Raw genomic sequence first — 57,671 nt, 5'->3', positions numbered from 1 at the left:
CATCGCGGCCGGTGTGGTCCTGCTCGTGGTGTTCGTTCTGTACCAGGGGCGGATGCGCGGTGAGCCGCTCGTGCCCCTCGAGCTGTTCCGCGACCGCAACTTCTCGCTCGCGAACATCGGGATCGTGGCGATCGGTTTCACCGTCACCGCGATGACGCTGCCGCTGATGTTCTACGCACAGGCGGTGCGCGGCCTCAGCCCGACCGGTTCGGCGCTGCTGATGGTGCCGATGGCGGTGTTCACCGGCATCCTCGCACCGTTCGTCGGCCGCCTCGTCGACCGGGTGCATCCGCGCTACATCGCGGGAACCGGGTTCGCGTTGCTGGCGATCTCGCTGGTCTGGCTGTCGGCGGTGATGACACCGGATTCGCCGACGTGGTCGCTGCTGCTGCCGTCGGCGCTGATGGGTGTCGCCATGACCGGGATCTGGTCGCCGCTGTCGGCGACCGCGACGAACCACCTGGCGCCGCAGCAGGCCGGTGCCGGTTCCGGTGTGTACAACACCGACCGGCAGATCGGTGCGGTGCTCGGCAGCGCCGCGATGGGTGCGCTCATGACCTCCCGGCTCGCCGCGGAGGGACTCGGGGGAGGCGGCAGCTCCGAGATGAACACGGGCGTGATGCCCGAGCAGTTGCACGAGCCGTTCTCGACGGCCATGGCCCAGTCGATGTGGCTGCCGGCAGCGGTGCTCCTCGTCGGACTCGTCGCGTCGCTGTTCTTCGCGCGGCCGCACACTCAGGTGAAGCAGCCGGTGGTCCCCGAATCGGACACTGTGGACGCCACACACAGTTGAGGCGACCGAACCCACCCCGAAATGTGATGCACGCCATATAGTGCGAGGCACGCAGACGATCGGAGGTGGCGATGTCGCCGGCGTTGGTCAGATTTTCCGGTGGTGCCGCATGGCTGCGCGACGAACGCGTCACCCGGCACGCGGGGGTCTTCCGATACGAGGGGCTCGAGCCGTGCCTGGCCGAACTCCTCGACCGCAGCGCCTTGCGGTTCGCGCAGCGCACCGCCGCCGTCGACCGGGCCGGTCGCGGCATCACCTACCGCGAACTGTGGGCTGCCGCCGCCCGCGTCGCCGGCGGCCTGCTGGACCAGGGTGTCGGCCCGGCGGACCGCGTCGTCGTGCACTACCGGAACGGATTCGACTGGCTCCACGCGTTTCTCGGCGTCGTCCTGGCCGGTGGTGTCCCGGTCCTGCCGGATCCGACGTGCAGCGACGCCGAACTCGAGTGGATCGTCGCCGACAGCGGCGCGATCGTCATGCTCGAGGGGAAGGTGCCCGACGGGGTCGCCTTCCTCGACGGCGGTGCCTCGCCCGAGGAGCTGGCCCTGCTCTACTACGTGCGCAAGTGCGGCGGGGGGCTGCACGGTGTCGAATTGACCAACGAGAACATCCTGTCCACCATCGAAGCGGTCGTCCACGCGATGGATCTCGGCGTCGGTGGCGTGCGGACCGTGATCACCGCGCCGCTGTCCACCGCCGTCGGATGCGGTGTGCAACTGCTGCCCACCCTGTCGGTCGGTGGCACCGTCGTCGCGGCCGGGGCGCGCGGCATCCGGGTGCCGTGGCGCCACCTGCGCGCCTCGTTCCCGACGGCCCGCTGCGTGCGCGGCTGGGGGGTCGCGGAGACCGGCGGGATCGGACTGGTGCTGCCGATCGAGGCTCGGCAGCGGCATCCCCGCAGCATCGGGATTCCGTTCGGCGGAATGGAGGTCGCGTTGCTCGGCCCCGATGCCGAACGCGGCGTGGGTGAACTGCTGTGCCGTGGCCCGAGTGTGGCCCGCCGGTACTGGAACGATCCGCAGGGCACCGCCGAGACGTTCGGCGACGGCTGGTTCCGCACCGGCGACCAGGTCGAGATCGACGAAGACGGGTTCGTCACCCAGCTAGCGGTACGGGTCTCGTGATGTGACGCGGACTCGGGTATACACCTGATGTGCCGCGACCCACACCCGGGTCGGCGCATCCGATCCGCTCAGTGGAGGTATACGCACATGTCCGATGTGGTCTTGTCCGAGCGTCGTGGTCGAGTACTGGTCATCACCATCAACCGGCCCGACGCCCGCAACGCCGTCAACGCCGCCGTGAGCCACGGACTGGCCGAAGCGATCGACGAACTCGACGGCGACGACGACCTCTCGGTCGGTGTCCTCACCGGTGCCGGCGGAAACTTCTGCGCCGGCATGGATCTCAAGGCGTTCGTGGCCGGCGAGAACGTCGTGGTCCCGGGCCGGGGAATGGGTTTCACCGAGCAGCCGCCGCGCAAGCCGCTGATCTCCGCGGTCGAGGGCTACGCGCTCGCGGGCGGCACCGAACTGGTGCTGGCGACCGACCTGGTCGTCGCGGCCCGGGACGCCAAGTTCGGCATCCCCGAGGTCAAGCGCGGACTCGTCGCCGCCGGTGGCGGTCTGCTGCGCCTGCCGAAGCGCATCCCGTACCAGAAGGCACTCGAACTCGCCCTGACCGGCGACAGCTTCACCGCCGAGGAAGCGTACGGTTTCGGGTTCGTCAACACGCTCACCGAGCCGGGTGGCGCGCTCGACGGTGCGCTCGCACTCGCCGGGCGCATCACCGCCAACGGCCCGCTCGCGGTCGCGGTGACCAAGCAGATCGTCGCGGCCGCCGCGGACTGGTCGTCCGACGAGGCGTTCGCGAAGCAGATGGAGATCGCCGGTCCGGTGTTCGTGTCGGAGGACGCCCGCGAGGGTGCGACGGCGTTCGCCGAGAAGCGCGCCCCCGTCTGGAAGGGGCGCTGACCTCACCGCGGTGCCCGTCCGGTGACGGGCGGGCACCGCGGTACCGGGAGTCCGGGAGGAGCCGAACGCATGAGCGCCGAACTGCACGTGCACATCGAGGGCACGCTCGAACCCGAGCTGATCTTCGCGCTGGCCGAGCGCAACGAGGTGTCCCTGCCGTATCGCGATATCGCCGATCTACGTTCGCGGTACGAGTTCACCGATCTCGGTTCGTTCCTGGAGTTGTACTACGCCAACATGCAGGTGCTGCGCACGGCGCAGGACTTCGCCGATCTCACCCGCGCGTACCTGGCGCGCGCGGCGGACGCGGGCGTGACCCGCGCCGAGTTCTTCTTCGACCCGCAGGCCCACACCAGCCGCGGCGTGCCGCTGCGTGAGGTCGTCGACGGGCTCGCCGACGCCGTCGCCGGCAGCGGCCGCGAGTTCGGGGTCGATGCCGCGATGATCGCGTCGATCGTGCGGGACCGTCCCGTGCAGGAGGCCGGTGAGGTGTTCGGTGAGCTGCTGCGGCTGCACGCCCCGATCATCGGTCTCGGTCTCGACTCCGCCGAGGTCGGCCATCCACCCTCGTTGTTCGAGGACGTGTTCGCCCGTGCCCGCGCCGAAGGTCTGCACGTCGTCGCGCACGCCGGTGAGGAGGGACCGCCGGACTATGTCCGTCAGGCGCTGGATCTGCTCGGCGCCGAACGCATCGACCACGGCATCCGGTCACTCGAAGATCCCGAACTGGTGGCGCGGCTCGTCGACGAGCAGGTGCCGCTCACCGTCTGCCCGCTGTCGAATGTGCGCCTGGGCGTGGTGGATTCGATCGAGGAGCACCCGTTGCGCCGCATGCTCGACGCGGGCCTGCTGGTCACCGTCAACTCCGACGACCCCGCCTATTTCGGCGGCTACGTCGACGACAACTTCGCGGCACTGCACACCGGGCTGGGCCTGACCTACGCCGAACACGACACGCTGGTGCGCAATTCGCTCGAGGCCGCCTTCACCTGAGGGCGTTCGCCTCGATGCCGAACACCCGCTCGAGGTACGGGTTGGCGAACCTGCCGTCCGGGTCGACGCGTTGCCGCACGGCGAGGAAGTCGTCGAACTTCGGGTACGCGGGCCGCAGATCGTCGGCGGTCCGCTCGTGGAGCTTGCCCCAGTGCGGCCGGCCGTCGACGTCGCGCACGATCTTCTCGACGGTCGCGAAGTAGTCGCGGTGGTCGCGCCGGTGGAACTCGTGCACCGCGACATAGGCGGTGTCGCGACCGTACGCGGTGGACAGCCACACATCGTCGGCGGCGGCGAAGCGCACCTCGATCGGAAATGCGACCTGCCGGCCGGTGCGTTCGAGGCCGCGGGCGATGTCGGCGAGCACGCCGGGGAGTGCGTCCACCGGGATCGCGTACTCCATCTCCCGGAACCGCACGCGCCGCGGGGAGGCGAACACCGCGTAGCTGCGGTCGGTGAACTCGCGGGGTGACAGGGCCCGGCCGGCCAGGTTGTTGATGCGGGGAATCAGTCCCGGCGCCTGCGCCCCGACGTACTGCAGCGCGCCGAACAGGCCGTTGGAGAGCAGTTCGTCGTCCACGAGACCGCGGATCCGGCCGATCGGCGCGGTCGGTTCGGTTCCCTCGAGCCGGATGTTGCGCTTGGTCAGGACACGGTCGGTGTGCGGGAACCAGTAGAACTCGAAATGGTCCACGCCGAGCCGGTCCTCGTCGAGGGTCGCGAGCGTTTCGGTGAGGGTCGCGGGCCCCTCCGCCGCGTGCAACCGGTACGCGGGCACGCAGTCGAGCGTCAGGGAGGTGAGGATGCCGATGGAACCGACACCGAGGCGCGCCGCCTCGAACAGTTCCGGCTCGGTGGTGGGGGAGCAGTGCACGACGCGTCCGTCCGCGAGCACGATGGTCGCCGCGCGCACCTGGGTGGCCAGGCCGCCGAATCCCGCTCCGGTGCCGTGGGTTCCGGTGGAGACGGCACCGGCGATCGACTGCACGTCGATGTCGCCGAGGTTCGCCAGCGCCAGGCCGTGAGACCACAGCAGGCGGTTGAGATCGTGCAGACGGGTGCCGGCGCCGACGGTGACGAGCGCACCGGTCGCGGTCGGTTCGACCCGCTCGATCCCGGCGATCCGGTCGAGCGAGACGAGGATGCCGTCGGTGACCGCCGCGCCGGTGAACGAATGCCCGGCGCCGACCGCCTTGACCCGCTCGCCGCGTTCGGTGGCGCGGGTGACGAGGGCCGCGACCTCCTCGGCGCCGGCAGGAGTCTCGAATGCGCGAGGTGTCGCGCGCTCGGTGCGCGCCCAGTTGCGCCAGGTAGCCATGACCCACATCGTCCTCTTGGACGACCGTCCAGGTCAAGGGTTGCGGGCTGGTCGCGTTCGCCCCGGAGCCGGCCCCGAGCCTCTACGATCGGGGAATGCTGAACCGGATGCCCGCAGACGAGCGTCGCGCCCAGCTGATCGAATCCGCACTCGACCTCGCGGAGCGCGGGGGAGTCGGCGCGGTCACGGTGCGGGCGGTCGCGGAGAACGCCGGTGTGTCCCTCGGCGTGGTGCACTACTGCTTCGAGAGCAAGGAAGCGCTCGTCGTCGCGATGGGCGAAACCCTCATTCGCCAGCTCAGCGAGACTCTGCACGTCGCGTTCGATCTGCCGCACGACGGCCCGGATCCGCAGGGGATACGCGGGCTCCGGCAACTCCTGTACGCGGGGCTCAACGCGATGTGGCCGATGATCGAGGCGACCGCGAACCGCCAGATCCTCACCTACGAGATCACCACCTATTCGCTGCGGCAGCGGGCCTCGGACTCCGAGCCCGGCGGCCGGATCGCCGCCGAGCAGTACCGGATCATGGACGTCGAGGCGTGCCGGTTCCTCTCCGACTGCGCCGAACGCACCGGGACGACGTGGACCGAACCGATCGAGGACATCGCCCGGATGGCGCTGGCGATGATCGACGGCCTGGTGCTGCGCTGGCTCGTCGATCGCAACGGCGAGTTCATCGTCGCCGAACTCGACGACATGGCCGGGATCATCGCCTCCCGTGCGACCGAGAAGTCCTGAACGAACACCGCTCGGGATGAACGCCCCGTCCGGCGAGCAAGGAACTGGACAAGCGTCCATTCCGGTGTTCGACTTGTTCCCCGACGCTTGCCCGTCCCTGCCTCGACGATTGGACCCGCCGTGACTTCGCCCCTCGACCGGCTCGACACCGCGACCGCCGACCTCGATCCGCCCTTCGCCGCCGCCGACCTGGGCACCGTGCGCCGCAACGCAGCCGACCTGATCCGGCGCGCAGGCGGTACGCCTGTGCGGGTTGCGAGCAAATCGGTCCGCTGCCGCGCGATTCTCGAGGAGGTCCTGGGTGCCGACCTGACCGGCTCGAACGGCGCCTTCCGGGGCATCATGGCGTATTCGCTGCGCGAAGCGCTGTGGCTGGTCGAGCGCGGTGCACGCGACGTACTGCTCGGCTATCCGACGGTCGATCGCGGTGCGCTCGCCGAACTGGCCTCGCGACCCGAGGCGCTCGACGCGATCACCCTGATGATCGACTCCACCGCCCAGCTCGGGCTCGCGCGCGACGCGTTCGGCAGCGGCCGGGTGCGCCCGCGGGTGTGCCTCGACATCGACGCGTCGCTGCGCATCGGCCCCGTGCACCTGGGGGTGCGCCGCTCCCCGCTGCGCGGTCCGGACGACGCCGCGCAACTCGCCCGGTGCGCGACCACCGCCGGATTCTCCGTCGTCGGGGTCATGTTCTACGAGGCCCAGATCGCCGGCCTGCCCGATTCGTCGCTGCCCGTGCGGCTGGTCAAGCGGGCGTCGGCGCAGGAACTCGCGACCCGCCGTCGCATCGTCGTCGACGCCCTCCGGGCCACGGTCGGCGACCTCGAGATCGTCAACAGCGGCGGCACCGGCTCGCTCGAAGTGAGTTCCGCGGATCCGGTTGTCACCGAGGTGACCGCCGGATCCGGGTTGTACGTGCCGACCCTGTTCGACCGCTACCGTGCCTTCACGCCGCATCCCGCGCTGTTCTTCGCGCTCCCCGCGGTGCGCAAGCCGGCCCCGGCCGTCACCACCCTGTTCGGCGGCGGCTACATCGCGTCCGGGCCCGCCGGGGCGTCGCGCGTGCCGAAGCCGGTGCATCCGGCGGGCCTGCGGCTGCTGCGCAACGAGGGGGCGGGGGAGGTGCAGACGCCGGTCACCGGGCGCGCCGCGTCGGACATCCCGATCGGCGGTCGCGTCTGGCTCCGGCACGCCAAGGCGGGCGAGCTGTGCGAACGGTTCACACACCTGCACCTCGTCGACGAGGACGGCTCACGCCACACCGTCCCGACCTACCGCGGTGAGGGCCACTGCTGGTGACCTCTCGTGCCCGTGCGCGTTTCCGGTAGCGGGGGCTACCGAAAACACGCACGAGGGGCAGGACCGAGAATGAGGCAATGCCGTTCATCGCCGGGGCCACGGGCCGACTCCACTACCGATCCTGGAACACCGACGCGGCCGACGCCGCCGTCGTCTTCGCGCACGGGATGGGTCAGCACAGCGGTCACTACCACCGGTTCGCCGCCGGTCTGGCCGCCGACCGCATCGGGCTGTGGGGCCTCGACCTGGCCGGCCACGGACTGTCGGAGGGACAGCCGGGGGAGCCGGGGGACGTCGCCGCGCACGCGGCCGATCTCGCCGAGATCACCGGCCTCGCCGAGCAGGACGAACTGCCGCTGGTGGTGATGGGACATTCGCTGGGTGCCGCGACGGTCCTGGCGCTGTTGCGCACCGAGGCGTCCCGGTTCCGCGGTGTGGTGCTGTGCGGGACGCCGCGCACCGCGACCGTACCCGCGACCGCGGAGGTCCTGAGGTCCGCGGGCCTGCCGACGCTGGCGGTGCACGGCGTCGACGATCGGCTCGCTCCGATCGACCCGGTCCGCGACTGGGCCGCCACCGTGCCGGGGCTCGAGCTGCGCGAGTACCCGGACGCCGGGCACGACCTGCTGCACGAGCCGGTGCACCGCACGGTGACACGCGACGTCGCGGAGTTCGTGCTCGCGGTGACGGGCCCGGAACGCCGATGAGCGGATGTGCCTCCCGTGGAGGGGAAGCACATCCGCTCAGGACCGGACGAGGGCGATCAGCCGTAGATCGCGGCGATCTCGGCGCCGTGCACCTCGTGGATGATGTTGCGCTTGAGCTTGAGCGTCGGGGTCAGCTCACCGGATTCGACGCTGAAGTCCACGTCGAGGATGCGGTACTTCTTGATCGCCTCGGCCTTGGAGACCTTCTTGTTGGTCTCGGCGACCGCGGCGTCGATCTCGGCGATCAGATCCGGGTTCTTGATCAGGTCGGCCACGGTGGCGTCGGCCGGAACGTTGTTGCGTTCCTTCCAGCCGGGGAGCGCCTCGGGGTCGAGGGTGATGAGCGCGCCGATGAACGGCTTGCCGTCGCCGACGACGATGACCTGGCTGATCAGCGGGTGTGCCCGCAGCGAGTCCTCGAGGACGGCCGGGGCGACGTTCTTGCCGCCCGCGGTGACGATGAGTTCCTTCTTGCGGCCGGTGATCGAGATGAAGCCGTCGGCGTCGAGGGTGCCGATGTCGCCGGTGTGGAACCAGCCGTCGCGGATGGCTTCCTCGGTGGCCTTGTCGTTCTGCCAGTAGCCCTCGAACACGACGGGGCCCTTGAGCAGCAGCTCGCCGTCCTCGGCGATCTTCGCGGCGTGGCCGTTGAACGGGCGGCCGACCGTGCCCACCTTCTGGTTGCCCGGCGTGTTCATGATGATGCCGCCGGTGGTCTCGGTCAGGCCGTAGCCTTCGAGGACGTTGATGCCGACGCCGCGGAAGAAGTGGCCGAGGCGGGCACCGAGCGCGGCACCACCGGACACCGCGGACGTGGCCTGGCCGCCGAGCGCGGCGCGCAGCTTGCCGTAGACGAGCTTGTCGAACAGGGCGTGCTTGAGCTTGAGTCCGAGACCCGGACCGCCGGTCTCGAGCGCCTGGCTGTATTCGATGGCGGTGTCGGAGGCCTTCTCGAAGATCTTGCCCTTGCCGCCGTCGTAGGCCTTCTGCTTCGCGGAGTTGTACACCTTCTCGAACACGCGGGGCACGGAGAGGATGAAGTTCGGCTTGAACACGGCGAACTGGTCGAGCAGCGTGGTCAGGTCCGAGGTGTGCGCGACGGTGACCTTGCTGTCGAACGCCGCGAACGAGATGAGCCGGGCGAACACGTGCGCGAGCGGCAGGAACAGCAGGGTGCGGTTGCCCGGCACCATCGCATCCGGCAGCTGGATCGCCGCGGCGGCCGACTCGGCGTACAGGTTGCGGTGCTTGAGCTGCACGCCCTTCGGGCGGCCCGTGGTGCCGGAGGTGTAGATGAGCGTGGCCGCGGACTCGGCGGTGACCGACTTGCGGCGCTCCTCGACCTGCTCGTCGGTGATCGCGGTGCCGCGGGCGATCAGTTCCTCGACCGCACCCTTGGCGCCGTCGCCGGGGGCGATGCGCAGGACCTCGCGGACGGTCGGCGCCCCCTCGGCGACCTCCTTGACGACCTCGGCGAGCTCGTCGTTCTCGACGATGAGCAGCGACGTCCCGGAGTCCTCGAGGATCCACTGGGACTGGTCGGCGGACGAGGTCTCGTAGATCGCGACGGTGGCCCCCCCGGCCGTCCAGATCGCGTAGTCGAGGAGAACCCACTCGTAGCGGGTCGACGACAGGATTGCGACGCGGTCGCCGAGCTCGATACCGGAGGCGATCAGGCCCTTGGCGACGGCGCGGACCTGCGCGGCGAACTCCTTCGCGGTGACCTTGGTCCACGTGCCGTCGATCAGTCGCTCGAACGGCACGAAGTCGGGCGACTCCTTTTCGTGCCGGAAGACGGAATCCGCCATCGATGCGTCCTCGGGAATCGAGAACGACTGCGGCACGGAAATCTCACTCACTGCTGACCCCTCCATCGTTTTACCTTGGGATGTGCATTGCATCACAGGTTAGGGCGTTTTGCACCTGTCGAGCTGCCCGTTATGCACTGTTTTCGCGGGTCGTGGAGGAGTGATTTGTGTTACTTCGGGTACCGGGGGTTACTCGCCGGTAGTCAATGACGCAGGTCACTGGGGTTTCAGCAGCTCGGTCGCTTCCGAATCGGTCAATTGGTGAAAATCTTCGTAGGCCGCACCGACACTGTCCTGATCGGTCGGCTGCTCCGGGCAGACCACCTCGTCCGCGACCGTCCGTATCCGTCGAACCGCCTCCGGAGAGGCGACGGGAATCGCCACGACGACCCGCTCGGCACCTTCGGCGCGGGCGGCCAGGCATGCCGCTGCAGCCGTTGCTCCGGTGGCCAGGCCGTCGTCGACGAGCACGACCGTGCGGCCCGCGATCGGGATGCGGGCGCGGTCGCCGCGCAACAGGCGGGCCCGCCGCTCCAGTTCGGCGCGTTCGCGGTATTCCACCCGGGCCAGGGAGTCCTCGCCGATCCGGCCGCGCCGCAGGACTTCCTCGTTGAGGATGCGGGCGCCGCCCTCGGCGATCGCGCCCATCGCGAGTTCGGGTTGCCAGGGCACGCCGAGTTTCCGGACGACGAGCACGTCGAGCGGGGCGTCGAGTTCCCGGGCCACCTCCCGCGCGACGGGGATCCCGCCGCGCGGCAGGGCCAGGATCACCGGTTTCGCGTCGCGCAGGTGCCCGACCGAGCGGGCGAGTCGCCGCCCGGCTTCCTCGCGGCTGGCATAGCGCACGACTCCAGTATGACCCGGTCGACGGCCCTGTCGTCCCCATCCACGGACCCGAAAGACAGCCGCGCGCAACCGGCATCGCGCGGCCGTCTTCCTCGTCTGCGGCAGTAGCGGACCCGCCTTCTAGACCAGTTCGCCCGACAGGTACGAGTGGTAAGCGGGCAGGTCGAGCTGTCCGTGCCCGGACAGTCCGATCACGATGACCTCGGGTTCGGTCAGGCCCTTCGCGTACTCGGCGGCCGCGGCGATCGCGTGCGCCGACTCGGGTGCCGGCACGATGCCCTCGGTGCGCGCGAACTGCACCGCCGCGGCGAACGCCTCGGTCTGGGGGACGGCCTTGCCCTCGACGTACCCGAGCTCGACGGTGTGGCTGAGCAGCGGCGCCATGCCGTGGTAGCGCAGGCCGCCGGCGTGGATCGGATCGGGGATGAAGTCCTGACCGAGGGTGTGCATCTTCAGTAGCGGCGTCAGGCCCGCGATGTCGCCGTGGTCGTAGCGGTACTCGCCCTGCGTGATGGACGGGCACGCGGCCGGTTCGACGGCCACGATCCGCGTCGAGGCGCGCTCGTGCAGCACCTCGCGGATGAACGGGAACGCCAGACCGGCGAGGTTCGAGCCACCGCCCGCGCAACCGAACACGACGTCGGCGTTCTCCTCACCGGCCGCGCGGAGCTGCGCGACGGCCTCGAGGCCGATCACCGTCTGGTGCAGCACGACGTGGTTGAGCACGCTGCCGAGGGTGTAGCGGGCAGCCGGGTCCTTCACCGCGACCTCGACGGCCTCCGACACGGCGATGCCGAGGGATCCCGGGGTGTCCGGGTGGTCGGCCAGGACCTGACGCCCGGCGTCGGTGAGCTCGGACGGGCTCGCGTGCACGGTGCCGCCGTAGGTCTCGATGAGGAACCGGCGGTACGGCTTGGAGTCGTACGACGCGCGCACCTGCCAGACCTCGAGGCCGATGCCGAACTTCGCGCACGCGAAGGACAGGGCCGAACCCCACTGGCCGGCGCCGGTCTCGGTGGTGAGCCGGGTGACGCCGTCGATCGAGTTGTAGTACGCCTGCGCGACCGCGGAGTTGACCTTGTGGCTGCCGACCGGGCTCACGCCCTCGTACTTGACGTAGATGTGGGCCGGGGTGCCGAGAGCCTTCTCGAACGCGTGCGCCCTGATCAGCGGGGTGGTGCGGTAGTTGCGGTACACCTCGCGGACCGGTTCGGGGATCTCGATGTCCGTCTCGGTGGACAGTTCCTGCTCGATCAGGCCCTTCGCGAACAGCGGGGCGAGGTCGTCCGCGGTGATCGGTTCCTTGGTGCCGGGGTGCAGGTGCGGCGGCGGAGCGACGGGCAGGTCACCGACGATGTTGTACCAATGGGTGGGGATGTTGACGGGCTCCGACACCGGGGTCGTCCTTTCGGTTACGCAACGAGAACCCGTCCAGTGTGCCAACGCACATACCGGGAGTACGCAGGCGGTGGGACCCAGGTCACCGGGGCATCTGTGGCACCGACGATGCGGGCTCATCCACGCTCATCCGATAAACTGCAGGTCAAATGAGTGATATTGTGCAAGACCCCGACGCCGAAAACGCCACCCCCACGTTCGCCGATCTCGACATCGATGCCCGTGTGCTGCAAGCGCTTTCGGACGTGGGCTACGAGTCCCCGTCGCCGATCCAGGCGGCGACCATCCCACCACTGCTGGAGGGACGGGACGTCGTCGGTCTCGCTCAGACCGGCACCGGCAAGACCGCCGCGTTCGCGGTGCCGATCCTCTCCCGCATCGACACCGCGAAGAAGCGGCCCCAGGCGCTGATCCTGGCGCCCACCCGTGAGCTTGCGCTGCAGGTCGCAGAGGCTTTCGGCAAGTATTCGGCGCACATCCCCGGGCTGCACGTGCTGCCCATCTACGGTGGCCAGGCGTACGGCGTGCAGCTGTCCGGACTGCGTCGCGGCGCCCAGGTCATCGTCGGCACCCCCGGACGTGTGATCGATCACCTTTCCAAGGGCACCCTCGACATCTCGGAGCTGGAATTCCTCGTCCTCGACGAGGCCGACGAGATGCTCACGATGGGCTTCCAGGAGGACGTCGAGCGCATCCTCGCCGACACCCCCGACACCAAGCAGGTCGCCCTGTTCTCGGCGACCATGCCCGGCGCGATCCGCCGGCTGTCGAAGCAGTACCTCAACGACCCCGAAGAGATCACGGTCAAGTCGAAGACCACGACCTCCTCCAACATCTCCCAGCGCTGGGTGCTGGTGTCGCACCAGCGCAAGCTCGACGCACTGACCCGCATCCTCGAGGTCGAGTCGTTCGAGGCGATGATCATCTTCGTCCGGACCAAGCAGGCCACCGAGGACCTCGCCGAGCGGCTGCGTGCCCGCGGCTTCTCCGCCGCCGCGATCAACGGCGACATCGTGCAGGCCCAGCGTGAGCGCACGATCGGCCAGCTCAAGAGCGGTGCCCTCGACATCCTCGTCGCGACCGACGTCGCCGCGCGCGGCCTCGACGTCGACCGCATCAGCCACGTCGTGAACTACGACATCCCGCACGACACCGAGTCGTACGTGCACCGGATCGGCCGCACCGGCCGCGCCGGCCGCAGCGGCGACGCGCTGCTGTTCGTCGCTCCCCGCGAGCGGCACCTGCTCAAGGCCATCGAGCGGGCCACGCGTCAGCCGCTCGCCGAGATCCAGCTGCCCACCGTCGAGGACGTGAACGCGCAGCGGGTCGCCAAGTTCAACGACGGCATCACCGAGGCGCTCGCGTCGGACCACCTGCAGTTGTTCCGCACGTTCATCGAGGACTACGAGCGGGAGCACGACGTTCCGCTCGCCGACATCGCGGCCGCTCTCGCCGTGCTCTCGCGCGACGGCGAGTCCTTCCTCATGGAGTCCGAGCCCGAGCCGATCGCCCCGCAGCGCCGCGAGCGCGAACCGCGTCCGCCGCGCCGGTTCGACGACGACGGAGCCTCCCGCGTCGGCCGTGACGGCCAGGAACTGATCACCTACCGGATCGCCGTCGGCAAGCGGCACCGGGTGCAGCCCGGCGCGATCGTCGGTGCCATCGCCAACGAGGGCGGCCTGCGTCGCAGCGACTTCGGGCACATCAGCATCCGGGCCGATCACAGCCTCGTCGAGCTGCCCAAGGACCTGTCGGCGCAGACCCTCGAGGCGCTGCGTGCGACCCGGATCTCCGGGGTGCTCATCCAGTTGCAGCCCGATACCGGCGCCCCGTCGGGACGGCCGGGCTCGTACCGGGCCCGTGACGACCGCGGTGACCGCCGCGGCGGTGAGCGCCGCGAGTACGGCGGTAAGAAGGACTGGGGCGAGCGCGGCGGCCGCAAGGACTACGGCGACAAGCCCCGTGGCTACAAGGACCGCGGCGACTTCAAGGACCGTGACTTCAAGGACCGCGACAAGGATCGCGGCGGCTTCTCGCACCGCGGCGACCGTGGCGGTCACGGCCACGGCAGCCGCGGCGGCGGATTCCGCGGTCGCGACTGACCGATCCGGTCGAGTTGTGACGGTCCGATCCGGTCGAGTTGTGACGGTCCGGTCCGGTCGAGTTGTGACGGTCCGGTCCGGTCACATCCTTCCGTAGCGCGCCAGGACGAAGCAGTAGGCACCGTAGACGACGATGCCCAGTCCGGCCGCCCACAGAAGGACCTGTCCGAACGGGGCGGTGCCCAGCGTCTTCAGGGCACCGTCCAGCCCGGTCGCCTTGGCCGGGTCGGACGTGAAGGTCGCGATGACGACCAGGATTCCCGCGCCTGCGATCGCCAGTCCCTTCGCGGTGTAACCGACGACGCCGAGCACCGTCGCGACGCCCGGCACCGGACGGTGCAGGTCGTCGAGGAAGTTCCGGCTCATGCCCTTGTACACGTGGTATCCGCCGATCCCCACGGCAATGAGCCCGGCGACGACGAGCACCGTCTTGCCGGCGCCGGATTGCATCAATCGTGCGCTCAGCCCGACGCTCTGCTCGCTGCTGGACCGTCCGCTTCCCAGCGCGAACTGCAGGGCGGTGAACGCGAGCGCCGCATACGCGATCGCGACGCCCGCGGACTTGAACCGGTCCAGCGTCGACGGTTCCTCGAGATCGGACCGTTTACCCATCAACGCTTCGGTCAGCCGCCACAGTGCGAGGGCCGCGAGCGTCACCGCGGTGACCCACAGGACGGCGGTGCCTCCGGGCGCCGCGGCCATCGTGGCCAGCGCACCGGACTGGTCGGCGGCACCGGACTCGCCCATGGCGAGTCGCACGACGATGTATCCGATCAGCGCGTGGACGACGCCGCTGGTCGCCTGACCCACCCGGGCCACTCGTTCGAGAGGCGTGTTCTGCGCGGCGCCGGCCGCATCGATTTTCATGTCCCTACCAGGCGTGACCGGCGAGGACGTCGGCCGTGGCACCGTCGATCGACTCGCGGATGATGTCGGCGTGGCCTGCGTGCCGCGCCCACTCCTCGATCTGGTGCAGCAGCAGGAACCGCACCGTGAACGGCACCCCCTGGTCCAGGTAGCGGGCCACGTCGTCGGGAATGTCGACGACGCGGTCGAGATCCGGTTCGTCGCGGACCAGCTGGGCGAGCCGGGCCGCGGCCGCGTCGAGCTTCGCGATCTGGTCGGCGACGGTCTCGTCGTCGCCGACGAGCCAGCCCGACGTCCATGCCTCGACCGGGTCGTCGGGGCGGCTGTTGGTTCCGGCGATACGGTCGGCGGCGGCGACCTCGCCGTCGACGACGTGCGCGAGCAGCGACGCCAGGCTCATCGACGACGCGCTCGGCACCGAGCGTGCCTGTTCCTCGGTGAGCCCGGAGACCGCGTTGCGGAACGCGTCGTGCTGGTTGCCGAGGATCTCGAGCAGCAGCTCGGATTCGGTGGGGATGCTCATGCTTCGAGTATCGGGGCGAACGCGGACGAATACTTTCCGGAATCGGCAAACTGGGTGCGATACAGCTGCTCGTAACGGCCGCCGGCCGCGAGCAGCTCGGTGTGCGTACCCCGTTCGACGATGCGCCCGCCCTCCACGACCAGGATCTGATCGGCGGCCCGGATCGTCGACAGCCGGTGCGCGATGACCACCGAGGTCCGGCCGGCCAGTGCTTCGGTCAGCGCCTCCTGCACCGCGGCCTCCGAGGTCGAATCCAGGTGCGCGGTGGCCTCGTCGAGGATCACGACGCGCGGGTGTGCGAGCAACAGCCGCGCGATCGTCAGCCGCTGGCGTTCACCGCCGGAGAGCCGGTAGCCGCGTTCGCCGACGACGGTGTCCAGTCCGTCCGGCAACGAGGCGATCAGATCGTGCAGGCGGGCTCGGCGCAGCGCGTCCCACAGCTCGTCCTCGGTGGCCGTCGGCCGGGCCAGCAGCAGATTCTGCCGCACCGACTCGTGGAACAGGTGCCCGTCCTGGGTGACCAGGCCGACCGTGGCACGGATCGACGAGGCCGTCAGCTCCCGCACGTCGATGCCGTTCAGTAGCACCTGTCCGGAATCCACGTCGTACAGACGCGGAATCAGCTGCGCCACGGTGGATTTTCCGGCACCGGACGAGCCGACCAGCGCCACCATCTGTCCCGGTTCGACCCGGAAATCGATGTCGTGCAGCACGGTTTCGCCGCCGCGGGTGTCCAGGACCGCGACCTCCTCGAGCGACGCCAGCGACACCTTGTCGGCGGAGGGGTAGGCGAAGCTCACGTTGCGCAGTTCCACCGACACCGGTCCCGGCGGCACGTCGCGCGCGCCGGGGGCCTCGACGATCAACGGCTTCAGGTCGAGCACCTCGAAGACCCGCTCGAAGCTGACCATCGCGCTCATGACATCCATCCGGGCGCTGGCCAGGGCTGTGAGCGGCGAGTACAGGCGGGTGAGCAGCATCGCCATCGCCACCACCGAGCCGGCGTCGAGCTGGCCGCGCAGAGCGTAGAAGCCGCCGAGGCCGTAGACGAGCGCGAGCGCCAGAGCCGAGACGAGGGTTAGTGCGGTGACGAAGACGGACTGCAGCATCGCCGTGCGGACTCCGATGTCGCGGACGCGTCGAGCCCGGATCGCGAACTCGGCGGATTCGTGGTCCGGCCGGCCGAACAGCTTGACGAGCGTGGCGCCAGGGGCGGAGAACCGTTCGGTCATCTGGGTGCTCATCACCGAATTGTGGTTCGCGGCTTCACGACTCAATCGGGCGAGGCGAGTTCCCATGTGCCGCGCGGGAATCACGAAGATCGGCAACAACAGCAGTGCGAGAAGCGTGATCTGCCACGAGATTCCGATCATCACGACGAGCGTGATGACGAGTGTGACGATGTTGCCGACGACACCGGAGAGGGTGTCGCTGAAGGCGCGCTGCGCGCCGATGACGTCGTTGTTCAGCCGACTGACCAGCGCACCGGTGCGGGTGCGGGTGAAGAACGCGATGGGCATGCGCTGGACGTGATCGAACACGGTGGTGCGCAGATCCAGGATCAGGTCCTCGCCGATGCTCGCCGACAACCAGCGATTCGCGATCGCGAGCCCGGCCTCGACGATCGCGATGCCGGCGATGAGCACCGCCAACCCGAGGACCACGGACAGTGCGGCGTGATCGACGATGGCGTTGACCACCCGGCCTGCCAGCACCGGTGTCGCCACACCGAGCGCCGCGATCACGACGCTGAGCACCAGGTAGAACAAGATGTTGCGGCGATGCGGACGGGCGAACGCGCCGATCCGGCGCAGGCTTTCACGTGAGAACGGCCGACGGTCGTTGTGTGCGTGCATCGCGTTGTACATCGCGTTCCACGCGGTGATTTCCATGCTCATCTCGCGGAGCCTCCCTCTCTCGTAGCCCCGACCGTAGAACCTCGAGCAGGCTCGAGGTCAAGGGTAGTCGGCGACACACCTGCCCCACAGCGTGTCGCTTGCGCGCCTCGTGACGGTGATACTCTCACCCGGCCGGAGGGGGAGCCGGAAGGACGCGAGCGCGTCGTCCACTGAGCGGGGGGAATTTCGAAACGTGACCAGTGCTGTCCCGAGCGAGTCTGCTGTATTCGTCGACGACTACATGGAAGCGATGCTCGGCGAGTCGGGGGACTCGTCTCCGGGCACGGTCGACCCGGGGCCCCCGAGTGCAGTCGACCTCTTCCGGGTGAATCCCGAAGAGCTCCGGCGATTGTCCGGATTGCTCGATTCGGCGACGGAAGCGATCGAGGAGCTTTCGGAGGGCCTCGGGCGTGGGGACTCGGTTGTGCGATTCCCCGGAAGTCGTACCGCGCAGGTCAGCGTCGCGGTAGTTCAGGCGCTGAATGCCGCGACCGTTGCCGCGGCAGACCGGATCGCGTACATGTCGGGTCTCGCGAGAGGATCGGCCGGGGATTACCAGGTCGCCGAGGGCGTATTCGCGGCGCAACTCGCTACCATGGGGGACCTCCCGTGACCCCGAGCCGGTCTCAGATCGAGCTGTGGAAATCGTCGGACCTGACCGTGACGGCCTCGAACCTGGACGGGATTTGCCGATCGATCGTCGACGTGGCCGGAACCATGCGCAACGACGTTCGTGGAATGGCTCCGGAATGGACCGGAATCGCCTTCGATGCGGCAGCGCACCGAGCAGACGACGAGTACGACGAGGTTCGACGCCTTGCGGGAACGGTGCAGGCGATCGTCGACGCCTACGACGGAAGTGCCCGTGAACTCGAATCGATGCTGGAGTTCCTGCGAGCAGTGGTGGCTGAGGCGGAGGAACTGTTCATCGTCGGTGAAGATTGGGCGCTGACCCCGAGGCCTGCGGCCGACGATGAACTCAGGGCTCGCCAGGACGAACTCGCAGACTACTTCGCAGAACGGATTCGGAATGCCGTCGAAGGGATCCGGGCGATCGACGGAAGTCTTGCGGCTGCGTTGGAGGCGCTCGCCGGTGAACTGTCGTCGAACAGCCCGCAGGGCGTGCCCCCGGAGTTGCGGGAGTCTGCTGTCTCGACTCCGGGACGATTGACCGCTGCCTCGATCGCATTCGACACGATGTTCGGACGACGCCCGGCGACCGCGGTCGATTGGCGTACCGCGATGGCTCTCGACACCACAAGTTATCTGGACAAGAACCAGGGCGTGCGCGCCGAAGTGGTGGTCGGCCGTATCGAACCGGTCCCGGGGCAGGGGATCGTCCGAATGGGTCTCTTTATTCCGGCTGGTGAAGTTGTCAACTTCATTCACAACGATCTCGGTGATGATCGAGACGAGGATCCGACGTTCGATCCGGAACGAACGAGGGTTTCGCTGTACGTGGACTACGAGAACGGCGTCGTGATTGCGCGTCAGAATCCGTCCGTCGGGGTGACAGGCGAAGTGGAAGTCGGTGCTCCTGCGGTGAACGTACAGCAGCTCTCGGACGGGTCGGTACGACTTGTGTACGAGGCGACGAATGCACTGCCGCCTCTCGATTCGGAGGCACTGACGACATTTCATTCCGTGAAAGGGGACATAGTTCTCGCTCCTGGTCCGGAGAGGGTCGGTGTTGCCGCGCAGATCGGGAACTATCCGTCTTTGGAGATCTATCAGGATTCAGTATCCGGCAGTACGCAACAGATCTATATCGACCCGGCTGACAGCGGCTCGAAGTGGGGCCCGCTCGGCAACCTACCGTTCGATCACACTCTGGGCGACTACTCCTCGGCCACAGAACGTTTCGATGGCGTGCAGCCCATGGCGCTCCAAGAAGTGAACCTCGCGTGGGCGCACGGAGGACGGTCGTGAGGCAGCTGAATGTGACTGGACAGGAACTGAAGCCCCGCGTGGCTACCGACGGGCTGTTCTGGGGATCAGCGACTGTGATGGTACCGATCTCGCTCGCGTTCACGTTCGCGATTGCCATATTCGTTTTCGAGGCGTTCGGGATGGACGACACGAATGAGCCCCAACTACTTGTGGCGTTGGTGGTTCTCGCGGCGATTCTGACACCGCTCGCCTCGGCGGTGCTGCTGCGGACCACGTCGCGGATCCGCGCCGGGGTCGCGCTGGGGGTCGCGGTGGGATCGCTGGTTGCGATCTACGGCGGTGTGATTCTGGTGGTGCGGTAGTGGTAGCCGACGAGACCCGGATTGCGCCCGGACGAGTGTTCGGCCCGGCGAGTCTGATCGGTGTGGTTGCCGGGATCGTGGTCCAGGCGACCGTACCGTTCTGGGTCCCACGTGAATTCGGCTGGACCGCCCTGGCGTTGCCATTCGTGTCCGGCCTCGTCTGTTGTCTCTTCTCTGGCCGTGTGCGCCATCTCGGTGCGGGGTTGGTCGTGTCGATGGCGACGCTCCCGCTGGCGATTCTCGCGATGTGGACCGCCGGCGCGATCCTGCACGTGATGCGGTATTGACCGAGGTCGACGCTGTCTGGAACGCCCGTTCGGGATGAGTGCCCTACGGGCGCGCCACGTCGATCACGAGGCGGGTCGGGCCGGTCAGGGAGTACACCGAGAACGGCGTGTCGGGATCCTTGATCCCGATGAACGACTGGGTGACGCCCTCGAACACACCTGCGCCGTTGACCTCGACGACCGAGCCGCCGGGCGCCGCGAGCACCGGTTGCGGGCCGGCGTACTGCTCCACGCCGCTGTCGAACGGGTAGGCGGAACCGTCGATGAGAACCTGCAGGATCGCTCCGCCCGCGACCGCGACCTCGTTTCCGCTGCCGTCCTGCACGGCACGGTCGACGTAAGCGACGCGCCAGCCCGGTGTGCCGCTGCCGCCGAGTTCGTAGACCACGCGATCGAAGCCGTCGTGGGTGCCGGTGCGGATGTCGGTGACCGTCAGCTTCGAACCGGGCGCTGCCGGCGCCGACTTGGCGGCCGCGTCGACGGGGAGGTTCTTCGCCGCCGCGGGTGCGGTGGTGGTGGGGATCGTGCCGGCCGACGCCGGCGGCGCGGGGCTCTGCGAATCGGCGCACCCGGCCAGGGTCAGGGCCGCGACAGCGGCAACGGCGACGACGGCGACGCGGCGGTGGTTCATGGGATCGATGTTACGGCTGTGATCCATGGGAATCGGTGATTGGCGAGGCCGCCGCCCGTGCGTCGTACTGCTCACGATTGGTGAGCACTTCGTCCATGTTCGCTTCCGCCCACGCCTTCACCTGCTTCATCAGCGCGTGGAGCGACAGGCCGAGAGCGGTCGGTTCGTACGTGACGGTCACCGGCACGGTGGGTGTGACGGTGCGCGTGACCAGACCGTCGCGCTCGAGGTTGCGCAACGTCTGCGTGAGCATCTTCTGGCTGACTCCCGCGAGGTGCCGGGACAGTTCCGAATACCGCAGCGAACGGGGTGCGCCGGTCTCGTCCCCGAGGGCCGCGAGCACCAGGGCGACCCACTTGTCGGAGATCCGATCGAGCAGTCGGCGGCTGGGGCACGCGGCCAGGTACGCGTCGTATTCGAGCTTGGCGTGTGCCCGTTTGTCGGCCGCGGTCGTCGTTGCCATCGCCGGCTCCTCCCCGTAAGCGAAGGAAGTTACGCACTCTCGAGTGCCTACTTACCAATAGAGAGTAGCTCTACGAAAGTGGTGTGTGCCAGACGAAAGCGAACTCTCCGACGAGGAGGTAGCCATGAGCGCCACCGAACTCCGCACCACCACGTACCGCGCCGCCGTCGTCCGCACGCCCGGCACGCCCGACGCCGTCGAGGTCGTCGAGGTCCCGCTCCCCGAACCCGGCCCCGGCGAGGCCCGCGTCCGGGTTGCCGCGGCCTCCGTCAACCCCGTCGACCTCACGACCGCGTCCGGATGGTTCCACGAACGGGGACTGATCGATCAACCCGAACACACCGGCATCGGCTGGGATTTCGCCGGAACCGTCGCCGCCACCGGCCCCGATGTCGACCTGGCCGTCGGCACCCGGGTTGCCGGATTGGTGACCGGTTTCGACCGGGCCGTCGGGACGCACGCCGAGTACGTCCTCGTGCCCGCAGTGGACCTCGCCTTGGTGCCCGACGGCCTGGGCCTCGTCGAGGCATCGACAGTGCCGCTCAACGGCCTCGCCGCCGCACAGATCGTCGACCTGCTCGGCGATGCGCCGGCCGGTGGGAGGTTGCTGGTGACCGGCGCGGCCGGCGCGGTCGGCGGATACGTCACGTCGCTCGCCCGGTATCGCGGCTGGCACGTGACCGGCCTGGCCAGAACGTCGGACGAGGAGTACGTCCGCGGCCTCGGCGCCGAATTCACGACCGCCGCCGAACCCGGCTGGGACGCGGTGGCCGACTGCGCGGGACTGCAGGACGAAGGTCTCGGCCTGGTTCGGGACGGCGGGCGCTACGTCGGCGTGCGGCCGGGAGGGGAGCCTGCCGCCGAACGCGGAATCTCCGTCGCCGCCGTATCGGTGCAGGCCGAGGGGGCTCGTCTCGCCGAGCTGCTCGCCCGGACGGCGACCGGCGAACTGCCCGCCCGCGTGCACGCCGTCGTGCCGCTCGACCGGGCCGCCGATGCCTACCGGTCGGCGGGCGAGAGCGGGGTGCGCGGTCGCTGGGTGCTGACGCCCTGACCGGAGCGGCGGGGGTTGACGGCGCGGGTGAGCGGGCGGACAATTCAACAGACGATGATTTCATCGATCGATGAATTGAGAATCCCATGGATACCTCGACTCCTGCCGTCGACATCCGCAATCTGAACGTCCGTCGCGGCCCGCACCGGGCACTCGAGGACGTGACCGTCACGATTCCCCGCGGCTCGGTCACCGGACTTCTCGGCCCCTCCGGGTGCGGCAAGACCACCCTGATGAGGTGCATCGTGGGCACCCAGATCATCGAGTCCGGCACGGTCACCGTGCTGGACCGGCCCGCGGGGGAGGCGAGCCTGCGCCGGCGTGTCGGATACGTGACCCAGGACCCCAGCGTCTACCCCGATCTGACCGTCGCCAAGAACGTCGCCTACTTCGCCGCCCTCTACGGACGGTCCGGCGCAGTGGTCGACGAGACGATCGCGGCCGTCGGGCTGAGCAGCCATTCCAAGCAGCTCGCCGGGAATCTGTCCGGCGGACAGCTCGGCAGAGTGTCGCTGGCGTGCGCGTTGGTCGGCGACCCGGAACTGCTCGTGCTCGACGAACCGACCGTCGGGCTCGATCCGGTGCTGCGCGTCGAGCTGTGGGACCACTTCCACATGCTCGCCGATCGCGGTGTGACCCTGCTGATTTCGAGTCACGTGATGGACGAGGCCGACCGCTGCGCGCAGTTGCTGCTGCTGCGCGAGGGGCGGTTGCTCGGCAAGCTCACTCCCGGTGATCTCCGGGAGCAGACCGGCGAATCGCGGCTCGAGGACGCCTTTCTGCGGCTGATCAGGACTCGGGAAGGAGCGCAGTCGTGAATGTCACCATCTACGCCGCCACGACGACGCGGATCCTGCGGCAGTTGCGGGCCGACCATCGCACCGTCGCGATGCTCGTGCTCGTTCCGAGCCTGCTGATGACGCTGCTGTACTTCATTTACCGGAACGTGCCCGCCCCGCCGGTGGGTCCCTCCCTGTTCGACCGGATCGCGATCACGATGCTCGGGATCCTGCCGTTCGTGGTGATGTTCCTCGTCACGTCCATCGCGATGCAACGCGAGCGCTCGTCGGGCACCCTCGAGCGGTTGCTCACCACGCCGCTCGCGAAATTCGACCTGCTCGCCGGGTACGGCAGCGCGTTCTCCCTCGCGGCCGCCGTGCAGGCCGGGCTCGCGTGCCTGATCACGTTCGGGTTTCTCGGCCTGACCGCGGCGGGCAGCGTCGCGTGGGTCATCTTCATCGCGGTGCTCGACGCCGTGCTCGGGGTCTCCCTGGGGTTGCTGTGCAGTGCGTTCGCCCGCACCGAATTCCAGGCCGTGCAGTTCATGCCGGTGCTCGTCATTCCCCAGTTGCTGCTGTGCGGGCTGCTGGTGCCGCGGGATCAACTGCCCGTGGTGCTGCAGTGGATCAGCAACGTGCTTCCGTTGAGCTACGCCGTCGAGGCCCTGCAGCAGGTCGCCGCTCATCCCGGGGTGACCGCGGTGATGGCGCGCGATCTGATCGTGGTCGCAGGATTCGTCTTTGTCGGATTGTGGCTGGCCGCGGCCACCCTGCGCCGCCGGACGCCGTGACCGCAACGCGGCCGGGCCGGCGTCCCGGCAACTCCGGCAGCCGGGACCGCATCCTCGAATCGGCGCGAGAGTTGTTTGCGGACAACGGTTTCGGAAAGACGACCATCCGGGCGATCGCGGCCCGCGCCGAAGTGGACGCCGCGCTGGTGCACCACTACTTCGGCAACAAACACGCGCTGTTCGTCGCGGCGATCGCGCTGCCCGTCGACCCCGACGACGTCCTCGCGCCCGTGCGCGCGGCGCCCGTCGACGAGATCGGCCCGCGGTTGGCGACGGCGCTGCTCGGCGTGTGGGACTCCCCGCACCGCGACGCGATCATCGCCGTCTTCCGCACCGTGATCGGTGGTGGTGGCGATGTGGGTCTGCTGCGAACCTTCCTGTTGGACATCGCCTTCGATGAAATCGTGCCCCGCGTGGACCACCCGGCGGGCACCGGTCCGCTGCGCGTCGAACTGGTCGCCTCGCAGATGGCCGGGCTCATGGTGATGCGGTACATCCTGCGGATCGAACCGCTCGCGTCGCTGCCCGCCGACCGTGTCGTCGAGATCATCGGGCCGACCCTGCAGCGCTATCTCACCGGCGACGTGGGCTGACGCCCCGGTGTGCCTTTGTGGCGCCCCCAACCGCCACAAAGGCACACGGGGCGTCAGCCCAGTTTCTCCCTCAGAAAGGCGATGTCCTCGGCCATTCCGTCCTCGGGTGTTTCCAGGATGATGGGGGCGCCGGCCGCGGTGGCGACCTCGACGAGCAGCGCGGGGTCGATCTGCCCGTCCGCGAGGTTCGCGTGCCGGTCGCGGGCCGAATCGAATTCGTCGCGCGAATTGTTCAGGTGCACAAGATCGATACGTCCGGTGACGGCGCGCACCCGCTCGACGACGTCGACGAGATCCTCACCGGCCGCCCACGCGTGGCAGGTGTCGAGGCAGAACCCGGCGCCGTAGTCGCCGATGGCATCCCACAACCGGCCGATCGCGTCGACGTAGCGGGCCATCGCGAAGTCCCCGCCCGCGGTGTTCTCCACGAGGATCGGCACCCCGAAGCCGCCCTTGTCCTCCTGGCGTTCGAACAGTTTCCGCCAGTTCTCCACCCCGGCCGCGACGTTCTCGCCCTCGCGGACGTGCCCTCCGTGCACGACGAGGCCGAACGCGCCGATCGCGGCGGCGGCCGCGGCATGCTCGGCGACCGCCTTGCGCGAGGGCATCCGCAGCCGGTTGTTCAGGCTCGCGACATTGATGACGTACGGCGAGTGCACGACCACGTCGATGTCGGACGCGAGGATCTGCTCGGCACGCGGATGCGGTCCGGGCGTGTCCCATTTCTGCGGGTCGGTGAGGAAGACCTGCACCAGGTCCGCGCCGAGACGTTCACCCTGACCGGTCGGATCGTCGTCCCGACGGACGTGTGCGCCTATCCGCATGAGCTCCAGCGTAACGCCGGAGCCTGCCTACGCTTCGGGTTCTCCGACCGGGATGGTCGCACCGAGTTCGTTGTCGTGGCCGCACGCGCATCCTTCGCCGCAGCCGCCGCATCCACCGGCGTACGAGTCGTCGTCGGCGTCGCAGTCGAGGACGCCGCCGAACCGGGCCGCGAAGTCGTCGTCGACCTCGTGGGTGAGCTCGTGGATCTCGCCGATGAGGTTCACCAGGTGCTGGGGCGCGAACGGGTCGGCGTCGAGGATTGTCGACACCAGCAGGTGGCCCTGCTGGAAGCTGAAGCGCAGACGCGGCCATTCCTCGGACAGCTCGGCGACCAGCGCGGCCGTGTTGCCCCCGCTGTCGATGTCGCTCAGCAGCGACGACCACACGTGCAGCTCCGGGGAGTCCTCGGCCACCGTGACGTACACGCCGAACCCGTGGACCGGGATCGCGATATCGCCGTCCTCGTCGGTCTCGGGCGCGCTGCCGAGCAGCTCCGCCAGGGCACGGATGCTCAGGTCGATCAGCTGCTGCCGTTCCTCGGTGGCCACGGCGATGTCGCCGTCGAGGCGGATCGGGCCGTCGTGCGTGTCGTGCTCGGTCATCGTTTCCTCCCGGTGGGGCGCCGACTCGGGTGGTACGGCCTCGGTGCACGAGCCTAAGCGATGGCCGCGGACGGGAGCTGTGCAGGTCCGGCCCGGTTACCGATCACCGGGACAACCCGGCCCGCAGGCGGCAGGATCTGTTTGCATACCCGACGGCACGCTGCGCGAGAGCACGGAAAGGTCGTCCATGGGCACACTCGAGGGCAAGGTCGCATTCATCACCGGAGCCGGGCAGGGCGTCGGACAGGGGGTGGCGTTCGCTCTGGCCCGCGAGGGTGCCTCGATCGCCGTGACCGGTCGCACCGAGTCCAAGCTCGTCGACACCGTCGAGCAGATCCGCGCGTTCGGCGGCGTCGCCGAGCCGATCGTGTGCGACATCGCCGACACCGCCCGGATCACCGCCGCGATCGAGAGGACCGTCGAGCTGTTCGGTGGAGTCGACGTCCTCGTCAACAACGCGAGCCTCAACCCCCTCGGCCCGCTGCTCGCCCTCACACCCGAGCTGATGGCGAAGGCCTACGGGTCCGGCCCGATCGCCGCGCTGCACGCGATGCAGACCGTCCACCCGATCATGAAGGAACGCGGCGGTGGCAACATCGTCAACATGGTCACCTCCGCCGCGGTGCGGTGGGACACCAGCGGCTACGGCGGCTACGCGTCCGTCAAGGAAGCCCTGCGGTCGCTGACCCGCACCGCCGCCTCCGAGTGGGGACCCGACAACATCCGGGTCAACGCGGTCGCCCCGCACGCCCTGTCGCCCGGATTGAAGTGGTGGACCGAGAACCGGCCGGAGGAAGCCGCCGCGTTCGTCGCGAGCATTCCGCTGCGCCGGATCGGCGACTGCGAGGACGACATCGGGCGCGCGGTCGCGTGGATCGTGAGCGACGATGCCCGCTACCTCACCGGCGCGACGATCCCGCTCGACGGTGGTCAGGCACGCTGGGGCTGACCACCCCGGGCACCCCCGAGGGCCAGGATCAGGGTGGTCCCCGATGGTGCCCGAACCGGACACCCGGGAAGATGGAGCGCATGTCATCTCACAGCGCCGCAGCCGCTCGCGCCATCAACCTGAAGAAGATCTATGGAACCGGGGAGACCGCCGTCCACGCGCTCGCCGGTGTGACCGCCGATTTCGCGGCGGGGGAGTTCACCGCCATCATGGGCCCGTCCGGCTCGGGCAAGTCGACGCTCATGCACTGCCTCGCCGGTCTCGACAGCGCCACCTCGGGGTCGGTGCTCATCGGCGACACCGACCTGACCTCGCTGTCCGACAAGCAGATGACCCAGCTCCGCCGCGACCGCATCGGGTTCGTGTTCCAGGCGTTCAACCTGGTGCCGACCCTGACCGCACTCGAGAACATCACGCTGCCGCTCGACATCGCCGGCCGCAAGGTCGACCGCGACTGGCTCGACACCGTCGTGTCCCGGCTCGGACTCGGCGAGCGCCTGGATCACCGCCCGGGCGAGCTGTCCGGTGGTCAGCAGCAGCGCGTGGCCTGCGCCCGCGCTCTCGCCGGCCGGCCCGACATCATCTTCGGTGACGAGCCGACCGGCAACCTGGACTCGCGGTCGTCGGGGGAGGTCCTGTCGATCCTGCGCGCGTCCGTCGACGAGTTCGGCCAGACGGTCGTCATCGTCACCCACGACCCCACCGCGGCGAGCTACGCGGACCGCGTGGTGTTCCTCGCCGACGGCAGCATCGTCGACGAACTGCGCGATCCGACCGCCGACGCCGTGCTCGACCGCATGAAGCGCTTCGACACCACCACCACCACGGTGTCCGCGGCCGAATACGCGGCGGAATAGAGGACACGTCACACATGTCGAATCCCATCACCAAAGTTGCCTTGCGCAACATCGCCGCGCACAAGGTGCGGCTGCTGCTGACGGTGCTGTCCGTGGTGCTCGGCACCGCGTTCGTCACCGGGTCGTTCGTGTTCACCGACACCCTGCAGCGCACGTTCGACAGCATCTTCGCCGACGTCGCCAAGGGCGTCGACGTGCGTGTCGGCACCGAACAGTCGGGCGCCAGCGGTGTCCCGGTCCAGGACATCGACGTGATCGCGGCCGTGCCGGGCGTCAAGGCCGTGGTGCCCGCGTACAGCGGTGGCGTCATCGTCCTCGACTCGGAGGGCGCCGCGATCCAGACCGGTGGAGCCCCCGCGGAGGGTTCCGCCTACCTGCCGCCGGACCGCACGCTCGGCGACCCCGAGACGTTCGTCGCCGGCGGCCCGCCGGTCGCCGCCGGGCAGATCGCCCTGAACGCGAGCGCCGCCACCCGCGGCGATCTCGCGGTCGGGGACACGACGAAGGTGCTCACCGCCTCGCACGGCATCCTGCCCGTCACCGTGAGCGGCATCTACGACATCGAGACCGACACCGGCGGCTACGTGGGCGCGCTGTTCACCGAGCAACAGGCCCGCGACCTGTTCACCGACGGCCGTCACGTGCAGTACGTCGACGTCGCCTCCGACGGCAGTGTGTCACCGGACGAGCTGCGCGACGAGGTCGCCGCGGCCCTGCCCGATCTGAAGGTGCAGACCGGCGCCGAGGTCACCGAGGACGTCAAGTCCGACGTCGAGCAGGCGCTGAGCTTCCTCAACTACTTCCTGCTCGCGTTCGGCGCGATCGCCCTGCTGGTCGGCACGTTCATCATCTACAACACCTTCTCGATGATCGTCGCGCAGCGGCTGCGCGAACTGGCGCTGCTGCGCGCCATCGGCGCCAGCCGTCAGCAGGTTGGGCGCTCGGTGACCCTCGAGGCCCTCGTCGTCGGGTTGGTCGGCAGCGCCCTGGGCATCGCCGCCGGCGTCGCCCTGGCCTACGGGCTGCGCGCCGCCCTCAACGCCGCGGACATCGGGCTGCCGTCGGGGCCGCTGCAGCTGGCGCCGCGCACGGTGATCATCGCGCTGCTGATCGGTGTCGTCGTCACCGTCGTCAGCGCGTACGCCCCGGCCCGCCGGGCCACGAAGGTCCCGCCGGTCGCTGCCATGCGTGAGGAGTCGACGGCCACCGTCGAGTCGCTGCGGCTGCGCACGATCGTCGGCGCGGTCGCGGCCGTCGCCGGTGTCGTCGGCGTCGTGATCGGTGCGCAGGGGACCGGCGGCGGCGCCGCCGCGACCGTCGGCGTCGGCGCCCTCGCGCTGATCCTCGCGGTTCTGCTCGCCGCCCCGGCGCTGTCGAAGCCGATCGTCGGAGCGCTCGGCGCCGTGTTCGCCCGCCCGTTCGGCGCGATCGGCCGCCTGGCACGCACCAATGCCGCGCGGAACCCGCGGCGCACCGCCGCGACGGCGTTCGCGCTGACGCTCGGCCTGATGCTGGTGTCGGTCATCGCCGTGTTCGGTGCGTCCGCCAAGTCCAGTGTGAACACCCTCGTCGACACCGGCGTCAAGTCCGAGTTCATGCTCACAGGCCCGCAGATGATGGGCGTGCCGGCGGGCGCGGAGGCCGCGGCCGCGGGTGTTCCCGGGGTGACCGAAGCCGTCGGCGTGTACGGGGTGCAGGCGAAGGTCGGCGACGACGACGAGTTCGGCGCGGCCATGTCCGGCCCGGTCGACAATGTCCTGTCCCTGGACATGACCGCCGGCACCGAGCGAATCGCGGGCGACGAGATGCTGGTCTCGGCGGACACCGCGGACAAGCACGGCCTGCAGGTGGGGTCGACGGTGCCGATGACCAACCGGGACGGTGACACCGTCGAGACGACGGTCGCCGGCATCTACGAGGACAACCAGGTCGTCGGGCTGTGGGTCCTGTCGCCGGAGATGCTCGACCGGTTCGTCCCGGCCGCCGCGCGTGCCCCCATGGTGGTGCTGCTCAACACCGCCGACGGCAGCGATCCGGAGACGATCCGCACCGGGCTCGAGGACGCGACCAAGCAGTTCGTCGTGGTGCAGGTCCTCGACCGCGAACAGTTCAAGGGTCAGCAGGCGGCGCAGATCGACACGCTGCTCGCCGTCCTCTACGGGCTGCTGGCCCTGGCCGTGGTCATCGCGATCCTCGGCATCGTCAACACCCTGGCGCTGTCGGTGGTGGAACGGCGACGGGAGATCGGGATGCTGCGCGCGGTCGGCATGCAGCGCGCCCAGGTGCGCCGCACCATCTACCTCGAGTCGCTGCTCATCGCCGTGTTCGGCGCCGTGATCGGTCTGGTGCTCGGCCTGGTGTTCGGGTGGGGCTTCGTTCGCACCCTGGCCGACCAGGGCCTCGGTGAGATCACCGTTCCGTGGATCCAGGTGCTGGCCATGCTGATCGGATCCGGTGTCGTCGGTGTCCTGGCCGCGCTGTGGCCGGGTGCCCGAGCCGCGAAGACGCCTCCGCTGGAGGCCATCGCCGACGTGTAATCGTCCGGCAAGGACGGTTTTCCACAACCGCACGATTCATCCACAGGCACCCGGCCCGCGACGCTCGTCGCGGGCCGGGTGTCGTTGCCCTCCTCTACTGTGCGATTCGGGGGGTGAGAGCGGATGGACATCCGGCAACTGCAGCAATGGAATCCGGACGCGCTCGAGAAGTTCGGCGGCACACTCGGGGCGTTCGCCGGGCGGATCGAGAACGTCGGTGTCGACGTCGGCGCGGCCGGTGACTTCGGCGAGGTGTGGATCGGAGCGGCCTCCGACACCGCCGCCGGGAACATCGCGCGGACCGGTAAACGCATTGCCGACCAAGCGGATTCGTATCGGAAGGTGGGACGGTGCGCCTCGGACTGCGCGCCGAGGCTCCGGCTGCTGCGCGGCAGGCTCGACGAAACCGCGAGCCGGGCAGCGGAGCTCGGGCTGGCGATCGGACCGGACGGCACCGTCATGCCCGCCGATTCCGCCGACGCCGACGACATCCGCGCGCAGATCGCCGCGATCCTCGAGTCCGCCGCGGCCCTCGACCGCGAGGCCGCGGCCGCGCTCGCCGAGGTCGCGGTCGACCTCGACGTCGGCGGGACACCGTTCGGCAGGATCCACACCCAGGGCCCGGCGATCGTCCCGGTTCCCGGGCCGGGCACCGATCCGCGCGAGGTGATGCGCTGGTGGGACATGCTCGGCGCGCAGGCCCGCGAGCATCTGCTCACCACCCGGCCGGGCGAGATCGGCGGGCTCGACGGGATTCCTGCCGCCGACCGTGACCGCGCGAATCGCGCACTGCTCGAGACCGAGCGCGTCCGGCTCGAACGCGTCGCCGAGCGGCTGGCCACCGAACTCGACGGCAACATCTTCGGGGGCCTGTTCAGCAACGCCGACGCCGGCCTCGAACAGACCCGCAGGAAACTCGCCGCGCTCGACGCCGTCGCGGACGTGCTCGAGCGCGGCGACCGGCAGCTGCTGGCGCTCGACCTGTCCGGGCGCGAGGCGATGGCCGCGGTCGCGGTGGGGGATGTCGACACCGCCGACCACGTCGCGGTGTTCACCCCGGGCGCCGGCTCGACGGTGCAAGGCAATCTCGCCGGCTACGACGAACAGATCGCGGCGGTCCGGTCCCAGGCCGAACGCGGGCTGGAGTCGTCCGGTCGCCCGGACCGTTCGGTCGCGGCGGTGACCTGGCTGAATTATCAAGCTCCGCAATGGGGTTGGGGTCTCGCAATAACGGAGCAGAGCCCGGTGTCCGATCTCGCGGCGACCCGCGCGGCACCCGGCCTGGCCCGGTTCCTGACGAGTCTCGATGCGCGCGAGGACAATCCGAACGTGACGGCGATCGGGCACTCCTACGGTGCGCTCGTCACCGGCATGGCACTGGCACAGGGCGCCCCCGCCGACGCCGCGGTGTTCCTCGGCGCGCCGGGTATCGGTACCGACGACATCCACGACCTGGGGCTGGCGCCGGGCTCGGCGTTCCTCGTCGAGGCCGACCGTGACCCGGTCGCCGATGTCGGCACGTTCGGCGGCGATCCCAGCTTCCTCGACGGCCTGACCCGGCTGTCGTCGGATCCGGGCATCGGCGCGACCGGTGAGGCGTACCGCGGCTCGATCGGGCACAGCGCCTACCTGACCCCCGGGACGACGAGTTCCTACAACGTCGCACTGGTCGTCGCGGGCCTGGCCGGGCAGGCGGTGCGATGAGCGCCCGGCGACTTCTCCCGGTGGCGCTGCTGCTCGCGGCGACCACCGGATGCGCGTCCGATCCGGAATTCCACGCCGTCCCGGAACCGGTCGCGACCACCATCGACGGGGCCGTCGACCACTACCTGCGGGTGCACCACGAGATCGCCGACGCGCTGTCGGCGGAATTTCCGGAACTGGTCTTCGGCACCGACCACTCGCGCCTGAACGCGGGGTGCGAGATGACGGACGGCAGCACCGGCTGGGTCGCGCACCTGCCGCTGCTCGTGTCCGACCACAGCGTGCCCCACGACGTGGACCGTGCCGTGGCGGTGTTCGACCGGGCCGCTGCCCGCGCCGGATTCCATCAGCGGGTGGCGGTGCCGCGGTTGGCCCGGCGATTCGACGAACGACGGGTCGCCTCCGACGGCTCGGCGGTCACGTTCGGTGCCGGGGTGTCGACGGTGCTCGGACTCGAGGTCGGCTGCTACCCGCGGTGAGGGCAGCCGTCGGTTACGCTCGGTTGTCCGTCCAGGTGAGTCCGTGCCGGCGAGGGGGATGTCATGCGTGCGGTGCTCGGTGTCGCGGTCGACGACGGGGAGATCAGCGCGGTACTCGTCGACGCCGATGTACCGGCGCTCGGCCCGTTCGATTCGCAGCGCTGGGCCGCGTCCGACGCCGACGACACGACCGCCGCGGCGGTCGGTGCCGTCGCCGCCATGACCGAACGTGCCGAACGCGCGGGGCTGGCCATCGGCCGCATCGGGTTGGTCGCCGATCCCGCCGTCGTCGACGCCGTCCGCGAGGCCGCGACCGTGGAAGTGACCCCGGCCGACGTGGACGCGACCCGGCTCGCGTACCTGGCCAACGCCCCCGAACTGGCCGAGACCCCGGTGCTGGCCGTGCACACCCGCAGCGGGGGAGCGGAGACCGTGTCGGTCGTGGACGTCCCCGCCGGCAGCGTGCTGGCGGCCGTGACCCCGGAGGGCGACGAACTCGTCGGCTACGCCGACCTGCTGCCGGACGCGATGGACGAGGCGGTCGCCCGCGCCGGCCGATCCCCGCAGGCCCTGGTGTTCCTGGATCTGCGTCCCGGCGACGCCGGTCCCGCCCGCGAACTGGCCACCGTGCTCGGGGTCCCGTTCGTGACCCCGCACGGGGTGCCGTGGCACCGCGCGACGGGTGCGGCATTGGTCGCGGCACGGCAGGACGCGCCGCCGCCGGTGCCCGGGGGAGGCAACAACCGAGGCCGGATCGCCGCCCTGGTGGGAGTGCTGGTCGTGCTGCTCGCGATCCTCGGAGCCGGGCTCGCGGTCGCGATCGGCGGTGCCGGCGAATCGAGGGAGAACGAACCCGCCGTCGTGTTCGACGAACGGCCGGTCCCGACGTCCGCGCCGCCCGCGTCGGCCGGCACCGCAACTCCGGAAGCGGCGCCGTGTGCATCGGAGGAACCCGACGCACCGCAGATCCGTCCCGCGTCCTGGCCCGCCCGCGCCTCGGATCCGGACACGGGCCCCGCGCCGACTCCCACCCCTGCACCGACAGCGCCCTGCCCGTAGGGGATTCGGAAGGTCAGCGGCCCAGCCGGGCTCCTGCCGCGCGCATCGCGTCCGCATCCGACGCGACGATCACATCGGCGAACCGGTCGCGGTAGTCGCCGAGGTCGTCACCGACCGACCCGACGACCGCGACCACCGGTACCGACCCGGTCCGGGCGAGGATCGCGGAGACGATCTTCCCGGCGCGGCTCTGCCCGTCGAGACGCCCCTCGCCGACGACCACGAGGTCGGCGGTCGCGAGATGCCGGTCGAATGCGAGGGCGTCGAGCACGAATTCGGCACCGGAGCGCAGTTCGGCGCAGTACCGGGCCCACATGCCGCCGGAGAAGCCGCCGGCCGCGCCGGTGCCGTCGACGCACCGCGGGTCGCGCGGCAGGGCCATCGCGGTCGCGTCGAGCCGCTGGGTGAGCAGATCCACCGTGGCGGGGTCGGCGCCCTTCTGCGGACCGAACACCCGTGCCGCGTCGACGTATCGGGTGGTGACGTCGGTCAGGACCGTGACCGCCGCGCCGTGCAGGCCGCCGGACGAGTCGATCGCGGCGATGGCGCCGAGGCCGCCGTCGGTGGTCGCCGAACCACCGGCCGCGACGACGATGCGCTCCGCGCCGCATCGCGCCGCCTCCGCCATCAGCAAGCCCGTACCGTAGGTGTCCGCGGTGACCGGATCGCGGAAACCGTTGTGCGGGGTCGTGATTCCGCTCGCGGTCGCGAGTTCGACGACGGCGGTTCCGTCCGGTGCCAGTCCGAACGTCCCCGCGCACGACACCCGCCACGGGTTGACCGTCTCGACCTCGATGCGGTCGAGCAGCATCGGCCCGGTCAGGACTTCGAGGGTGCCCTCGCCGCCGTCGGCGACCGGGAGCCGGATCGTCTCGTGCCCCGACGTTTCGGCGCCGGCCGCGACGGAGTCCGCGACCTCGGCCGCACGGTAGGTGCCCTTGAAACTGTCCGGGGCGATCAGGATCCGCACGCTGGTGATCCTGTCACGAACGCAGCACCCATTCGAACGCTGCGGCTTCCGAACGGGCGCCCTGCGTCGCCCGTGCCCGGTTCGGTTCGTCCAGTTCGGCCACGAGGTCCTCGCCGAGCCGCACCAGATCGGCGAACACGTCCGGCGACAGCCACTGCGGGCGGGTTGCGAACAGCAGGTCCTCGGTGGCGGTGTTACCGCTCGCACCGGGCGCGAACGGGCAGCCGCCGAGCCCGGCGAGGGCCCCGTCGACGACGCTCGCACCGGCCGACACCGCGGCCAGGCTGTTCGCGACACCGAGTCCCCACGTGTCGTGGCCGTGGTAGACGATCCGGCGCGCGGGGGATTCGGTGCGGACCCGCGCGATCAGCTCGGCGACCTGGCCGGGCACGGCCTGCCCGAGGGTGTCGGCGAGGACGATGTCGGCGGCGCCGTCGGTCCGCGGATCGCACGCGATCTCCAGGACCCGGTCCGGGTCGACGGGGCCGTCGAACGGGCAGGTGAACGACGTGGCGAGGCACAGCTGGATGCTGCCGCCGGCGGCGTGGGCCAGTTCGACGGCGGCGGGCATCGCGGCGACGCTCGTCTCGGTGTCGCGGCCGATGTTCGCGTTGTTGTGGGCGTCGGACACCGAGAAGCAGTACTGGAAGTGGCGCGCGCCGGCCGCGATCGCCTTCTCCACGTGCCGCGGCGTGGCGACCCACACCCAGCAGCGATCGAGTTCCTCCTCGGTGAGCGCCGCGATCAACTCCAGGGTGTTGGCCATCGGGGGGACCAGGTCCGGGCGGGCGAGCGAACCGATCTCGAGCTCGGGGATGCCGGTGGCCAGCAGGGACCGGGCGAGGCGCACCTTGCGTTCGGTGGGCAGGAGCTTGCCGGTCAGTTGCAGTCCGTCGCGCAGTGTCACATCCCGCAGGGTCACATCCTGCAGTCGCACGTCCCCGAAGTTCACGCCGTACCTCCGCCTCGTCTCACGCCCGGATTCCGCCGGGGCATCCGGCTCCGAGCCTACGGACCGGGACGGCCCGTGGGGAGTCGCCGGAACGCGGATTCTCGGACACGCCGGACCCGGTGTCGCAGCGGTTGTGACGGGTGACACTATTGTCGTTTGTCGGATCGGGGCCTTGGAGGGTGCGTGGTCATGGGTGTGGTGATCGCAAAGGCGTTGCTGTGGTGTGCGCTGCTCGCCGGTGTCGGCGGGGCGGCGGTCGCGGTCAATGCCCTGCACGTCAATGGTGCGGTCGCGTCGTTGATCGTCGCGTTCGTCGCGGGCTTGGTGCTACTGCGGCTGAGGCCCGCCGCGCAGGACGCCCAGGATTCGGACACGGCTGCGTCGTGATCGTTCGGGCGTCGTGATCGTTCACGGGCACCCCTGCGGTGCCGGCACACCGGCGAGCCGCTCGGAGATCCAGTCCAGCATCCCGGGTGCACCCGCGACCGCGGCCGTCAGGTGTTCACCCCACACCGGCACATAGGTCACGTTCGCGCCGCCGGCGCACCATTGCTGTTGCAGGGCAAGAACTCCCGATTCCGGGATGAACTCGTCACCGAGGAACACCTGCGACGACCCGTGGTACAGGTACATCGGGGCCTGCGGGATCTGCCCGCCGAGCCGGTTGTCGTCGAGCACCTGCCGCACCCGCGGATCGTCGAACGGGTCCGGGACGGTGGTGAACACCTCGACGGGAACCATGGCGACGCCGGTGGCGGCCAGTACGATCGTGCACTGGTCCTTCAGCGGGGTCCGGGCCAGGACCCCGGTCAACGGGTCGGCCAGGTCCAGCAGTTGCGGATACTCGCGGGCCAGACCCACCGTCGCCGCGAGGAACAGCCCGGCTCCGAGCTGCCCGTTCATCGTGGCCCGCAGCAGCGACAGGTCGGCGGGCAGCCCACCGGCCGCGGCGCCGGTGAACTGCACGTCGGGCGCGTACGTCGGTTGCAGTTGCGCGGCCCAGCCCGTCGCGATGGCGCCGCCGCTGTAGCCGGTCATCGCGAGCGGAGAATCCGCGAGGTCGGGTGCGACGGTGCGCAACCCCCGGATCGAATCCAGCACGGCGTGCCCGGCGAGCGGGCCGGCGGCATACGCCATGTTCGGTCCCTCGTGATCGGGGACGAGCACCGCCCAGCCGTGGGCGAGCAGGACCGGCAGCATCGGCGGGACGTCGATGTCGACGGCATCGTGCACCATCCGATACGACGGGGTACAGCGGGTGCCGAGCGAATCGATCGCCATGTTGTAGACGACGACCGGCCGCGTCCCGCCGGGCCACGGGGCGTCGGGCAGCACGAGCGTCGCGGTCACCGGGATCGGCCGTCCCGACGCGTCGGTCGAGCGCACCAGGAACTGCCGTGCGGTGTGAGGGACGAGCGCCGCCGGGAGCGCCCGCATCCGCACCGCACGTTCCCGCAGCACCGTGCCCGGCGGGTAGGCCTCGAGATCCGCGGGTCGCGCGAAGAACTCGTCGTCGGTGATCGGGGTCGGCAGCAGGTCGTCGAGGGTCACACGCGGCGGTGGCGGAAGGGGGAACCCGGACACCGGTGACGCGGTCGCCGGGCCGGCGGTCGACAGGAGCCACACCGTGACGAGGACTGTGGTCAAGAGCGATCCGGCCGACAGTACGGGGGTCGCGCGATGTGGCCGTCGCATCCGGAACTCCTCGCTCGAGGTGAACCTCGGTGGAATGCCCCGACACCGTCAACGTTACCGCCGGGTGGGCGCCGATCCGGGCGAATCGCCGGGCCGTCCCGGGTCTCTCGGCCCCGTCACGAGCCCGGGCGGTGGCGCACCGGTAGAGTCGACCGGGCGGTTTCCTCTCGTGGGTGACCGCGGCGGTGGGGGGTCCGTGGTTCGTGATATCCCGCCGAGCGTCGAAGAGGAGCAGCCGGTCGTGTCGCTGTGGTCCATTGCGTTGTCCGACAAGGAACTCGGGGAGCGCCGCTGGCTCGATCTGATGCCGTGGCTCGACCGGTACGGTTCCGGACGCGCCGCGGCCCTGTCCGAACTCGCTCCCGGCGACCGCTGGTGGGAGAAGCAGTCGCCGGCCGAGACGGCCGCCTCGGCCGACGTTCCCGCCGTCTGCGCGGCCCTCGCCCACATCTACGTCACCGAACATCCGGACATGCCGCTGTCCGCCGGGCTCGCCGACCGGATCGACGTGCCGGTCGCCGCGCTGGACCTGAGCACCGCCGCGGCCACGATCGTCGACCGCCTGCCGGGGGTCGCGACCACGGCCGCGCTGCTCGACCGCAGCCCGTCCGACCTGTTCGCGGTGCGCGGCGCCGGCCCCGCCACCGTGCACGAGATCGTGTGTGCGGCGATGGTCCTCGCGATCCTGCGCGATCCCGGCGTGTTGCGCGCACCGGAGGGTGCGGCCACCGGATCGAACGTGCCCGCACTCGACCTGCTCGTCTCCGATCTCGCGGAACTGGCCCGCTGGCGGACGCTGCGTGGCCAGGGCGACCGGCCGCTGCTGCGCGTCGAACTCGAGGACGGTGCCCCCGAGGAGATCCAGGAGGTCGCCGCGCGCATCACCGCCCTGATCGCGCGCGACCTGCCGCTGCCCGGACCGCACGATCCGATCGCCGAACTCGGCGGCTACGTCGCGGCCTTGCCCGCGCCGGAGCGGGAGAACCTGCGGCAACGGGTCCTCGACGATGTTCCCGCCGATCCGTCCGCCCCGTCGACGTTCCCGTTCGGCACGGCGGTCGGGGACCTGCTCGCCGCGCTGCGCGTGCACGTGCGACCCGTCGCCTCGCTCGACCGGATCCTGGCGCTGTCCCCGGACCTGTCCCGGCAGGTTCCCGGTCTCGACGTTCCGCTCGGCCGGGTGCTGAACCGTCTCGACGACCGCTTCGAAGTCGCGGACGGCTGGGTCGCGGTGCCGAACCTGCCCGAGGCGGAGCGGCAGACACGCGCCCTGCTCGCCGAGTTCGAATCCGAGAACGGGGTCGTCGAACTCGCCGCCGTCGGGGCACTGTGGAATCTGCCCGCCGGCGAACTGACCGCGTGGCTGCGGCACTGCGGGCTGCCGGTGATCGACGGCCGGATCCTCACTCGCCAGGACAGCCTCGCCGATCGCGCGGCGCAGGTGCTCGAGATCCTCGGCGATCCGATGCCCGCCGCCGCCCTCGTCACCCGCATGGACACCACCCACGACACCGCGACCGTCATCGGTGAGCTCGCGGACGACGAACGGTTCGCCGTCTCCGAATCCGGACTGTGGTCGCTCGCGCGGTGGGAGACCGACATCCCGGGTGCGGTCCGTGCGCGCATCGCCCGGATCGTCGACGGGGCCGGCGGGTCCGCCGACGCCGCCGCGCTGGCCGCCGCCCTGACCGAGCGGTTCCCGATCTCGGAGGCCGCCGCTCGGATCTTCGCGGACAGCGGCGACTTCGAGGTCGTCGGGGGCCGGGTCCGGCGACGGGTCCGCACCCACGTCGCGGTGCGGTCGCCGCAGCGCACCCGCCGGCTCTACCGGCTCGGCGACGTCTCCCGGCTGCGTATCACCGCCACCCGCGACCACCTGCGCGGCGCCGACTTCCCGGTTCCGTCCGCCGTGGCCGGGATCGTCGGATGCCCGCCCGGAGGGGGCCTGGTGCTCGGTTCCCGGCTGGGGACGCAGGTGATGCGGTGGTCCGGCGCGACCCCGCAGCTCGGCACGATCCGGCGATTCCTCGAGGATCTCGGAGTCGAGGAGGACAACGAGGTGTTCCTCGAGTTCCACCCCGACGGGCATTTCGACGTGGTGCCGTTGCGCACGGTCGCCGACAACGCCGAACCGCTGCGCAAGGCGCTGGCGCTGGTCGGGCATTCGACGCCGGAGATCGTGCCGGAGGAGGGCATGGCCGCCGCGCTCGCCGCCGCGATCGGACTCGAGGACGAAACCCGCCCGCGCCGCGTCCTGAGCGCGTACCGGGCCCGCCGCGAGATCGACCTCGTGGCGCTCCTCGAGGACGCGTGGGTGCGGGTCCGGAACTGACGGCTCGGTGGTGCCGGTGACCGCCGGGTCCCGCGTGCGTCCGGAAACCGGACGTAGCACCATGGACACCATGACCGACGAACCGAACCCCGCGGCTCCCGACGTCCCGCCCGCCGGTGCAGGGTCCCTCGACGCGATCGTCCGTGCGCTGCGCGCCGCCGTCTCGTCGGTGGAGGCCGCGGTGGCCCGGGTGACCGCCGGGCCGGCCGGGACCGGGTCGAGCACCGTCGAGCAGCTCCTCGAACTGGCCGACGCCCCCGCCCTCGGTGACGTCGTCGCCCACCACAATGAGCTGACCCGTGCCGTGGCGATCGTCGACCAGACCGGTGCGCTCCCGGCACGGGAATGGGACGCGGTGGCCGGCTTCGGTGCGCCGCTCGCCACGGCCGTCTCGCGTTTGCGTGACCACGCGACCGCGGTTCTCGACGCGGCCGACGCCGCCGAAGCCGGCGCGCTCGACCCGGCGCAGCGGCTCGGGGAGACCCTGCAGCTGCTCGTTCTCGTCGAGGACTCGCTGAACCTCTGGCACCGGCTGCGCCTCGAGCACCTGCGCACCACCGAGCCCGCCGCTCTGCCCGAGGCGATCGGGCAGGCCCGCGGTCTGCTCGCCGAGCACCTCGACCGCGACGGCGAACTGTTGCGCCGAGCCCGCCGCGCGTTGGCGCGGTTCGCCCAGGGCACCACGCTCGAGCTGGTGAAGCGGCTGTCGTCGACCCGCACCGTGAAGAACCTGGTGGATCTGCGCGAGGACCTCGACGACTTCCGCGCGGCGTGCCGAGCCGATGCCGCCGGGTGGCTCGACGACGAGGATCCCGCCGTCGCCGAGGCGCTCGACGAGATCTCCCGCCCCGTCCGCATCGTCGGCGGTGCGCTCGGCGAGGCGATCGGTGGCAGCGCCAAGGCGATCGGCGACCGGGCGGCCGGGGTGGGTGCGTCCGGTGTCGAACGGATCGAACGGATCGGCCGAGGCATCGCCAGGCGCTGACGCGGCAGCGTCCATTCGGCGCTGACGCGCCGGTGTGCAGATGTGGCGGCCTCGGCCGCCACCAAGACACACGAGGTGGTACACCCTCACCCCTTGGGTGTGTTAACGACGCGGCCCTGCCGCGGCAGGGTGGAGAAGCCGGATTCGCACCGGCGAACCGAAGAATCCACCGCCCGCCGCGCACCCCGCGGCGCCAGCACTCCAGGGGTTGTGAATCGATGGACCGCGCCGCGTCGACCACCGTCCACGAGCCGTTCCCACTCTCGGCCGCCCAGCACGGACTGTGGTTCGCGCAGCACCTCGCACCCGATGTGCCGATCTGCATCGCCCAGTATCTCGACATCCGGGGTCCGCTCGACGTCGAGCTGTTCCGCGAGGTCGCGATGCGCGCCGCACACGAGTTCCAGTCGGTGTTCCTGCGCATCGTGGAGATCGACGGCGTGCCACACCAGGTGGTCGACCCGCCGGCCGACGCGGAGATGGGCTTCCACGACTTCCGCGCCGAACCCGACCCGCTGACCGCCGCGCAGTCCTGGATGCACGCGAACTACACGGCCCCGGTGAACTTCGAGCGCGACCACCTGTGCGAGTCGACGTTGCTGCGGGTCGGTGACGAGCACTACCTGTGGTACAGCCGCATCCACCACATCGCCCTCGACGGGCACGGTGCCGCGACGATGGTCGGCCGAGTTGCCTCCCTCTACACCGCCGCGGTGGAACACACTGTGCCGGAACCGAACCGGGCCGCGGGCCTGCGCACCCTCGAACGGCTCGAGCGCGAGTACCGCGAGTCCCACCGGTTCGCCGCCGACCGTGACTACTGGGCGCAGCGCCTGGACACCCGCAGCGGCGCTGCCACTCTCGCCGACCGGGACGCCCCGCCGGTCGCGACGAGCCGCACCCTCCGCACCGCCCTGTCCGATCGGGCCGCCGCGCTGCTCTCGGGCAACGACGGCACCGCCGCCGCCACATTGGTCGCGGCATTCGCCCACTACCTGTCCCGACGCACCGGCCGCCGCGAGGTCACCGTCGACATCCCGGTCTCGGCGCGACCCACCGCGATCCTGCGCCGCTCGGGCGGCATGCTCGCCAACGTCGCCCCGATCCGGGTGCAGACGCGGCCGGGCGACACTGTCGGCGGCCTCGTGGACCGCGTCCAGGGGGAACTGCTCGGCGCACTGCGGCACCAGCGCGGCAATGTCGAGGACATCCTGCGCGACCTCGGCGCGGACGCCGCCGCCCGCGCCGTGACCGGTCCGATGGTCAACGTGATGCTGTTCGACCGGCACCTGCAGTTCGGTTCGCTCTCCACCGACTTCCACATCCTCACGACCGGTCCCGTGCCCGATCTCGTCGTGAACGTATACCGCAGCGGCGCAACGGTATTCGTCGAGTTCGCCGCCAATCCGAATCGCTACGGCGACGACGAGCTGCGCGTGCACCACGACGCCGTCGTCGCGCTCGTCGAGCGGATGCTCGCGGCCGGCCCGGAATCCCGCCTGGCCGACCTCGAGGCCCCGCACCGCACCGTCGTCGGCGGTACCGCCCCGATGCCCGGCATCACGCTGCCGCAGCTGCTGGCCGAGGCGGTCGCCGCGAACCCCGACGGCATCGCGCTCGCGGCGCCCGGCCGGCGCGTCACCTACGCCGAACTCGACGCCGCGTCGAACCGGCTCGCTCGCGCCCTGCGGGCCGCCGGTGTGCGCCGTGAGTCGATCGTCGCGGTTGCACTCACCCGATCCGTCGAGTCGGTGACCGCGGTGTGGGCCGTCGCGAAGGCCGGCGCCGCGTTCGTGCCGGTGGACCCGAACCACCCGGCCGGACGCATCGAGCACATGATCACCGACTCCGAAGTAACTGTCGGCGTGACCCTTTCGTCGACGGTGCACCGGCTGCCCGGCTCGGTGTGCTGGCTCCTGCTCGACGAACCCGCCGGCGACGTGTCCGACGCGCCGATCACCGACGGCGACCCGGTCAACCCCGGCCAGGCCGCGTACGTGATCTACACGTCGGGTTCGACCGGCCTGCCGAAGGGCGTCGTCGTCACCCACCACGGGCTGGCGAACCTCGTGACCGAACAACGCACCCGCCTCGCCGGCGACCGCAATGCGAAGGTGCTCCACTGCGCCTCACCGAGTTTCGATGCGTCGGTGTTCGAGATGCTGTGGGCGGTGGGATCGGCCGCGACCCTGGTCATCGTGCCCCCGACCGTCTACGGCGGCGACGAATTCACCGAGCTCCTGCGCCGCGAGGCCGTCACCCATATGGTGCTCACCCCGAGCGTGCTGGCCTCGCTCGACCCGTCCGGTCTCGACGCGCTGCGCGTCCTGCTCGTCGCGGGGGAGGCGTGCGCATCGGAACTGGTGGATCGCTGGGCTCCCGGCCGCACCATGCTCGACGGATACGGGCCCACCGAAGCGACCGTGATGTCCAATCTCAGCGACGCGCTCGTCCCGGGAGAACCCGTGACCATCGGGGGACCGGGACGCGGATTCACCGAGGTCGTCCTCGACGCCGCGCTGCGCCCGGTCCCGGCCGGTGTCGCCGGCGAGCTCTACCTCGGCGGACCTGCGCTGGCGCGCGGCTACCGGGGGCGGCCGGCGCTGACCGCGTCGCGGTTCGTCGCCGACCCCTTCGGTGAGCCGGGTGCGCGCCTGTACCGCACCGGTGACGTCGTGCGCTGGCGGACCACCGCCGACGGAAGCTCCACTCTCGACTACCTCGGCCGGTCCGACTTCCAGGTCAAGATCCGCGGCATCCGCGTCGAACTCGGGGAGATCGACGCGGCCCTCACCGCCCATCCGGACGTGGACTTCGCCATCACGGTCGGACGCCCCGGGCCGGGCGGCGACACCGTGCTGGTGTCCTACGTGCTGCCCGCGGACGGATCCGACACCGCGGTCCCCGAGGCCGCCGCGCTGATCGCGCATCTCCGGGACTTCGTGCCCTCGCACATGATTCCGGCGGCGATCGTCGTGCTCGGCGAACTGCCGCTCACCCCGGTCGGCAAGCTCGACCGCGCCGCGCTGCCCGCCCCGGACTTCGCCCGGGCCGAATACCGGGCGCCCGTCACCGGCACCGAACGTGCCGCCGCCGCGGCCTTCGCGGAGGTCCTCGGCCTGGACCGCGTCGGCCTGGACGACCACTTCTTCGACCTCGGCGGCAACTCGCTCAGCGCGACCCGCGTGGTCGCCCGCGTGAACACCGCCGTCGGCACGGAAATGGGTGTGCGGGAACTGTTCGAGGCACCCACCGTCGCGGCGTTCGCCGCGCGCGCCGATGCGGCCGGCCGTCGCGCGGGGGACCGGCCCGCCCTGGTGGCAGGTCCCCGGCCGGAGCGGGTGCCGCTGTCGCTCGCGCAGCAGCGGATGTGGGTGGTCAACCAGGTCGATCCGACCTCCCCCGCCTACAACGTCCCGATCGCGCTGCGCCTGACCGGCGACCTGGACCTCGACGCGCTGCGCGCCGCGCTCGCCGATGTGCTGGAGCGGCACGAGGCTCTCCGCACCGTTCACCCGTCGTCCGAGCAGGGTCCGCATCAGGTCGTGCTGCCCGCCGGCAGCGTCACCGCCGACCTCACGCCGATGCCGGTGACGGGCGAATCCGAGCTGCGGGAACGGTTGCGCGCCGTCGCGTCCATCGGCTTCGACGTGAGCGTCGACGTCCCGATCCGCACCGCCCTGTTCCGGCTGGGCTCCCAGGAGCACGTCGTCGCGATCGTGCTGCACCACATCGCGGCCGACGGCTTCTCGATGGCGCCGCTCGCACGGGATGTGATGCTCGCCTACACGACCCGCGCGCAGGGGCAGGCGCCGCTGTGGGTGCCGCTGCCCGCGCACTACGTCGACTACACCCTGTGGCAGCGGGAGGTCGTCGGCGACGACACCGACCCGGACTCGCTCGCGACCGCGCAGATCGACTTCTGGCGCCACACCCTCGACGGACTGCCGGAACTGCTCGAACTGCCGACCGATCGGGAGCGGACGATGCATCGCTCCGCGCACGGGGCCGCCGTGCCGTTCGGGTTCGGCCCGGACCTGCACCGCGCGGTCACCGAGCTGGCCCGCGAGCACGACGCCACCGTGTTCATGGTCGTGCACGCCGCGCTGGCAGTCCTCCTCGGGAAGCTCGCGGGCACAGCGGATCTCGCGATCGGAACGCCGGTGGCGGGCCGGGGCGACGCGGCGCTCGACGACATGGTCGGCATGTTCGTCAACACGGTGACCCTCCGCACCCGCATCGCACCGCAGTCCACCTTCGGCGAGTTGGTGGCCCAGGTGCGCGACGGTGACCTCGCCGCCTTCGGGAACGCCGACGTCCCGTTCGACCACGTCGTCCGGGCGCTCGACCCGGTGCGATCCTCCGCGCACTCGCCGCTGTTCCAGGTGCTCCTCGAGTTCCGCAACCTCGACGCGACCCGCCTCGACCTGCCGGGGCTGACCGTCGAGACCGTCGACATCGACCTCGAGGTCGCCAAGTGCGATCTGTACCTGAGCATCGACGAGACCCGGGACCGTTCCGGCGCTCCCGCCGGCATGAAAGCCGAATTCGGTTACACCACAGACATCTTCGACCGCAGCACCGTCGACGGTTTCGCGCGTCGGTTCGTGGGGTTGCTCGAGGCCGTCGTTGCCGAGCCGACGCGTCCGCTCGGCGCCTTCGACCTGCTCGACGACGCCGAACGCGCCGAACTGGTCCCGGTGTCGGGCGGTGCGTCGGTCCCCGCCGTCACCCTGCCCGAGTTGTTCGCGGCCGCGGCGGCTGCCGACCCCGACGCGGTCGCGGTGGTCGCGGGGGAGCGCCGGCTGACCTACCGTGAGCTGGACGAGCAGTCGAATTGGCTGGCGCGGGTCCTGATCCGCGCCGGTGTCGGTCCGGAGTCTGCGGTGGCGATCGCGATTCCGCGGTCGCTCGAATCCGCGCTCGCGGTGTGGGCGGTCGTGAAGACCGGGGCCGCGTTCCTTCCCGTCGACCCGAACTATCCCGCGGCGCGAATTGCGCACATGCTCGCGGATTCGGCTGTGACGGTGGGGGTCACGATTTCGGATGCGCGTGATGCATTGCCGGAATCGGTGACGTGGCTGAACCTGGATCAGCCGTGCGAGCAGGCGTCGATCGATCGGGTGACCGATGCGGATCGGGTCGCGCCGCTGCTGGTCGAGCATCCCGCATACTTCATCTACACGTCCGGATCGACGGGGGTGCCGAAGGGCGTCGAGGTCACCCACGCGGGCCTGGCGAACCTGGTGGCCGAACAGCGCACCCGGTTCGGACTCGGCCCGCACGCGCGGGTGCTGCACGCGGCCTCGCCGAGTTTCGACGCGGCCGTCCTGGAGATGCTGTGGGCCTTCGGGGCCGGTGGTCGTCTGGTGATCTCCCCGCCCGGGGTGTTCGGCGGGCGCGAGCTCGCCGATCTGCTGGCGCGCGAGCAGGTCACGCACGTGGCACTGACCCCCGCTGCGCTGGGCACGGTGGATCCGGACGGACTCGACCATCTGAGCACGGTCATCGTCGGTGGCGAGGCCTGCCCTCCGGAACTCGTCGCGCGGTGGGCCCCTGGCCGGACCATGGTGAACACCTACGGTCCCGCGGAAACGACGATTCAGTCCAATGCAGGTCGCGCTCTCGTTGCAGGAGAACCGGTTACGATCGGCGGCCCGATCCGCGGCTTCGCCGAACTGGTGCTCGACGAGCGGCTGCGGCCGGTCCCGGTCGGGGTGGTGGGGGAACTGTACCTGTCGGGTCCCGGCTCGGCCCGTGGCTACCGTAACCGTCCCGGATTGTCGGCGGCTCGGTTCGTCGCCGCCGCGGACGGGCTGCGGATGTACCGCACGGGTGATCTGGTGCGCTGGCGCCGCCGCGAGGACGGGACGCTCGAACTCGACTACGTCGGCCGCTCCGATCAGCAGGTGAAGGTCCGCGGATTCCGCATCGAACTCGGCGAGATCGAATCGGCGCTGCTCGGCTATCCCGGTGTCGCGCACGCCGTCGCCCACACCGACGGGGACCGGCTCGCCGGCTACGTCGTCGCGGCCCCGGGCTCCGAGGTCGACGTCGATGCCGTGCTCGGCCACGCCCGCGCCCGGCTCGCCCCGCACATGGTTCCCGCGACCGTCACCGTCCTGGCTCGGGTCCCGGTCACCGCGAACGGCAAGCTCGACCGGGCCGCCCTGCCGCGGCCGGAGCACACCCGCGTCGCCTACCGGGCGCCGCGCGACGCCGCCGAGACCGTCGTCGCCGACGCGTTCGCCGAGGATCTCGGGATCGATCGGGTCGGGCTGGACGACAACTACTTCGCTCTCGGCGGCACGTCCCTGAGCGCGACCGTGCTGATGGCCAAGATCTCGGACGGGATCGGCCGGCAGGTGCCGGTGCAGTGGATCTTCACCGACCCCACCCCGGAATCCCTGGCCCACCGGATCGCCACCGCGCCGGACCACGAAGCCGACGACGCGCTCGCGCCGCTGCTTCCGCTGCGCCCGGACGGCACCGGCACGCCGGTGTTCTGCATCCACCCGGCGATCGGCCTGGCCTGGTGCTTCACCGGTCTGGTGCCCTACCTGGGCGATCGCCCGGTGTACGGCCTGCAGTCCCCGGCGCTCACCGACCCCGAGGCGCGTTTCACCGACCTCGGCGACCTCGCCGACCGCTACATCGAGCAGATCCGGTCCGTGCAGCCGGACGGCCCGTACCACCTGGTGGGGTATTCGGTGGGCGGCCAGATCGCCCACGAGATGGCGGTGCGACTCGGCTCCGAAGTCGCGACCCTCACGATGCTCGACTCGCATCTGCTGGGCGACGACGACATCCGCCGCGAACCACCGACCCTGGCCGAACTGCTCGCCGAGTTCGGTGACCTGCCGGCCGGCGACACGTTGACCGCGGAACAAGCCGCGGACGTGCTGCGCCGCACCGGCGGCCTGTTCGACGCGGTGACGCCGGAACGCGTCGAGATGCTGCACCGGGTGTTCACCGCGACGGTGGAACTCGCTGTCACACATAGTCCGTCGGCGTCGCCCGATCTCGATGTGCTGTACTTCGCGGCCGCGGAATCGGCCGGCGACCCCACCGCCGCAGCGGCCTGGCAGGCGCACGTCGCCGGCCGGATCGACGAGCACGCGGTGCGAGCCACCCACCAGGAGCTGACGAGTCCGCAGGCCCTCGCCGAGATCGGTCCCGAGCTCGCCCGGCACCTGCTTCGTGCGGACGCGGCCCGGACCGGCTCGGCAGGTACGCGTCAGGGCGCGGCGGGCCACAGGGTGTGAACAGAAACCCCCTTGGGTACTGGTGACGTCGGCCGGAACGCGGGATTCTAGAGATGTCACGACAGCGACAGTCCAGCACATTGCGCGCTACCCGTTCCGGAGCGCGAAACAGGTAGCGCACTACTCGTGACCCCGCCGGTGAAGCGGCCGAAAGTTATCGGCAGCACCGATCGCGGACATTCCCAAAAAACGGACATTCCCAAAAAACGGACATTCCCAGAAGACGGACCGCCATGAGTCCGACCATCCACAGTCACTTGGAGAAGCAAATGCCGGCTACCACTCGTCGCCTGGAAACCGCAACGTCCCCGGCGTCCACCCCTCCCGGTCCCTCCGTACGCGGCCCCCGGTCGGGCATCGAACTCGTCAGCCTCTTCGACGGGTTCGCCATCGACGAGCACCCCAGCGCACCGACGGTGCGCCGCTGGGCGGTCGACTACCTGTGCCACCCGCACAAGGACCTCGGCCGGCGTGGCCCGGTCTGCCCGTTCGCCGGCCCGTCGATCACCCGGCGGTTGTTCTGGGCAGCGTTCGTCCCCGGCACCGACGTCGGGGAGGACCGGATGCGCGCCATCGCCGACGACCTCGCCGAGCTCTTCCCGGGACTTCCGCCGGACACCGGCGCCGACGCCGCCCTCAAGGCCGTCGTCGTGGTCTTCCCCGATCTGACGGACTACGACCTGATCGAGCGCGTGCAGAACGATCGCAAGTCCGACTTCGTCGTTCAGGGCCTCATGCTCGGCCAGTTCTACCCGGGCTGCACGGTGTCCGGTCTGCGCAACAGCGAGTTCCGGGCACTCGACGCGCCGGTGCCCATGCTTGCCGTCCGGCACATGGTCGGCTCGGACTTCCCGTTCCTGACGGCCGACCGCGAATGGGTCCTGGCCTACCTGAAGAAGTTCGCGGGTTCGGTCCCGTCGTCCGTCCGCACCGAGATTGCGGAGAAGCTCGCGTCATGAGCACGGACTCGGCCGCGCCCGTTGCCTCCACCGGGCCGGCCGGCAAGGACAGCACGACCCCGTTTCCCCTCTCACCCGCCCAGTACGGGATGTGGTTCGCGCAGCAACTCGCACCCGAGGTGCCGCTGTGCATCGCCCAGTACGTGGAATTCCGCGGGGCGCTCGACGTCGACCTGTTCCAGCGGGTGGCCGTCGTGGCCGGGCTCGAGTTCGGTTCCGGGTTCCTGCGGCTGACCGAGGTCGACGGCGAGCCGTACCAGGTGGTCGATCCGACGCTCGACTCCGACCTCGAGGTGCTCGACTTCCGGGCCCACGAGGACCCGGTCGCGGCGGCCCACGCCTGGATGCACGCGAACTACACGGCACCGATGGATCCGGCCACCGACCGGCTCGTCGCGTCGTCGATCCTGCGACTCGGCGACGAGCACTATCTCTGGTACAGCCGAATTCATCACGTCGCGTTGGACGGCTACGGCGCGATGACCATGGTGAAGCGGATCGCGGCGCTGTACACCGCGGCGGCCGAGGGGCGTGAGCCCGAACCTCACGGTGCCGCCGACCTGCGCGCCCTGTACGACCTCGACCGCCGCTACTGCGAGTCGGCGCGCTTCGACTCCGACCGCGAGTACTGGGCCGAACGGCTCGCCGTCCTGACGGAGGGCTCGAGCCTGAGCGAGCGCCGGGCCCCGGCCGTTGCCGACAACACCCTGGTCACCGCCGCGCTCGCCGATGCCACCGCGGCCCGGCTCCTCGACACCGACAACCGCGCGAGCGGAAACTCGGCGGCCTCGATCATCGCCGGATTCGCGTGTTACCTGTCCCGGTTGACGGGCCGGCCGGAGGTGCGTGTCGACATTCCGGTGTCGGGCCGCACCACCGCGGTGTTGCGCCGGTCCGGTGGCATGGTCGTCAACGTCGCACCGCTGCGGATCGCGGTGCGACCCGACGACGCCGTCGGCGACCTCGTGGACCGCGTCCAGGGCGAACTGCTCGGCGCACTGCGGCACCAGCGTGGTGACCTCGCCACGATCATGCGCGACCTCGGCGCCGACACCCGCCGGGCGAGTGCCCCGATGGTGAACGTCATGCTCTTCCACGAGGAGATCGTTCTCGGGCCCCTCGTCGGTGAATTCCATGTGCTCACGTCGGGACCGGTCGAGGACCTGCTGGTCAACGTGTACCAGAGCGGCACACCGCCGACGACCTACCTCGAATTCCGGGGCAATCCCGGCCGCTATCGGGACGACGAGTTGCACGAACTCCACGGTGGATTCGTCGGATTCGTCCAGGAATTCGTGTCCTCGGCGCCCGATACGCCGCTGTCCGCGATCGATCCCGACAGCGTGCGTGCCGGCGAGCGCAGGCGCGCCGCGGCGCAGCACCTCGACTACTGGCGTCGCACCCTCGCGAACCTGCCGACGTCCGGCGGACCGGCGAGCGGCCCGACGTCCGCGCATCCGGAACACGGGGACCGCACCCGCGTCGCCGTCGATGCCCGGACGCACCGCCGGGCGCGATGCCTGGCCAGGGCCCACGACACCCGGACCTACTCGGTCGTGCACACCGCGCTCGCCGTTGCGCTGAGCAGATCCGTCGATTCCGACGACATCACGATCGGCGCCCCCGTGCGCGCCGGGACCGGCGTCGATGCCGTCGTGCTGCGCACGCGGGTGGAGGACGCGACCACCTTCTCGGAGGCCGTCGCCCGCACACGCGACTGCGAACTCGGTGCGTTCTCCCATACCGGGATCGAGCTCGCCCGGGTCCTGGACGAGCTGACAAGGGGCGGGGAGTCGCCGTCGCCGTGCCAGGTCGTGCTCGGAGTGCGCGAAGCGACCTATTCCGGCGTCGCCGGTGTGTCGATCACCGCCCCCGCACCCGGCGACCGCGGCGGATTCGGTGCCGTCCGGGTGACCGTCGCCGAGACGTTCACCGACGCCTGTCACCCTGCGGGCCTGACGATCGACTTCGAGTTCAGCGCCGCAGTCGACGCGGCGGCCGTGCGCGCCTGCGCGGATCGGTTCCGCCGCATTCTCGAACAGGGCGTGGCCGAACCCATGGTGCGGCTCGGCGACCTCGACGTCCTGTCGCCGCGCGAACGCGCCGAGCTGACCCCGGTCACCGGGGCAGCCGCGGTCCCCGCGGCCACCCTGCCGGATCTGCTGGCCGCGTCGGCCGGCACCGACTCCGACGCGGTCGCCGTGTGGTGCGGGGACCGGCGGATCACCTACGGCCGGCTCGACACCGACTCGAACCGACTGGCGCGGTTGCTGATCGCACGAGGCACCGGGCCCGGAACGACTGTCGCCGTGGCGATCCCGCGCTCGTACGAGTCGGTGCTCGCGGTGTGGGCGGTCGCGAAGACGGGGGCCGCCTTCGTCCCGGTCGACCCCACCTACCCGTCCGCGCGCATCGAGCACATGCTCTCCGATTCGGGGGCGGCACTCGGGCTGACCGTCACGGCTTCGGCTCCGACGCTGCCCGGGGACGTGCCGTGGATGCCGATCGACGAACCCGCCGCCGTCGACGCGGTGGCCACGCATTCGCCGCAGCCGATCACCGACCGGGACCGCACCGCGCCGCTGCACCTCGATCACCCGGCGTACGTGATCTACACGTCCGGTTCCACGGGAACCCCGAAGGGTGTCGTCGTGCCGCACCGGGGCCTGACGTGTCTGTCGACGGAAGAGCGGGAGCGGTTCGGCGCCGATCCCGCGTCCCGCGTGCTGCACTTCGCGTCCCCGAGTTTCGACGCGTCGGTGTTCGAGATGCTGTGGGCCTTCGGTTCCGGCGCGCAACTGGTGATCGCACCCCCGGGCACCTACGGCGGAGACGATCTCGCCGCGCTGATGGACCACCGGGCGGTGACCCACGCGGTCCTGACGCCGTCGGTGCTCGCCTCCCTCGACCCCGTCGGGCGCGGGTCGCTCCGGTGCCTGGTGGCGGCCGGTGAGGCCTGCGCGCCGGAACTCGTGGCGCGGTGGGCGCCCGGCCGGACGATGTTCAACGCGTACGGGCCGACCGAAGTGACGGTCATGTCGAATCTCGGTGCGGTCGCGGCGGACGGCCCGGTCGGCATCGGCGGACCGATCCGCGGCATCGCCGAACTCGTCCTCGACGAGCGGCTGCGACCCGTGCCGGTCGGAGTCGCGGGAGAACTGTACCTGTCGGGCCCCGGCCTGGCGTGGGGCTACCGGAATCGGCCGGACCTGACCGCGGGCCGGTTCGTCGCGGACCCGTTCGGCGGACCCGGCAGCCGGATGTACCGGACCGGCGACGTCGTGCGATGGCGGCGCGCCGACGACGGCGGACTCGAACTGGACTACCTGGGGCGCAGCGACTTCCAGGTGAAGATCCGCGGCCTCCGCATCGAACTCGGCGAGATCGACGCCGCCCTGGCCTCCCATCCGGGTGTGCGTTTCGCCGTCACAGTCGGGCGGCCCGGCCCGGGCGGAGACACCGTTCTGGTGGCCTATGTCGTCCCGTCCGACGACGGAGAACCCAATGTCGCCGCGCTCACCGAGCACGTGCGCGCACGGGTTCCGGGTTACATGGTTCCCGCGGCCGTCGTCGTCCTCGACGACATCCCGCGTACCCCGGTCGGCAAGTTCGACCGCGCGGCGCTGCCCGCACCGGACTTCGCGGCGCCCACGCAGTTCCGCGCACCCCGCACCGCCCGCGAGTCGGCGATCGCGACGGCTTTCGCCGACGTGCTCGGCACCGGTGGACTCGGCATCGACGCGAACTTCTTCGACCTCGGCGGCAACTCCCTCAGTGCGACGCGGGTAGTCGCCCGGGTGAACACCGCGCTCGGCTCGGGTATCGGGGTCCGCGATCTGTTCGAAGCGCCGACCGTGGCGGCACTGGCCGCCCGAGTGAGCGCCCGGGACACCGCGGCCGGATCCCGGCCCGCCCTGGCTCGCCTCCCGCGCCCGGACCGGATCCCGCTGTCCCTCGCGCAACAGCGCATGTGGCTCGTCAACCAGCTCGACACCGGCTCCCCGGCCTACAACATCCCCATCGCGCTGCGGCTGACCGGCGATCTCGATCCGGACGCCCTTCGCGCCGCCCTGGCCGACGTCCTCGAACGGCACATCACGCTGCGCACCGTGTACCCCGGCTCCGAGGACGGGCCGCATCAGGTCACGCTCCCCGTCGAGGCGGTGCTGCCCGACCTGACGCCGACCGTGGTTCCCGACGAGACGACCCTGCGGGCCCGCATCGCGGAGCTGGGCGGAACCGGTTTCGACGTCAGCCGCGCCGCCCCGATCCGGACCGCACTGTTCCGGACCGGCCCGGCCGAGCACGCCCTTGTCATGGTGGTGCACCACATCGCGGCCGACGGTTCGTCGATGGTGCCCTTGGCCCGGGACGTCATGGTCGCCTACACCGCGCGCCGCGACGGTCACGCCCCCGACTGGGCGCCGCTGCCGGTCGACTACGTCGACTACACCCTGTGGCAGCGGGAGCTTCTCGGCAGCGACACGGACCCGCATTCGCGTGCCGCGGTCCAGCTCGGGTACTGGCAGCGGACGTTGTCCGGCGCGCCCGCGGTGCTCGAACTGCCGTGGGACCGGCCACGGCCGGTACACCGGTCGCTGCACGCGGGCACGGCGGACTTCAGGATGGATTCCGAACTGCACCGCCGCCTTCGAGAACTTGCCCGGCAACATGATTCGACGATGTTCATGGTGATGCACGCCGCGCTGGCGGTGCTGCTGGCCCGGCTCGGCGGATCCGACGACATCAGTGTCGGCACCCCGGTCGCCGGTCGGGGAGAGGCCGCGCTCGACGACGTCGTGGGCATGTTCGTCAACACGATCGTGCTGCGGACCGCCGTCGATCCGGCCGGTTCGTTCACCGGGCTTCTCGGCCGGGCGCGCGAGAGCGCGCTCGGAGCCTTCGCGCACGCCGAGGTCCCGTTCGATCAGGTCGTCGACGCCGTGGATCCGGAGCGGTCGACCGCGTATTCGCCGCTGTTCCAGGTGATGCTGGAGTTCCGGAACACCGAAGCCGCGCGCCTGGAACTGCCGGGCCTGACGGTCGAGCCGATCCTGCTCGATCCCGGCGTCGCACGCTACGACCTCCACCTGGGTCTCGTCGAAGAGTTCACCGAAAACGGTGCCCCCGAAGGAATATCGGCTGCGTTCGTCTACGCCGACGACCTCCTCGAGGAGACGACCGTGCGGGCGTTCGCCGAACGGTTCGTGCGCATCCTCGAGGACGTGACCGCCGACCCGTCGGCGCCGATCGAGACGATCGACATCCTCTCCCCGGACGAACGCCGCCACCTGGTGCCGGCGGCGGGCGCACCCGCGCTGCCGTCGAGGACGCTGTCCGAGCTGCTGACGGCGTCGGCGGCGACCGATCCGGACGCGATCGCCGTCGTCTGCGGAGACCGTCGAGTGACGTACCGCGAGCTGCACGACGAGTCGAATCGATTGGCGCACAGGTTGATCGAAGCAGGAGCGGGTCCGGAATCGGTGGTGGCGATCGCGGTGTCGCGGTCGGTGGAGTCGATCCTGTCGGTGTGGGCGGTCGCGAAGACCGGGGCCGCGTTCGTCCCCGTCGACCCCGGGTACCCGGCCGGCCGGATCGAGCACATGCTCGCCGATTCCGGTGCCGTGCTGGGCCTTACGACCCCGGACCGAGTCGAACAGCTGCCCGGCCTCGTCCCCTGGATACCCGTCTCCGAGACCGCCCACGCCGATGGCTCCCGGTACCGGGAGGTGCGGGTGCCGGTACGGCCGGAGCAGGCCGCGTACGTGATCTACACGTCCGGGTCGACGGGCGTGCCCAAGGGCGTGACCGTCACGCACGCCGGACTCGCGAACCTGGTGGCCGAACAGCGCGCCCGGTTCGGATTGGGTCCGGATGCGCGGGTGCTGCACGCGGCGTCGCCGAGCTTCGACGCGGCGGTGCTGGAGATGTTGTGGGCCTTCGGATCCGGTGGCCGCCTGGTGATCTCGCAGCCCGGGGTCTTCGGTGGTCGCGAACTCGCGGAGTTGCTGGCGCGCGAGCAGGTCACCCATGCGGCCCTGACCCCGGCGGCGCTGGGCACGGTCGATCCGGTCGGGCTCGACCATCTGGGCACGGTGATCGTCGGTGGTGAGGCCTGCCCGCCGGAGCTGGTGGCGCGGTGGGCGCCGGGCCGGACCATGGTGAACACCTACGGTCCGGCGGAAGCGACGATCCAGTCGAACGCCGGACGGCCGCTCACGGTGGGAGATCCCGTGACGATCGGTGGCCCGATCCGTGGATTCGCCGAACTGGTGCTCGACGACCGGCTGCGGCCGGTCCCGGTCGGCGTGGCGGGGGAGCTGTACCTGTCGGGCCCCGCCCTGGCACGGGGATACCGGAACCGGGGTTCGCTGACCGCGTCGCGGTTCGTGGCCGATCCGTTCGGGACCCCCGGGCAGCGGATGTACCGAACCGGCGACCTCGTTCGATGGAAGAAGTGCGGCGACAACACATTCGAACTCGAGTACCTGCACCGCTCCGACGATCAGGTGAAGGTCCGCGGCTTCCGCATCGAACTCGGCGAGATCGAATCCGCGCTGCGGGCGTGCGACGGAGTCGAGCAGGCGGTGGCGAGTGTCCATCGTGGTGCGGTGGATCGGCTCGTCGGATATGTGGTGCCGGAACCCGGCGCCGAGCTGGATCCGGTCGCGGTGCTGGCACAGGTGGGGGCGCGGTTGGCGCCGCACATGGTGCCGGCGACGGTGTCGGTGATCGATGCGGTGCCGGTGACGGCGAACGGGAAGGTGGATCGGGCGGCGTTGCCGGAGTCGGATTTCCGTTCGGGTGCGGCGGAGTTCCGTGCGCCGGCCTCGGAGACGGAGGCGGTGCTGGCGGAGTTGTTCGCCGAGGTGCTGGGGGTCGAGACGGTGGGGGCGCAGGATTCGTTCTTCGCGCTCGGTGGGGACAGCATCATGTCGATCCAGTTGGTGGCGCGGGCAAAGGCGCGGGGGTTGGTGTTCTCGCCGCGGGATGTGTTCGAGTGCCGGACGGTGGCGGCGTTGGCGCAGGTGGCGGCGTCCGGTGGTGCCGGTGTGGTGGTGCTCGAGGAGTTGCCCGGTGGTGGGGTCGGCGACCTGCCGCTCACCCCCGTCATGCACTGGCTCCTCGACCGCAGCCCGCTGCACCACACCCGCTTCTCCCAGGCGGTCCTGCTCGAACTACCTGCCGGCATCGACCACACGACACTCACGCGCACGCTCCAGGCCGTGCTCGATCGGCACGACATGCTGCGCTCCCGGCTGCGCTCGTCGAACGGGACGTGGACCTGGACCGTGCAGCCGACCGGAACCGTCGACGCCGACGATGTCCTCGTCCGCGTGGCCACCGACCCGCACGGCGACGACTTCGACGCCATCGCACACGCCGAACTCGACGCCGCCGCCGACCGGCTCGACCCGGCCTCGGGAATCGTGCTGCAGGCGGTGTGGTTCGACCCCGCCGGCACCGACTCGTCCGACACCGGAATCCCGGGTCGGCTGCTGGTCGTGATCCATCATTCGGCCGTGGACGGGGTGTCGTGGCGGAACCTCGTCCCGGATCTCGCGACCGCGTGGTCGCAGATCGCGGCGGGAGAGAACCCGCAGCTCGACGCGGTCGGTACGTCGATGCGCCGCTGGGCGCACGGTCTGGTCGAGGCCGCGCAGCAACCCGAACGGCTCGCCGAACTCGACTTCTGGCGCGCGACCACGGCCGGGGACGACCCGACGATCGGATCCCGCCCGCTCGATCCCGCGACCGACGTGACCGCGACGGCCGAGCACTTCTGCGTCGAACTGCCGACCGACGTGACCGAGGCGCTGCTGACCGCCGTCCCCGATGCGTTCCACGGCAGCGTCGCGGACGGTCTGCTCACTGCACTCGCGGTCGCGGCGACGGCCTGGCGCCGCAACCGCGGCACCCCGATCGACGACGCATTCATCGCCTTGGAAGGGCACGGGCGGGAGGAACAGACGGTACCGGGCGCCGAGCTGAGCCGGACCGTCGGCTGGTTCACCACCGGCTTCCCGGTCCGGCTGGACCTGGCCGGGATCGATCTCGACGACGCCTGCGGCGGCGGCCCTGCGCTGGACGCGGCCGTGAAGTCCGTCAAGGAACAGCTCCTCGCGGTCCCCGACCACGGCATCGGCTTCGGGCTGCTCCGCTATCTCGACGACGAAACCGCCTCGATCCTGCGCGAACACGCTGGGCCGCAGATCGGCTTCAACTACCTCGGCCGCATCGCCACCGGAACAGCGGACGGGATGCCGGCGGGACCGTGGATGCCCGTCGACGCCGGCTCGGAACTCGGCGGTGCCCAGGATCCGGAGATGCCGGTGCCCGCGGCGCTGGACATCAACGCGCTCACCCTCGACGACAGCACCGGCCCTCGGCTGCGCGCCACGTGGGCGTTCCCGACCGGGCTACTGACCGCAGGCGAGGTGCACGACCTCGCCGACCTGTGGTGCCGCGTGCTCACCGCGCTGGCGGAGCGCACCCGCATCCCCGGCTCCGGGGGACACACGCCGTCCGACCTGGGCCTGGTGACACTGCAGCAGGCGCAGATCGAGGAACTCGAGCGGCAGTATCCGGACCTGGCCGACGTGTGGCCGCTGTCGCCGCTGCAGGAGGGTCTGCTGTTCCATGCGCTGGTGTCGGAGGACTCCGTCGACGCGTACCTGGTGCAACTGGTGCTCGAGCTGCGCGGACAGGTCGACGCGGAGCGGTTGCGGCGCGCCGGAACGGTGCTGCTGGACCGCCACGCCAACCTGCGCACCACGTTCGTGCCCGACGTCGACGGACGACCGGTACAGATCGTCCGGGATCGCGTCGAACTGCCGTTCACCGAGATCGATCTGTCCGCTCTCCCCGCCGACGACCGCGACCGCGAACTCGAACGGATCATGGCGGAAGACCGGGCGACACGATTCGATCCCGCGCAACCGCCGCTGATCCGGTGGCTGCTGGTCACCACCGGGCCGGACAGTCACCGGCTGATCATGACCAACCATCACCTGCTGCTCGACGGCTGGTCGACGCCGCTCCTCGTTCGCGAACTGCTGATGCTGTACGCGACCGAAGGCGACCCCGCCGGCCTCCCGCGGCCCACCTCGTACCGGGACTACCTCGCCTGGGTCGAGCGGCAGGACCGCGAACACTCCCTCGACGAATGGGCACGTGCGCTCGCCGGCGTCGACGAGCCGACACTGGTCGTCCCGGACGATCCAACGCGCCGGTACCGCGAATCACGGGACGTGTGTGCCGATTTCGGTGTGGAGGAGACGGCGGCGTTGTCGGCGTGGGTGCGTGATCGCGGGGCGACGTTGAACACGGTGGTGCAGGTGGCGTGGGGGCTGGTGCTGGGGTCGTTGACGTCGCGGGAGGACGTG

At 70.5% G+C, this 57,671-nt stretch carries 42 protein-coding genes (1 of these 42 running past the window's edge); 28 read left to right on the top strand and 14 right to left on the bottom strand.

Annotation, left to right across the window (positions count from 1 at the left end; translation table 11 throughout):
- The 4 genes from M1M07_RS12090 to M1M07_RS12075 all read left to right on the top strand — a co-directional run.
- Positions 1 to 793 carry the 3' portion of an MFS transporter gene (locus M1M07_RS12090; protein WP_307846527.1) on the top strand. It extends 683 nt beyond the left edge of the window, so the window shows 793 of its 1,476 coding nt (coding positions 684-1,476); the start codon falls outside the window, past its left edge; it ends in the stop codon at positions 791 to 793.
- A gap of 71 nt (positions 794 to 864) precedes the next feature.
- Entirely contained in the window at positions 865 to 1,917 is a 1,053-nt protein-coding gene (locus M1M07_RS12085) for a class I adenylate-forming enzyme family protein (RefSeq protein ID WP_248674305.1), read from the top strand.
- 87 nt (positions 1,918 to 2,004) lie between these two features.
- Positions 2,005 to 2,766, top strand: coding sequence for a crotonase/enoyl-CoA hydratase family protein (locus M1M07_RS12080; RefSeq protein WP_197256047.1), 762 nt, complete (start codon positions 2,005 to 2,007; stop codon positions 2,764 to 2,766).
- A gap of 69 nt (positions 2,767 to 2,835) precedes the next feature.
- Positions 2,836 to 3,759: an adenosine deaminase gene (locus M1M07_RS12075; RefSeq protein ID WP_197256048.1), complete on the top strand. Its 924-nt coding sequence runs from the start codon at positions 2,836 to 2,838 to the stop codon at positions 3,757 to 3,759.
- On the opposite strand, the gene M1M07_RS12070 is transcribed toward M1M07_RS12075, so the two are convergent.
- Positions 3,752 to 5,077 (bottom strand): D-arabinono-1,4-lactone oxidase, encoded by a 1,326-nt coding sequence (locus M1M07_RS12070; RefSeq protein ID WP_248674304.1) that lies wholly within the window; start codon positions 5,075 to 5,077, stop codon positions 3,752 to 3,754. The genes M1M07_RS12075 and M1M07_RS12070 overlap by 8 nt on opposite strands.
- Positions 5,078 to 5,172: 95 nt before the next feature.
- Between M1M07_RS12070 and M1M07_RS12065 the strand changes: the two genes are divergently transcribed.
- The 3 genes from M1M07_RS12065 (at position 5,173) to M1M07_RS12055 (ending at position 7,823) form a co-directional block, all read left to right on the top strand.
- Entirely contained in the window at positions 5,173 to 5,817 is a 645-nt protein-coding gene (locus tag M1M07_RS12065) for a TetR/AcrR family transcriptional regulator (RefSeq protein WP_197256052.1), read from the top strand.
- A 120-nt stretch (positions 5,818 to 5,937) separates the two neighbouring features.
- Entirely contained in the window at positions 5,938 to 7,116 is a 1,179-nt protein-coding gene (locus M1M07_RS12060) for an amino acid deaminase/aldolase (RefSeq protein WP_248674303.1), read from the top strand.
- Between the two features lie 77 nt (positions 7,117 to 7,193).
- Complete coding sequence (locus tag M1M07_RS12055; protein WP_248674302.1) at positions 7,194 to 7,823, top strand: alpha/beta hydrolase; 630 nt, start codon at positions 7,194 to 7,196, stop codon at positions 7,821 to 7,823.
- A 56-nt stretch (positions 7,824 to 7,879) separates the two neighbouring features.
- Here the strand turns inward: M1M07_RS12055 and M1M07_RS12050 are convergent, their stop codons facing one another.
- The 3 genes from M1M07_RS12050 to M1M07_RS12040 all read right to left on the bottom strand — a co-directional run bounded on the left by M1M07_RS12050 (position 7,880) and on the right by M1M07_RS12040 (position 11,872).
- The gene (locus M1M07_RS12050; RefSeq protein WP_248674301.1) at positions 7,880 to 9,682 is read right to left on the bottom strand and encodes a long-chain fatty acid--CoA ligase; all 1,803 of its coding nucleotides are present in this window, start codon (positions 9,680 to 9,682) and stop codon (positions 7,880 to 7,882) included.
- A 165-nt stretch (positions 9,683 to 9,847) separates the two neighbouring features.
- Positions 9,848 to 10,477 (bottom strand): phosphoribosyltransferase family protein, encoded by a 630-nt coding sequence (locus M1M07_RS12045; protein ID WP_197256060.1) that lies wholly within the window; start codon positions 10,475 to 10,477, stop codon positions 9,848 to 9,850.
- Positions 10,478 to 10,597: 120 nt separating this feature from the next.
- The gene (locus M1M07_RS12040; RefSeq protein WP_197256062.1) at positions 10,598 to 11,872 is read right to left on the bottom strand and encodes a TrpB-like pyridoxal phosphate-dependent enzyme; all 1,275 of its coding nucleotides are present in this window, start codon (positions 11,870 to 11,872) and stop codon (positions 10,598 to 10,600) included.
- A 152-nt stretch (positions 11,873 to 12,024) separates the two neighbouring features.
- Between M1M07_RS12040 and M1M07_RS12035 the strand changes: the two genes are divergently transcribed.
- Positions 12,025 to 13,977, top strand: a complete 1,953-nt coding sequence (locus tag M1M07_RS12035; protein ID WP_248674300.1) for a DEAD/DEAH box helicase — start codon at positions 12,025 to 12,027, stop codon at positions 13,975 to 13,977.
- Positions 13,978 to 14,058: 81 nt separating this feature from the next.
- Here M1M07_RS12035 and M1M07_RS12030 read toward each other — a convergent pair whose 3' ends face one another.
- Genes M1M07_RS12030 through M1M07_RS12020 form a run of 3 tightly spaced genes read right to left on the bottom strand, consistent with a single transcriptional unit; the run spans position 14,059 to position 17,265 of the window.
- Positions 14,059 to 14,844 (bottom strand): DUF1206 domain-containing protein, encoded by a 786-nt coding sequence (locus M1M07_RS12030; protein ID WP_197256066.1) that lies wholly within the window; start codon positions 14,842 to 14,844, stop codon positions 14,059 to 14,061.
- Between the two features lie 4 nt (positions 14,845 to 14,848).
- On the bottom strand, positions 14,849 to 15,367 hold the full coding sequence (locus M1M07_RS12025) for a DUF664 domain-containing protein (protein WP_248674299.1): 519 nt from the start codon (positions 15,365 to 15,367) through the stop codon (positions 14,849 to 14,851).
- A complete protein-coding gene (locus M1M07_RS12020; protein ID WP_197256069.1) occupies positions 15,364 to 17,265 on the bottom strand; it encodes an ABC transporter ATP-binding protein in 1,902 nt (633 codons plus the stop codon). Before M1M07_RS12020 ends, M1M07_RS12025 begins: the two co-directional genes overlap by 4 nt.
- Before the next feature lie 193 nt (positions 17,266 to 17,458).
- Between M1M07_RS12020 and M1M07_RS12015 the strand changes: the two genes are divergently transcribed.
- The 4 genes from M1M07_RS12015 to M1M07_RS12000 all read left to right on the top strand — a co-directional run bounded on the left by M1M07_RS12015 (position 17,459) and on the right by M1M07_RS12000 (position 19,804).
- On the top strand, positions 17,459 to 17,878 hold the full coding sequence (locus M1M07_RS12015) for a hypothetical protein (protein ID WP_248674298.1): 420 nt from the start codon (positions 17,459 to 17,461) through the stop codon (positions 17,876 to 17,878).
- Entirely contained in the window at positions 17,875 to 19,194 is a 1,320-nt protein-coding gene (locus M1M07_RS12010) for a hypothetical protein (RefSeq protein WP_248674297.1), read from the top strand. The genes M1M07_RS12015 and M1M07_RS12010 overlap by 4 nt, the downstream gene beginning before the upstream one ends.
- 140 nt (positions 19,195 to 19,334) lie before the next feature.
- On the top strand, positions 19,335 to 19,517 hold the full coding sequence (locus M1M07_RS12005; protein ID WP_248674296.1) for a hypothetical protein: 183 nt from the start codon (positions 19,335 to 19,337) through the stop codon (positions 19,515 to 19,517).
- A 35-nt stretch (positions 19,518 to 19,552) separates the two neighbouring features.
- Positions 19,553 to 19,804 (top strand): hypothetical protein, encoded by a 252-nt coding sequence (locus M1M07_RS12000; protein ID WP_197256076.1) that lies wholly within the window; start codon positions 19,553 to 19,555, stop codon positions 19,802 to 19,804.
- A 43-nt stretch (positions 19,805 to 19,847) separates the two neighbouring features.
- Here M1M07_RS12000 and M1M07_RS11995 read toward each other — a convergent pair whose 3' ends face one another.
- Both M1M07_RS11995 and M1M07_RS11990 read right to left on the bottom strand, forming a co-directional pair.
- Complete coding sequence (locus M1M07_RS11995; protein ID WP_197256078.1) at positions 19,848 to 20,435, bottom strand: hypothetical protein; 588 nt, start codon at positions 20,433 to 20,435, stop codon at positions 19,848 to 19,850.
- Positions 20,436 to 20,445: 10 nt separating this feature from the next.
- Positions 20,446 to 20,898, bottom strand: a complete 453-nt coding sequence (locus M1M07_RS11990; protein ID WP_248674295.1) for a helix-turn-helix domain-containing protein — start codon at positions 20,896 to 20,898, stop codon at positions 20,446 to 20,448.
- 124 nt (positions 20,899 to 21,022) lie between these two features.
- Here M1M07_RS11990 and M1M07_RS11985 point away from each other — a divergent pair, with 124 nt between their 5' ends.
- The 4 genes from M1M07_RS11985 to M1M07_RS11970 all read left to right on the top strand — a co-directional run bounded on the left by M1M07_RS11985 (position 21,023) and on the right by M1M07_RS11970 (position 24,115).
- Positions 21,023 to 21,952 (top strand): NADP-dependent oxidoreductase, encoded by a 930-nt coding sequence (locus M1M07_RS11985; protein ID WP_248674294.1) that lies wholly within the window; start codon positions 21,023 to 21,025, stop codon positions 21,950 to 21,952.
- 86 nt (positions 21,953 to 22,038) lie between these two features.
- Positions 22,039 to 22,770 carry an ABC transporter ATP-binding protein gene (locus tag M1M07_RS11980; protein WP_248674293.1) on the top strand — a complete coding sequence of 244 codons (732 nt, stop codon included), beginning with the start codon at positions 22,039 to 22,041 and terminating at the stop codon, positions 22,768 to 22,770.
- Positions 22,767 to 23,522, top strand: coding sequence for an ABC transporter permease (locus M1M07_RS11975; protein WP_197256087.1), 756 nt, complete (start codon positions 22,767 to 22,769; stop codon positions 23,520 to 23,522). Before M1M07_RS11980 ends, M1M07_RS11975 begins: the two co-directional genes overlap by 4 nt.
- On the top strand, positions 23,519 to 24,115 hold the full coding sequence (locus tag M1M07_RS11970) for a TetR family transcriptional regulator (protein ID WP_248674292.1): 597 nt from the start codon (positions 23,519 to 23,521) through the stop codon (positions 24,113 to 24,115). Before M1M07_RS11975 ends, M1M07_RS11970 begins: the two co-directional genes overlap by 4 nt.
- Before the next feature lie 53 nt (positions 24,116 to 24,168).
- On the opposite strand, the gene M1M07_RS11965 is transcribed toward M1M07_RS11970, so the two are convergent.
- Both M1M07_RS11965 and M1M07_RS11960 read right to left on the bottom strand, forming a co-directional pair.
- Positions 24,169 to 24,939 (bottom strand): deoxyribonuclease IV, encoded by a 771-nt coding sequence (locus M1M07_RS11965; protein WP_197256091.1) that lies wholly within the window; start codon positions 24,937 to 24,939, stop codon positions 24,169 to 24,171.
- A 27-nt stretch (positions 24,940 to 24,966) separates the two neighbouring features.
- Positions 24,967 to 25,542: a hypothetical protein gene (locus tag M1M07_RS11960; RefSeq protein WP_248674291.1), complete on the bottom strand. Its 576-nt coding sequence runs from the start codon at positions 25,540 to 25,542 to the stop codon at positions 24,967 to 24,969.
- 187 nt (positions 25,543 to 25,729) lie between these two features.
- Here M1M07_RS11960 and M1M07_RS11955 point away from each other — a divergent pair, with 187 nt between their 5' ends.
- From M1M07_RS11955 to M1M07_RS11930, 6 genes are all read left to right on the top strand, one after another.
- On the top strand, positions 25,730 to 26,491 hold the full coding sequence (locus M1M07_RS11955) for an SDR family NAD(P)-dependent oxidoreductase (protein WP_248674290.1): 762 nt from the start codon (positions 25,730 to 25,732) through the stop codon (positions 26,489 to 26,491).
- 80 nt (positions 26,492 to 26,571) lie between these two features.
- Entirely contained in the window at positions 26,572 to 27,348 is a 777-nt protein-coding gene (locus tag M1M07_RS11950) for an ABC transporter ATP-binding protein (protein ID WP_248674289.1), read from the top strand.
- A 14-nt stretch (positions 27,349 to 27,362) separates the two neighbouring features.
- A complete protein-coding gene (locus M1M07_RS11945; RefSeq protein ID WP_248674288.1) occupies positions 27,363 to 29,885 on the top strand; it encodes an ABC transporter permease in 2,523 nt (840 codons plus the stop codon).
- Between the two features lie 123 nt (positions 29,886 to 30,008).
- Positions 30,009 to 31,589 (top strand): alpha/beta hydrolase, encoded by a 1,581-nt coding sequence (locus M1M07_RS11940; RefSeq protein WP_248674287.1) that lies wholly within the window; start codon positions 30,009 to 30,011, stop codon positions 31,587 to 31,589.
- Entirely contained in the window at positions 31,586 to 32,068 is a 483-nt protein-coding gene (locus M1M07_RS11935) for an LppA family lipoprotein (RefSeq protein ID WP_197256104.1), read from the top strand. The genes M1M07_RS11940 and M1M07_RS11935 overlap by 4 nt, the downstream gene beginning before the upstream one ends.
- 63 nt (positions 32,069 to 32,131) lie before the next feature.
- On the top strand, positions 32,132 to 33,127 hold the full coding sequence (locus tag M1M07_RS11930; protein ID WP_248674286.1) for a hypothetical protein: 996 nt from the start codon (positions 32,132 to 32,134) through the stop codon (positions 33,125 to 33,127).
- Positions 33,128 to 33,140: 13 nt separating this feature from the next.
- Here M1M07_RS11930 and M1M07_RS11925 read toward each other — a convergent pair whose 3' ends face one another.
- Positions 33,141 to 34,097: a glycerate kinase gene (locus M1M07_RS11925; protein ID WP_197256108.1), complete on the bottom strand. Its 957-nt coding sequence runs from the start codon at positions 34,095 to 34,097 to the stop codon at positions 33,141 to 33,143.
- 13 nt (positions 34,098 to 34,110) lie between these two features.
- The gene (locus tag M1M07_RS11920) at positions 34,111 to 35,019 is read right to left on the bottom strand and encodes a hydroxymethylglutaryl-CoA lyase (RefSeq protein WP_197256123.1); all 909 of its coding nucleotides are present in this window, start codon (positions 35,017 to 35,019) and stop codon (positions 34,111 to 34,113) included.
- 219 nt (positions 35,020 to 35,238) lie between these two features.
- Between M1M07_RS11920 and M1M07_RS11915 the strand changes: the two genes are divergently transcribed.
- Positions 35,239 to 35,436, top strand: a complete 198-nt coding sequence (locus tag M1M07_RS11915) for a hypothetical protein (protein ID WP_197256110.1) — start codon at positions 35,239 to 35,241, stop codon at positions 35,434 to 35,436.
- A gap of 21 nt (positions 35,437 to 35,457) precedes the next feature.
- Here the strand turns inward: M1M07_RS11915 and M1M07_RS11910 are convergent, their stop codons facing one another.
- Entirely contained in the window at positions 35,458 to 36,696 is a 1,239-nt protein-coding gene (locus tag M1M07_RS11910) for a lipase family protein (protein ID WP_282581989.1), read from the bottom strand.
- A 244-nt stretch (positions 36,697 to 36,940) separates the two neighbouring features.
- On the opposite strand from M1M07_RS11910, the gene M1M07_RS11905 reads away from it, so the two are divergent.
- The 5 genes from M1M07_RS11905 to M1M07_RS11885 form a co-directional block, all read left to right on the top strand.
- A complete protein-coding gene (locus M1M07_RS11905) occupies positions 36,941 to 39,076 on the top strand; it encodes a hypothetical protein (protein WP_248674285.1) in 2,136 nt (711 codons plus the stop codon).
- A 70-nt stretch (positions 39,077 to 39,146) separates the two neighbouring features.
- Entirely contained in the window at positions 39,147 to 40,061 is a 915-nt protein-coding gene (locus M1M07_RS11900; protein ID WP_197256114.1) for a hypothetical protein, read from the top strand.
- 218 nt (positions 40,062 to 40,279) lie between these two features.
- Positions 40,280 to 47,326, top strand: coding sequence for a non-ribosomal peptide synthetase (locus M1M07_RS11895; protein WP_248674284.1), 7,047 nt, complete (start codon positions 40,280 to 40,282; stop codon positions 47,324 to 47,326).
- Positions 47,327 to 47,595: 269 nt separating this feature from the next.
- Positions 47,596 to 48,285 carry a DUF6875 domain-containing protein gene (locus M1M07_RS11890; protein WP_197256120.1) on the top strand — a complete coding sequence of 230 codons (690 nt, stop codon included), beginning with the start codon at positions 47,596 to 47,598 and terminating at the stop codon, positions 48,283 to 48,285.
- Positions 48,282 to 57,671 (top strand): non-ribosomal peptide synthetase (locus M1M07_RS11885; RefSeq protein ID WP_248674283.1); only part of this gene is annotated, 9,390 nt, incomplete at its 3' end. The genes M1M07_RS11890 and M1M07_RS11885, both read left to right, overlap by 4 nt.

It is taken from the genome of Rhodococcus sp. HM1 (assembly GCF_023218075.1).
In the GTDB taxonomy this organism is placed as follows: Bacteria; Actinomycetota; Actinomycetes; order Mycobacteriales; family Mycobacteriaceae; genus Rhodococcus.
The sequence above is the reverse complement of the archived record's forward strand: the minus strand, read 5'-3'. Positions and strand labels throughout refer to the sequence as shown.

What these genes read in the sequence shown, in the direction of transcription:
- M1M07_RS12085 (WP_248674305.1), top strand. Translation starts at nt 865, where the DNA reads ATGTCGCCGGCGTTGGTCAGATTTTCCGGTGGTGCCGCATGGCTGCGC.
- M1M07_RS12080 (WP_197256047.1), top strand. Translation starts at nt 2,005, where the DNA reads ATGTCCGATGTGGTCTTGTCCGAGCGTCGTGGTCGAGTACTGGTCATC.
- M1M07_RS12075 (WP_197256048.1), top strand. Translation starts at nt 2,836, where the DNA reads ATGAGCGCCGAACTGCACGTGCACATCGAGGGCACGCTCGAACCCGAG.
- M1M07_RS12070 (WP_248674304.1), bottom strand. Translation starts at nt 5,077, where the DNA reads ATGGCTACCTGGCGCAACTGGGCGCGCACCGAGCGCGCGACACCTCGC.
- M1M07_RS12065 (WP_197256052.1), top strand. Translation starts at nt 5,173, where the DNA reads ATGCTGAACCGGATGCCCGCAGACGAGCGTCGCGCCCAGCTGATCGAA.
- M1M07_RS12055 (WP_248674302.1), top strand. Translation starts at nt 7,194, where the DNA reads ATGCCGTTCATCGCCGGGGCCACGGGCCGACTCCACTACCGATCCTGG.
- M1M07_RS12035 (WP_248674300.1), top strand. Translation starts at nt 12,025, where the DNA reads ATGAGTGATATTGTGCAAGACCCCGACGCCGAAAACGCCACCCCCACG.
- M1M07_RS12030 (WP_197256066.1), bottom strand. Translation starts at nt 14,844, where the DNA reads ATGAAAATCGATGCGGCCGGCGCCGCGCAGAACACGCCTCTCGAACGA.
- M1M07_RS12025 (WP_248674299.1), bottom strand. Translation starts at nt 15,367, where the DNA reads ATGAGCATCCCCACCGAATCCGAGCTGCTGCTCGAGATCCTCGGCAAC.
- M1M07_RS12020 (WP_197256069.1), bottom strand. Translation starts at nt 17,265, where the DNA reads ATGAGCATGGAAATCACCGCGTGGAACGCGATGTACAACGCGATGCAC.
- M1M07_RS12005 (WP_248674296.1), top strand. Translation starts at nt 19,335, where the DNA reads ATGGACGACACGAATGAGCCCCAACTACTTGTGGCGTTGGTGGTTCTC.
- M1M07_RS11995 (WP_197256078.1), bottom strand. Translation starts at nt 20,435, where the DNA reads ATGAACCACCGCCGCGTCGCCGTCGTCGCCGTTGCCGCTGTCGCGGCC.
- M1M07_RS11990 (WP_248674295.1), bottom strand. Translation starts at nt 20,898, where the DNA reads ATGGCAACGACGACCGCGGCCGACAAACGGGCACACGCCAAGCTCGAA.
- M1M07_RS11985 (WP_248674294.1), top strand. Translation starts at nt 21,023, where the DNA reads ATGAGCGCCACCGAACTCCGCACCACCACGTACCGCGCCGCCGTCGTC.
- M1M07_RS11980 (WP_248674293.1), top strand. Translation starts at nt 22,039, where the DNA reads ATGGATACCTCGACTCCTGCCGTCGACATCCGCAATCTGAACGTCCGT.
- M1M07_RS11965 (WP_197256091.1), bottom strand. Translation starts at nt 24,939, where the DNA reads ATGCGGATAGGCGCACACGTCCGTCGGGACGACGATCCGACCGGTCAG.
- M1M07_RS11960 (WP_248674291.1), bottom strand. Translation starts at nt 25,542, where the DNA reads ATGACCGAGCACGACACGCACGACGGCCCGATCCGCCTCGACGGCGAC.
- M1M07_RS11955 (WP_248674290.1), top strand. Translation starts at nt 25,730, where the DNA reads ATGGGCACACTCGAGGGCAAGGTCGCATTCATCACCGGAGCCGGGCAG.
- M1M07_RS11950 (WP_248674289.1), top strand. Translation starts at nt 26,572, where the DNA reads ATGTCATCTCACAGCGCCGCAGCCGCTCGCGCCATCAACCTGAAGAAG.
- M1M07_RS11945 (WP_248674288.1), top strand. Translation starts at nt 27,363, where the DNA reads ATGTCGAATCCCATCACCAAAGTTGCCTTGCGCAACATCGCCGCGCAC.
- M1M07_RS11940 (WP_248674287.1), top strand. Translation starts at nt 30,009, where the DNA reads ATGGACATCCGGCAACTGCAGCAATGGAATCCGGACGCGCTCGAGAAG.
- M1M07_RS11935 (WP_197256104.1), top strand. Translation starts at nt 31,586, where the DNA reads ATGAGCGCCCGGCGACTTCTCCCGGTGGCGCTGCTGCTCGCGGCGACC.
- M1M07_RS11930 (WP_248674286.1), top strand. Translation starts at nt 32,132, where the DNA reads ATGCGTGCGGTGCTCGGTGTCGCGGTCGACGACGGGGAGATCAGCGCG.
- M1M07_RS11915 (WP_197256110.1), top strand. Translation starts at nt 35,239, where the DNA reads ATGGGTGTGGTGATCGCAAAGGCGTTGCTGTGGTGTGCGCTGCTCGCC.
- M1M07_RS11900 (WP_197256114.1), top strand. Translation starts at nt 39,147, where the DNA reads ATGACCGACGAACCGAACCCCGCGGCTCCCGACGTCCCGCCCGCCGGT.
- M1M07_RS11895 (WP_248674284.1), top strand. Translation starts at nt 40,280, where the DNA reads ATGGACCGCGCCGCGTCGACCACCGTCCACGAGCCGTTCCCACTCTCG.
- M1M07_RS11890 (WP_197256120.1), top strand. Translation starts at nt 47,596, where the DNA reads ATGCCGGCTACCACTCGTCGCCTGGAAACCGCAACGTCCCCGGCGTCC.